The following is a 52729-nucleotide window of genomic DNA, read 5'->3' on the forward strand; positions in this document are numbered from 1 at the left end:
ATTGATCCTTAAACTCATCCGACCACCGCCTCGGCGTCTCGCCAACCCTGGCGATTGTGCCAGAAACGATTATCGGAAACCCCGCAAAAATCTGGAGCGAAGACGCCAAGGAACGCGGCTAACGGAAGGCACGAATCTCTAGCGCGAAGCGCTCAGTTTCGACTATGCGTTAGTCAACCGTCGGACGAAGCCGACCGCATCCCGCGCTGAACCTTCATGACCGAAACCGTCTTCGGGCGAAAGGCATCCCGCAGCGCTTCCAAGGCGAGTTCGGGTTTGACCAACTCGCTGCAGAAGAAAAGATCGACCGCCGCATAGCCTCGTTCGGGCCAGGTGTGCACGGTGTAGTGCGACTCCTCGATCACCACAACCCCAGAGACGCCATAGGGCTGAAACTCGTGGAAAAAGTGGCTCACGATGCTCGCTCCGGACGCCCTCGCCGCCTCGACCAAAGCGCGCTCTACGTTATCGACGCGCTCCAGGCTCTGCGGGTCGCAGTCGTAAAGTTCGACCAATAGATGCGTGCCCAAGCATTGGGCCGCATCCTGCTGTATAGAAGCGGGGTTGACCTCGAAGCAAAACGAATCCTGCGCCAATGCGTCTTGGCGAGGCTCGATAACGCCCGCAGGCGGGTTCCCCAGCATACCAACCCGATCCATTCACTCCTCCTTACGGACATCGGTCCGCATTCTGTGGCAGCGATGCTGCAGAATGTGCCTGAGCAGGCGGATCAGCTCCATGCGCAGGCTTCAGAGGCGATTTGGGTTTGTTCGCGCGGTCAGTTCGGTATGCTGCTCGCTCAAAGGGCGCCCCAGTGTCTGGGGCAAAGCGCCGTGTGGCTGTAGTCCCACCGGTTGCAAAGCCTCTCGATTTACTGCTTTGCAGGCCGATTGGACCGCGACATGACGCCCGTCTCGCCTCCCCTTGCTTTCCATCCGCGGCCGCCTGTGAGACAGGCAGGTCGATGCGAAAGGCCGCCAAGTATACCACAAGTTGGAGTTGAGGTCAAGCGAAGGGAAGGAAGAAGAGCTTCTACGGCGAACAGTTGCCGTCAATGGGCATTCTGGACCAAGTGAGCCGTGTGATCAAGGAAGCTAGCGAGCATCAAGGGTTCCATGAGTTCTCCGAGGCTGACACATGCGAGCAGATCATTCTTCCCCTCATGGAAATCGCCGGATATAGCCGCCGGCAGCGGAGAGCCCAAGTTTCCATCCCTGGGAGCGGGTATATCGATTACGTTATTGATGCGGATGGCGAGCCGATCGTCGTTGAAGCCAAGCGGTGCAGCGCCGTTTTGCAAGACAGGGATGTGATCCAGGCCTTGAACTATGCGAATGCCAACGGAGGTCGTTGGGCGATCCTGACGAATGGCACAGAATGGAGGCTGTACGACAACGCAATACAGGGCGCCGCACCAAGGAAGCAGGTTTGGTTAGTAAAGACGGAGGAGGATCTGGCAGAGCTGATATCGGCGTTAGGGCCAAGTTCCGTAGTCTCGGGAGGCTTGGAGCGGATTGTCGAGGGCAAACGGCTAGCCATTTGGCTGAAAGAGCAACTCTGCAACGCAGAGAGCGAGGTGATTGCCGCAGTAGTTAAGGTCGCAAATTCTAACGGTTTCAAGAAAGTAAAGGCAAACGACATTGTGGCAGTCCTTTCGAACGCGAAGATGCTTCCGCCTCTACCCTTGCCGCCCCCGCCCCCGCTAACAGACGATCGAAAACTATCTGCCATTGAGCAATGGGGTCGTCAGCTTGTTCGCACAAAGCCAAGATTGCTTGTGTGCGGCGCGGAAACGGTATCGACGGGCCCACACTGGGCATCCTTGCTATACGGCGCTATCAAGTGGCTCGATAACATTGGTCGGTTGCCCGCGCCGCCTCTCCCATTGAACGACGGTCGATACATTTACGCGACGGACCCGAATCATCCGACCGGAAAGGGATTCACCGCACCCTCCACGACTCCAGTGGCGACAGCACATGGCCCAATCTACATTGAATACGATTGGTCGGCAGAGAGAATTTGCCGTTGCCTTCATCGCTTGTTCGGCGCCGCTGGCTACGACCTCGATATGGTCGCGATCGAATTTATCAAACTAACTTAACACCCCGACCCAAATGCAGCCAGCACGAGCGCCAGATCGGCGTCGTCCACGATCCCGTCGTCGTTCAAATCTTCTGGCAAATTGAGCCCTGTAGCGCCGAAGGCCGCCAAGATCAGCGCCAGGTCGGAGTCGTCTGCGCAATGGTCCCCGTTCGCGTCGCCGACCCGCATCGCGATCAATCGAACGTCGGTCGCCCCATAGCGAACCCGGAGAACAATGTCGCCCGACTGGACAGCACCGACAATTCGTGAAAACGGCCCCTGTCGCGATGCGAACGTCGCAATCTGGAACTCGTCGCCGATCTCTGGTTCAAACCCGTCCAACAGCGCGATCTCGAGCCCGCCCGCCAATATCGCCTGGCCCGTAACTTCAAGAACGTCGTGCTCTGTGCCGGATTGGAGACCGGCGATTTCGATCACAAGGTCTGCCGCTTCGCCCAGTTCAAAATCGCCCTCGATAGTCAGCCTCCCTGGCGATTGCCCGGGGGATACCTTTCCGCCCGACATATTAAGCCTTGCCGCTTTGACCTTGGAGCCTTCTATGATGCCGCCGTTGATCGAAGTAGGCAGATTGAAGTGGATGAGGCCGCCTGGTCCCACTCTCAGAATGCCAATGTTCATCGAAAAGGACTGTGCAAATCGGATAGTTCCTGCCTCGGCGCTGATCGTGCCAGAGTTGGAGGACGGGACGTTGAACACGAACTCGCTGTTCGGGCCAACTTGCTTGCGGACCGTTCCTATGTTCAGAAAGTCGCTAGCGCCCGATCCGGTCAGCGAAATATTTGCCGTTTGATTGCCGATATCCATTGTGCCGGCAGAACCATTGATGAATCGGGCATCGTTCGTCATTTGGACCGATCCGTTGTCCCAGATCATGAAGCCTCGGTTCTCCAAGGTTCTTGTTGAGAGAGATTTGACTGCCGGGTTATCGATCAGGGACTCTCCTGAAAGGACAAGCCTATCAGTTACAAATGTGGAAGCCAGTGTGCCGCCCGACCATCGAAAGTTTGTAAACTCGTTCACGCCCACCCCTCGTTGCGAGCCTCCTGCCAGATGCACAAGAACAGGCACCGGAGACCCGCTAAAGAGCCGAAACAAACCGTTGGTGATGCGCAATGTTCCCGACCCGCTAAATTGGGCGCTGGTCAGGCCGTCTAGCTCGCCCATGCCCACTTCGAGAACTCCTTCGATGTTGATGGGGGCCTGAGCGATCAGTTTCCCGTCAATCTGAAGCTTTCCTTGGTTCACATTGATCGCTCCCTGATCATGGGACAAGGTTGCCGCGCCGCTGATCTCGGTCGTCGTGGGGGTGTTATGATTGATCGTACCGAAGTTGAGCAGTCGGTTGTTTTGCCCGCTGACGCTCAGCAGGTCGCGCGACACGGTGGTGAGGATGTTCAGCGTTCCAAAGTTCTCCCATGTTGCGCCGCCCGACAGCGTGGGGTAACCGTCGTTCCAGCTAGTCGTGCCGCGCGTTATCAGTTTCGTGCTAGAGATCGCCTTGAACAATGGCCCGTTGAGGTTGAGGGCGCCGAGGACCTCGCACTCGCCAGGCCCCTTCATCAATCCGTCGATCCAATTGAGTTCATTTTCGATCGTCAGGTTCTCTAGATTGTCAACCGTAGCGTTGCTGCCGTTTAGGCGAAGTTTGCTCATCCTGACGCCAAAGCCTGCAGTTTCGAGGGCGCCCGCGCTTTCGATGCTCACAAAGCCCTCGCCACGAAACTCGCTATCGACGCCGGCGACCAGCGTTCCTGACGGCACGACAATGGATGCGCCGCTGGCGATGTTAGTCGTCGAGTTTCTAAATGTGTGAAATGCAGTTTGGAGCGAGAGCGAGCCGCTGTTTAGGTTCAAATCGCCCAACTGCTGGAGGGAAGCGTTGAGCAGGAAGGAAACCGCGGCGCCGTTGGTCAGATTGAGTTCGCCTTCGTTGATCAGCAGTCCCAGGCCGGAGAAGTTCGTATTGGTCTGGAAGTTGATCGTGCCGGTTTCGTTGACGATTGCGCCGCCGCCGCTGGAGAACGAGACGGTTTTCTGGCTTCCAGTTGCGTTGACCGTTCCGAAGTTTTTCCACCGACCGTTGCCGCTCAGTCCGATCGAACTGCTCGTCCAGTCGGTCGTGCCGTTAGTGATCAGCTCGCTGTGGTCGGTGATTTGGGTTGGGGACGTGGTCATCGCCATTTGTCCTTCGGACAGAACAGAGGCCCGACTTCTTAGAGTCGCCCCTTGATTCTCGAAGTTTGATGATACGACGATACTGCCCGGTCCTTCCAGAAAACTGAAGCGATCGACCAACAGCCGACCGATCGTGAGCGTGCCGGATTCTGATTTAGCCGTTCCAACCAACTGAACGGCCATCAAACCGCCGCCCGATACGGCAGTCGTACCCGAGAACCGATAGGGTGTCTCCGTGATCCTCAGCGTTGCTCCGTTCGCAATCTTGACATCGCCTTGACTGAGGCCGCCGCCGCGAAGTTCAAGCGCGCCGGTCCCCACGTCGATGGCGCCGCTTGGATGGTTGTTGAAAACGACCGATGAGAAAACCCTTGAATTGCCTGTCCCGCCGCTCTTCTTAAAGACGCCGTGGTTTTCGATAGTTCCGCCGCCCGGCGCGTTCATGAAGTCGTTGTTGCCCGACATCAAGAACTCGCCACGGTTGATGAGCAGGCCTTGCTGCTCCAAGAAGATCGCTCCGTTCTCCCATTTTCCTTTGCCAGAGATTTCGAGTTCGGCCGCGACGACGTTCTTAACTCCAACGCTCGACAGCAGAAGGTCGTCCACTTTGAATTTGCCACTAGTCAGACTGCCGTTCTGCAACTCGAATTTGCCAATGTTCAGAAGTCCGATCAGATCGATGTATCCATTGGTTTTCTTTAGGTTTTGAACGGACATGGGCGAGCCGGTGTTCATTCGAATGGGCGCAACGAAATGGTACAGCCCGTTACCGCCCAACGCCGCGCCGGATACGAAGTTCACCGTTTCTATGCCTTGAAAGATCGTCGATGATCCTTCGCTCGTCTGAATGGGGCCGGCAATATTGCCTCCGTTGTCTATTCGGATCGAGCCTGTTCTAATCATCATCGAACCGCTCAGGTCGACCTGTGGTTTGACGATCATCTGGCCAACGTCCTGTTGCTTGATGAATTGGTCCTTGATCGACCATCTATTGCCGAAACCTGATATGAGCACGTCCGGACTGTGCGAGATCGTAATTTTGCCTTCGTTAGTCAAGACAGAACCGGAGTATAGCGAAAGGTTGCCTGACGACCAAGATAGGTCGCCTTCGATGGTCAGTTCGCCATGAAGTCCAAGCGTTCCTTCGAAAGTAGCGCCCCCAGCGACGGTAGCCCCCAAGGGCACATGGAGATTTGAACTCTGACCTGAGGAGCCCCACTTCAGATCTCCATCTACTTGAAGGCCGCCGCCGACGGTAAACTCGCCTCTGAACAGTTCGAAGTTGTTGAGCCCGGCGGAGCCGCTGACTTCGAAGGGAAGACCGCCTCCTGTCAGCAGACCGGTTGAGGAGAGTCCGGCTATTAAAACGGCAACTTGTCCGAATTGCACGGTGTAATCTTCAAGGTCGACCGTATCGCTTTCTCCGGGCAACGGCGGGCAGCCTGCCGTCGATTCGCCCGTGCTGAAGTTGTTCTTAAACGGACCGGTGCCATCGCGGCAACAGGCGTTCCAGCGATTATCGGACCCGCAATCGCCGTCCCACGAGAGGCTGAGCGTAGATCGGGCGATAGCGGAGCCCACATGCCATGCCGATAGAAGCGACGCAACGATCAGGCAAAAGCCGATCTTACGGTTCATTTTTTGTTTTCCTTGCTCGTTTGTTTTTGCCTTACGAATAGACGATAGATTATAACTCGCATTTTGGATTGGCGCATAGGCCGAATGGGGGATTTGAGCGCAGCGAATGCTCGTCCTCAGCGCCGATTCGGGTACCCTATTCGCCACAGAAAAAGGAGGTACCCACATGAGCGATCAAACGCAAGAACCAGAAATGACCACAAAACCCATGAAGGAGCACGAGTGGCTTCAAAACCTCGTCGGCGAATGGCGAACCGAAGGAACCATGCAAATGGGCCCCGACCAGCCGCCGGTCAAGGGCGCGGGATGGGAGGTTACCAAGATGTTCGGTCCGCTCTGGGCGCTGGCTGAGGGCCAATCCGAGATGCCCAACGGCGCAACGATGAACTACAAGCACTTTCTCGGCTGGGACGTCTCCTTCAAAGAGTACCGAGGCGCTTGGATGGCCGACGTTTCGAGCCACCTTTGGAAGCAGGTTGGCGAATTGAGCGCGGACGGGCGCACGATGACCCTCGACTGCGTCGGACCCCACATGGAAAAGGACGGCGAGACGGCCAACTATCGCGATGTGATCGAACTGATCGACAAGGACCACCGAGTTATGACCTCGCACGGCCAAGACGAGAACGGCAATTGGTTCGAGTTCATGAGAGTCGATTTCTACAGAACCGGCTAATCGTCGTATAATATTGGGCATGACGAGATGCATTTTCGCCTTGCTCTTTGCTGTCTCGGTCGCTTCGGCTCAACCGGACTTCTATTGGGCAAAACGCTTGGTCGGTCAGATGGCTTTGGGAGACGATGTGCTCGTTGGCGTTGCCTGCGACCGATGGGGCAACGTCTTTATCACCGGCTACAGCCCCCAAGACCAGTTCTACAATGACATCTGGACCATAAAGTACGATGCCGCGGGCAATCAGGTCTGGTCGCGCAAGTTCGACGGTCCGGCCAGTCGAGACGATCGTGCGACCGCCATCTCGGTCGATCCGCAAGGCAACTGTTACGTCGTCGGATATGCCTCGTCGCAAAGCCAAGGCTTCGACTACGTTACTCTGAAGTACTCGCCTTCGGGCGATCTGCTATGGGCGCGGTACTACAACGGCTTTAGCGTCGGCCACGATCAGGCTTATGCCGTTGTAGCCGATCCGGACGGGGGCTGTTTTGTTACAGGCGATGCCTGGGGCGGACTGAACAACGTCGATTGCGTTACGCTTCGATACGACCCGAATGGGAGCGAGGTCTGGGCGTCTCGGTACCATGGGCTTGGCGACCTGGACGATCACGGAACGGCCATCTGTTTGGACGGCGCTGGCAATCTCATTGTAGCGGGCAACAGTTTTGAGGGTCAAGAACAAGGGCCCAACTACCTAACGATCAAGTACAACCGTCATACCGGCGGCCAGCTTTGGTCGCGGACGTACAATGGCGTTGGCTCTGGAGCCGATTGGGCCTATGCGGTCTGCGTCGATCCGGATGACAATGCGATCGTAACCGGCCGCTCGTGGGGCGGCGTCGGCTCGGCCTACGATGCGGCAACCGTCAAGTATGCGGGCCTTGATGGCGAGGCATTGTGGTCGTACAGCCACGGGTCTGACAATAACAGTTCGGACCAAGGGAACCGGATCGCCGCGGACGCGGACGGAAACGTATTCGTTGTAGGCTCGACTCCGGCCGTTTTCCAGGGTCTCAATTGGCTTGTGATCAAACTGTCGTCCACAGGCGACCACCAGTGGACGCGCACTCACTTCGGCCCATCGATTTTCACAGACGATGCGATGGGCCTGCACGTTAACTCGGACGGCAGCGTCATTGTGGGCGGCTATGTCTACTCCAATTCCGATCTGCGAGAGGATTTCGTTGCCGTCCAGTACGGGTCGGTCGGCTCGGTCGATTGGACCGTATCTTACGATTCGGGCGATCAAGAGGACAAGACGGTTGGAATGGTCGTTTCGCCTCAAGGCTACATCTATCTGGTCGGCACGAGCCGAAGCTCTACGACGGGCAGGGACTATCTGTTAGTCCGATACAAGAGGGGCCTTCCGGCAGACGCGAACGGGGACTGCAACGTTGACGATGTTGATTTGGCCCTTGTGCTCGAAGCGTTTGGTCTGACGGGCGATCGACCAGAGGACATCGACCGCGACGGCATCGTTTCCGATTCAGACCTCGCCCTCGTGCTCGAGCAGTTCGGTCTGGGCTGTTAGCCCTTTATCCGCTTTCCGGTCGAACTGCCTTTGATCGTCAATTTCTCTCGGCCGTTCGTCGCCGTCATGTCGAACGTGATCTGGGTCAGCCAGCCGGTCGCGGCATCCAGATAGTAAAAGCCTTTCATCGACATGGTGGGCGGTCCGTCCGCGGGCGCCGCGCTATAGGCGATGTGGTGGACGCGCGCGCCATTGACGGTCTTCGCGCCTTGGTATTGGCAGATGAACCGGACTTTAGTGCCGCCGTTCACCAATTCGGTCGACCACCCATCGCCCGGCTTTACGGGCTTGTTAGGCAGCAGGCTTGTGGCAAAGGGATCGTCGTTGTAAGATCGTCCGCCGCCCGAGGCAAATTGCTTCAAATCCACTGCGCCTGCTTTAGGAACTACGAATCGAGAGTTTGAACCCGTGCCGCTGACCGTGCTCTTCTCGATAGTGGCTGCGCCCTTGGCGTCGACCTTGACGATCTTGGCGCGATGGACGATCGTGTTATTGACCGGCGCTTTGCCGGTTTGGCTCATTGTAACGGTCGAGCGATACTCCCAAGTCTCGCCGACGACGAACTTGCGAGGCAGCGAGACGGCCTTGTCGCTGGCAGGCTGCGCCCACAATCCAGACAGGGCGATCAGAAAGACGAATGTCGATCTCATTTGACTTTCTTTCCTACGCGCGAGGTGGCCAGTTCTCCCGATGGCTGGCCAGTAATCTTCAGCGTGCCTTCCGATTTGACTATCCAACCCGATTCGGCATCCAAGTGAACGACTTGCTTGGCTTCTAAGGTCATACCCTGCTCTTGGCCCTTCATGGTGCAGTCGACTTTGATAGTTCTCTTGCCGTCTACGCTATCGTATCCAAGAAACTTGCCCTTAACGCTCATTCCAGCGCCGGGTGTGACAGTCCACTCTTTACCTGCTCGCTGTCCATCGGTTGGCAACATCGTGCTGAGAAATGGATCGCCTGACTTTTGAAGCGATTCCTGAAAGTTTGCATAGGATCCGGTCTCGTTCGGACCAGACTTTGGAATGCGGTAGGTAACGGGCTCGTCGTTGTCGACTGGGATGGGCGTTCCGTTAGCAGACTGCGTCATCTTGACGCTCGATTCGATGATCGTTGCTTTGCCTTCATTGTCGATTCCCGCAACTTTGCATCGAGTTACTGCAAGGCCTTCAAAGCTCACGCCCGCTATCGGGCCCTTGACCGAAGCCGTGTACTCCCACACCTCTCCGTCCACAATTTTTCTAGGGATCTCGATTACGGGGAACATGGAGTTGTAACCGAACCAGCCTCCAGCGCCCAATACGGCCAAAGCCAAAAGGATCGCGGCAATCGCTTTCATCACGACCTCCTGTTTCGAGCATTATACCGATACGGGCAGGCGCTTCCGCCATGTTAGCCACAGCGCCGCGCCTACGATAACGCCGCCAATGTGCGCCAATGCCGATACAGACGAAAAGCCGCCGACCTGCATCCACGCTAACAGTCCCTGCAATCCCAGCCACAATGCCATCGCGCCCCAAGCGGGCATGGTGAAGTAGCGGAAGTAGAGGAAGTACCGGTACATCAGCCCAATTCGCGCGTTCGGAAACGATAGCGCATAGAACGCCATCACGCCCGATATGCCGCCGCTGGCGCCGACGCACGGAATGTTGCTGCGAGGTTCGGCAACCATGTGCAGCAAATCGCCGCCAACTGCCGCCAACGCGACCAGCCCTAGGAATTTTGTCGGACCGATCCGATCCTCCACGTTATCGCCGAACAGCCATAGAAAGTAGAGATTGCCCAAGAGATGAAGGATGCCCCCATGTAGAAAGAAACTGGAAACAAAGGTCAATCCGCCATCGCGAAAGGCCTGAGCCGGGATCAGCCCGAAACGCTCGATCATTCCGTTCAGATCGGTCAGAGCTAACAGGCTCAGGGCTGTCATTCCAATCAACAGCGAGTACGTAATATAAGGTCTTGTCTCAACTTCGGGAGCGGCGTGCTCCACCGGGAGGCCAAAAAACGCTGCGGCGGTCTTCCAATGTTCGTCGGGCAGATCGTCGTCCTTGTCCATCCTGCGGGCTTGTTCGGCAAGTTGATTCACCTTGAACATGGCCAGCGCTTCTTTGGCTTCTGGCGGCAATTCGTCGTCTGGCGCAGCGACCGGCGGCGGGGTTGGAGCCGACTCTAACTGTCCAGCCTCGAACCAGACACATTGGCAAGCGCTGCAGACCGAAGCGGCGTTGTCAGGTTGGGCGGTATCGATGGGGCCGCGCTTCATAGCCCGCCGACAGTGCGGACAGGCGCCGCCCGAGCCGTAGCCGCCGAACTGCGAATTGCGCCAGACGGTCGTTACGAACTCGGGCGCGGCCGCTTTGCGAAGAATGGCCATCGAAACCAGAATGCCCTTGCACTGGCCGCAAGCATGGTACTGGCCGAATGCGTTGGCCATGCGGACAAGGCTCAATCCACAGTTGGGGCAGCGGCTCATTTCGAGTACCGATTCGTACCTGATTTTGTGCTACATATTATCAAAAAGCCGCTTTTTGAGCCAAGACGCCGGCTGCCAGCGCAAAGTCAAAAAAGAGCCGGTCTTGATCAACGGTACGGCCCATGGAGGCGAGGTTCGGTAACGATTTTCTAAGCAATTGCAGGGCTGGCTCGATCTCGACTTCGGCGATTTCATGCCGATCAAACTCAGCCAACATGGCCGCCTTGCCCTCAGGCGCGGCAATAGCGCACTGGACGAAGACCGCTTGCTGAAGGATCGTGCGCGAATGGTGGCTGACGCCTTGATGTCTTGGGCGCTGGTCGGCTTCGCTCGCTCGAATGCAGGCGATCGGGCGACCTCCCAAAGCATGAGCCGCATGAAGCGCCTCGACCTGGGAGAGACCTGAAAAGCCCCACTTGTGCCCCGTGCCTGCGCTGCCCGGCCCAGGCGAAACAATGACGACCTCCGCTCCGAGAAGATGCTTGGCTATCAGAAGCGCAGAGTGAAGGGAAGCCGCTTCATAGTCGCCACCGAACGCTTGGCCAGAGGTAACCGTGCCACAAACCCATCCCAACGATCGCAGTTGGGGCATTAAGCGGCTTATACAGGCGGGCAAGGCGGCCGAATCGTTGATTACCCAAGCCGTTCGTTTAGACAGGGCGCCCGCCGCGACCGCCGCCGCTTGGCTGTGCAGTTCGCATGCCACAACCGGAACGCCCTCTATATTCGCATCTTCTGGAAGTTCCAATTCGCCCGCCCGAAAGGCCTTTTGAAAGGGCGAGTAACGCATTTTGACCAGCGCTTCTTCGTGCGGCATGGAATCGCCTTGAGACGAGGCGCCCGACCGCCAGACCACAAAATCGTAGCCGCCCGTGCCCAAATCGAGCTCGACCGCCGTTGTGTTCAATACAACCTCTTCGCCGCTCTCAACGCGGCCCATCAGATCGATGTAGTTAATGACCTGACGCCCAAGGCCGTCTGCCAGGACTTCGATCTCTTGGGCGCCTGGACGTTCAGACAGAACCTGGCGGACAATCCCCCGTGCGAATCGGATCACAGCCCGACCTCTTGCCTCAGCGCTCTCAGTTCGCTTGGCAAGAGCGCTCGACTCTCGCCGATAGCCAGACGCGCCAATCGCAGAGGGCCGATTCTCGTTCGATGCAGTTCGGCCACGTGGCAGCCGACAGCCTTGAACATGCGCCGTATCAGCCTCTTGCGGCCTTCCTTGACGGTAACTTCAACAACCGAACGGCCCTTTTCCGCTTCTATCATCTCGATCTTGCAAGGCTGAGTAACCCCGTCCTCTAACTCCACGCCTTTGGTCAATCGCTTCAGGATCTCTGCATTCAGCCGCCCATTCACCACGGCTCGATAGGTCTTCTCGACGCCATAGGAAGGGTGCGTCAGGCGTAAGGCTAATTTGCCGTCATTGGTAAACAGCAGGAGGCCCGTCGTATCTTTATCCAAGCGCCCAACGGGAACCAGGCCGACTGGAACCAATTCGCCGACCGTTTTCGATGCGTGGGGGTCCTTAACGGTGGTCACATAGCCCTTTGGTTTGTTAAGAATCACATAGGCAAACTTCGACTTTTCTCCTGCTGGGGCACCCTCGACTTCAACCCGATCCTTGCCTTCGATAACCGATTGGCCGAGCGTTGCTGTAATGCCGTTGACTGTTACCCGGCCAGCCTTGATCAACTCTTCGCAGGCGCGTCTCGAACCATAGCCGCGGGCGGCCAAAAACTTCTGCAATCGAACCCCTTCCATCGGCTCCATTATGACGGGTATACTCGCCAATACGACGGGAGGAACCTCAAAAGTGAAGCGACATACAGTAGCAATCCTGGCGGTTTTCGTGCTTGCCCTCGCTTTTGCGCAAGACAAAGTCGTCATGAAGTTTACGGGTCAAAAGGACCAAGCGATGACCTATCGCGCCAACGTCGAAATATCGATGGAGGCCGCGGGCCAGAAAGTTACCATAGAGATAAATACCACCACTAAAGACAAGATAATCGACGTGGCCGAGAACGGCAACGTTACTCGCGAAGAGACCACCGAGACCTACGAGATGACGGTCAACGGCGAGAAGGCGCCCACGCCCGACGAGGCCCTTAAGACCAAATACACGACGGTCGTCAAGCCCAACGGCGAGTTGGTTTCGACCAAAGTCGAAGGCGCCGACGAGCCAGAAGATCAGGCCGAGCTTCGCAAACGATTCGGCCAAGCTCAGCGCATCGTCTTCTCCACAAATCCCGTGGGCGTTGGCGATAAGTGGTCCCATACCTTTGTTGAGGACAAGACGATCGGCACTTTGCCAGGTCGCGCGGACTACGAAGTCCTAGCGTTCGAGACGATCAAAGGCATCGAGTGCGTCAAGATTAAGCATTCCTATACCGAGACGGCGACCTCTACCAAGTTGACCGCCGAGGGCGAGCTTTACCTTGAGAAGGCTTCCGGCGATATGGTCAAGGCCGAGTACAAGGTGGACGGACTTCCTTTCGGGCCCGACGAGATGGGGATTACCGCCTCTGGCAAGATCACCAGCGAGCGGCAGTCGGGCAGCCCTGTCGGCGCCACGACGGTAGCGGGCGAGCCGGAAAAGAAGAAGGAAAAGACCATCGAAGAGGTTACCAAGGACTTTACGAAGACCGACGGCCTCTTCACTATGTATCACAAGAAAGACGCCGGCAAGGACACGATCTATTGGGAGATCAAGGAAGAGCAGCTCGATCGCCTGCTGTTTATGCAAGCGACGGCGGCCACAGGCATTGGCGGCATCATGTCCGCGGCGGGCGACCCGATCATGGATATGGTCTTCAAGTTTGTTCGGCGAGACGAGCAAGTGCTCTTGGTTGTTCCTAACATCAGCTTCAAGGCGGACGATGGCACCCCGATCGCTCGGGCGCTCCGACGCTCGATCGCAGACGCCTATTTAGAAGCCTTCAAAGTCGAGGCGAAGAGCGAAGAGCGCAAGAGCGTGCTGATCAATGTCAGCGACCTTTTCCGCGGCGACATCGCTCGGGTAACTCAAAAGGCGGGCATGTCGGGCGGGCAAGCAACGATCGACCGAGAGAAGACCGCCTACAGCGCGATCAAGATGTTCGAGGACAACTTCTATATCCAGACCGCTTACAGCTTCAATCGAAGCCAGGGTGGCGGGGGCGGCATGGCGGCCATCCTTGGAATGATGGGCGGATCGCCGGCCTTGGCCGATCCCAGGAACTTCACATACACGGTCAACTACAATCTGATGGCGCTGCCTATGGACGGCTATCGTCCCAGAATGGCCGACCCGCGAGTGGGCTACTTCACCACCGAGGTTACCAACTGGAACGAGATGAAAGAGGATATGACCGACCGGTACATCCTGCGCTGGCGATTGGAGAAGTCCGACCCGAGCGCAAACCTTTCGAAGCCCAAGAAGCCGATCGTCTTTTGGCTGGACAACGCGATCCCGGTCGAGTTCCGAGACGCCATTCGAAAGGGTCTGCTGGTGTGGAACAAAGCGTTTGAGAAAGTTGGTTTCCAAGACGCTGTCGTTGTCGAGCAAATGCCCGACGATGCGGATTGGGATCATGCCGACATGTCGCGCAACGTCATTCGATGGGTAACCTCGCCGGGATCGGCCTATGCGGTCGCTTGGTTCCGACCTAATCCGTTAACGGGCGAAATCCTGAACGCGGGCATCACCTTTGATGCGAATATGGCGCTCTCTGTGAAAATGGAGTTCGAGAGCGTCGTCGATCCCGTTGCGATCTTTGCCGAAAAGTCGGAGCACGACGCCAGCCACCTGATCTGCACGCTGGGGCAAGAGAAGCTTTACAATGCGGCTCTCGGCCTGATGTCGCTGGAGATGATCGCTGGGGAGAACGCGACCAAGATCACCAAGTCCAAGTTTATCGAGGACTTTTTGATGGAGACCGCAGCGCACGAGATGGGGCATATCCTAGGACTGCGCCATAACTTCATCGCCAGTTCGATGCACAGCACAGACGACCTTGCAAACGGCGAGCTTCTAAAGGAGAAGGGCGTTACCGCCTCCGTGATGGAGTACGCGCCTTTTAACAACGTCGCCTTGCGCAGCCCCAACAGCCAATACTGGACGACCACCGTCGGTCCCTACGACATCCATGCCATCGAATATGGCTACAAGCACGTCTCCGCGGCAGACGCAGCGGGCGAGAAGCCCGCTCTGAACATCGTAGCAGCCCGATACAATCAGCCCGGCCTTGCTTACCAAAGCGACGAGATCGCCGACCGCTGGGATCCGATGGTAACGCGGTTCGACCTGGGTCGCGACCCGATGGCCTACTGGATCATGCGCATGGAAGACTCGGGCAAACTGTTGCAGGAACTCCCGCGCCGATACCCCGAGCGCGGCGAGAGCTACTGGCAGTTCACTCGCCGCTTCAACATGGTGATGGGGATGCACGCACAGTCGGCCAGCCAGCTGACCCGGTTCATCGGCGGCGTCAACATCAGCGGCAACCACAAAGGCGATCCGGGCGAGAAGCCTGCGCTTCGACCGGTGCCCGTTGCCGCCCAGAAAAGAGCGCTGGCCATGATTCGGCAAAACGTTCTGGCCAAGGACGCCTATAGCTTCACTCGCGCCTACTATTCGATGCTGGCGCTGGATCCCTGGGCTGGCGGCAATCCGCCAAACCTGATGGACAGCATCGGTAACGTACAGTTGGGAGTCCTGAACCGATTGATGAACCCAGGGATGCTGAATCGGTTGATCAACCAGGAGTTCCAAAGCCCTGGAGCGGCGCTGACGGTCAAAGAGCTCTTTGACGAGGTCTATGCGGCGGTCTGGGAGGAACTTCCTGCCGGCGCGACCGTAACGCCGTTGCGCCGCAACCTTCAGCGGACGCACTTGCAAGCGCTGATCGATATGGCGATTCAGCCCAATCATGCGGCGCCGGCGGACGCCAAGATGCTGGCGCGCAGTCAGTTGCGCCGGCTTAACGTCCAACTGAAGGGTGCGACGGGCAAGGCGCAGGATGCGGTGAGCCAGGTTCACTTTGCCGATCTGGCCGAACTGTCCACCAAGGCGCTGAACGCTCAGATCGTGATCGGTCAGCAGACGCCCGCGCCTAGAACGCCGAGCCTGTTGGAACTTCTGGGCATAGGCAAGCAGTAAGTCGGCTCGCGGGACGCTCGCCCTCCCGGCCCGCCCCCCACACCCGCCGTTCGGAACGCCAGGCTTCCGCCTGGCCCGTCCGATCCGATGCCTTTCGCTCCCCTCCCTAAACTCGCCAGAGTTTGGGGAGGGGATACAGGGTAGGGGCACAATCGCCCGAGATAGACCGATGTTCGCCATTGAGACAGATTGGGCGCCTGCCAAACCGCCGGGCTCCCTCCCGGCCCGTTCTTTCGGCTCGCGGGGACGCTCGCCCTCCCGGCCCGCCCCCCACACCCGCCGTTCGGAACGCCAGGCTTCCGCCTGGCCCGTTTTTTCGGCTCGCGGGGATGCTCGCCCTCCCGTTCTTTCGGCTCGCGAGACGCTCGCCCTCCCGTTCTTTCGGCTCGCGGGGACGCTCGCCCTCCGGTCCGATCCCCACACCCGTCGTTCGGAACGCCAGGCTTTCGCCTGGCCTGCCGCCCGGAAGGGCGGCGCTCCGTCTTTCGGCTCGCGGGGACGCTCGCCCTCCCGGTCCGATCCGATGCCTTTCGCTCCCCTCCCTAAACTCGCCAGAGTTTGGGGAGGGGATACAGGGGACGATCTTAGCATCGATACTGTTTAGTCTGACTGTTTAGAGAGCCGAACAGAGCACGTACGGCGGCATCGGGAAACGAACCCGGTTTGGCTTGCGAGAAGCCTCCACACCAAACGGCGGGTGTGGAGGCATAAAATGTTTCAATGCTCTCTAAACGAGCCTAGGTTGCAACTTTTTGGCGACCTTCGAGCGAGCATGACCGTACTTGCTCGAACCTCATATCCAGTAGAGGCTGACGGGACGCGAGTCTGCCGCCGGCGCTTCTTCCTCTTCGGCCGCCTCTTTCCATGCCTCAATGAAGGCTTTGGCCATTGCGGTGGGCGGCCGGTCCCAGTCGGCGTCTTTCAGCGCTTCAATCATCCGCTTGGAGATTTTAGGGTCGACCAGGTCGGGCAGGTTCTCCAGCGCTTTGAGTTTTCCAGCTGCGGCCTTGAGCGCCAGTTCGCACGGTCGTCGTATCCAAAGGCGCGGCGTTCTTGGCCGTCCGGGTCGACGACGATCAGCGAAGGCATGTGAGCGCCATCCGTCCACAGCCGATGGCGGCTTCCTTTCCCGCGCCCAAGGCATGGGCCCATTTGAGGATGGGCCAGAGGGTGTCGAACTCGCCTTGATAGATGGCCCAGCCCGTTTGGCCGACGATGCGGGGCGGTCGATTCTTGAGGCGGTTTTTGTCCTGATGTCTTTGCTAAGATACGGTTTTGGCGCCGACCTCTAGTAGGACGGCGCGCTGATCGGCGGTGCGGTCGTAATCGACCTGGCTCAAAAGCCCTTGGCCGTACAAGTAGTCCAGGTGTCGGACCAGGCGCGTTCGGACGCCTTTCCATACCGACTCGAAGCTTGGAGGCGATGCGCTCGGCTCGTCGGAAACAAACGGGGTTAGGAAGTCGATTCGAACGACGGACGGCGCTGGGCTGCGGCAGGGTTCGGCTTCTTCGGCTTGGGCGTCGATGAACTGATAGCTGCCTTGGGGATGGCCGCCGACTCCGTTGACCCCGGCCAAGGCGGTTGCCGCGATGACGGCGTCCTTCATGGCGCAGGCATCGCCGATGAGGGTCGCTTCCCACTCGATCGGATCGCCGCTGCGGAGAAACGGGCAAGAGATTGCGGGCGGCTCCATGAGCAGGGGCGGCGGACGGTTGTCGGGCCGTTGGAACAGGGTGTGAAACAGGAGCTTGTCGGGCGTCGGGTCGGATCGATAGAGTTCGCGACCGAGGGCCGAATGGAGCGCTGCAGGCAGCCAGTAGGAGCCGTCTGCGCTAACAGCCCTGATCGGACTTAGAATCTGCGCCTTGAATCGCAGGTTGAGCGCGGTCAGCGTTTCATCGGTTTGGACGTTGTTCATGGGCGTTTTCGGAGATTGTGAAGGTCTGGAACTTGGCAAGGGACGATGAAGGCCTTCTTGCGGCGCCGAGCCGGGCCTCGGTCGTTTCGTGCAGCGGCACATAGGTCTCGCCGGTTTTTTGGTAGACAACGACCGTGCAAACGTTGCGCAGCAGGGCTGGAACGATGGGGGCATAGGCGACCATGCCGGCAAAGAAGTAGTGAACGGCGCGCGTGGGGCCTTGGCCGATCTCTCGCACGCCTTCGATCAGGTCGTCCACGATTTTTTCTGCGACGGTTGGGTCGGCTAATATTGCATCGTCGGGCGGACGGTAGTAGTATACGGAGCGCGCGCCGGGTATGTGCTGTTGGGCGTAGGATAGAACGTCTTGCAGGGGATCGTTTGTCCCTCCGATCCAGACGCAGATGACGGTCGATTGGGAGCGGGCGTGCAGCTTTAGCCGTTTCAGGCGTTCCTTTCTGTCCCAACAGCGTTTGACCTTGACGACGATGAAAGTTAATACGGCTCCCGCGCCTCCCGTTACGAGGCCCGGCCAATCGATCAGGTCTTGCAGCTTCATGGCTATCGCTCCTGTCTGGCTTTGTCTCGGACGGCTTGAAGATTGATAATCTCGGCCAGTTGGAACACGGGAGGGGTCGAATCGGGCACGGGCTTTAGTCGGACGATGGAGGGGAAGTAGCCCATGCGTCCGTTCAGCTCGGCCAGGGTTACGGCTGCGATGACGTGAAGAGTCGGCAGGCTGACGAGGATGGGCAGGGTTTGCCATTCTGTACCGCTGAGCCCCGCGGAATCGACCAAGGCTTTGGCCTGTGCGGCGAAGGGCTGGTCGGGGTCGAACTGGGCTTTGATTTCTGTCTCGCGTTCTATCGAGGCGCTACAGCTCTGTTCGATAGCCACGCGCTGTTCGGGGGTCAACGGATGGCCGAAGTTAATGAGGATCATATCGCCATTGGTTCGGCATTGAGGGAAAAGAATCCTTTGCTAAGTTAGTCCGTTCTACCTCTCAAGGCGCCAGTGCGTTTGCCAGACCACCAAATCTGGTATACTCGCGCTCGATGAAAGCCGCGGTGGTCTTTCCCGGGCAGGGGGCGCAGCGTCCTGGAATGGGGCGCGATTTTTACGACCAAAGCCCCGCCGCGCGAGAGGTTTTCGAGACCGCCTCGCGCCTTTCTGGCCGATCCTTTGCCCAGCTTTGTTTCGAATCGGACGAGGAGACGCTCCGGAACACCGAGAACGCCCAGCCGGCGCTGCTCACCGTGGGCTATGCCGGTTGGCGAGCGCTCAAGGAGGCCGTTCCCGATTTTCTGCCTGCCTACTTTGCCGGCCACAGCATGGGCGAATACACGGCGCTCGCAGCTTCCGAAACGCTGACCTTCGAAGAGACTTTCCATTGGATCGATATCCGCGCGAGGGCGATGAAGGAATCGGGATTTCGGCATCCCGGCTCCATGGTCGCCATTCTTGGTCTGGACGCCGAGACGGCTCAGGCCGCTTGCGACGCCGCGCAGGCCGCAACGGGCGAGATCGTGGCCATTGCCAACTTCAACTGCCCTGGTCAGTTGGTCATATCGGGACAGCCTAAAGCCGTGGAGGCCGCTGTCGAAGAGTGCAAGGCGCGCGGCGCCAAGCGAGCCATTCCTTTGGCCGTGGCCGGCCCGTTCCATTCGCCCATGATGCAAGAAGCCGCCGACCAGATGTACGGCGCTTACGAGCAGGCCAATTTCAAGGCTGGCATCGCGCCGGTCGTGGCTAACGTAACCGCCCGCCCGGTAACCGACCCTGGCCAGTGGAGACAGATCATGGCCTCCCAGGTCGCGCAACCCGTAAGATGGCAAGAGAGCATCGAGTGGATGACAGCGAACGGCGTGGATACCTTCATCGAGATCGGCGTCGGCGATGTGCTGACAGGCCTCATCAAGCGCATCGCGCCCGATGCGACCATGCTTAAAGCGACCGATGGACCTTCTCTTGCTGCCACTATCGAGGCGATCCGAGCATGAGCGACCGCGTCGCAATTGTAACCGGAGCGGGGAGAGGAATCGGCAGAGCGATCGCCCATGCTCTGTCGAATCAGGGATGCAAGGTCGCCTGCGTCAGCCGGTCCGAATCGACGTCCTCTGCCGTAGTCAGAGAACTTCAGTCTGAAGCGCTCCCGTTCGCCCTCGATGTCGCCGATTCGCAGGCCGTCGATCAGATGGTCGCCGCCGTGATGGAGCGATGGGGGCGGATCGATTATCTCGTCAACAACGCCGGCATCACACGGGATACGCTCATCTTGCGCATGAAGGACGAAGATTGGGACGACACGCTGGACACGAATCTAAAGGGCGCCTTTAACTGCGCTCGTGCGGTCATTAGACATATGATCAAGCAGCGCGAGGGTCGGATCGTCAACATAACGTCGATAGCCGGTATTCGGGGCAACGCCGGTCAATGCAACTATGCCGCGTCCAAAGCGGGGCTGATCGGCCTGACGCAATCGATCGCGCTGGAGATCGGCTCGCGAGGCGTAACCTGCAATGCGGTGGCGCCGGGATTTATCGATACGGAGATGACGGAGGGTCTGTCGCAGGAATTGAAGGAGGTCGCGTTGAAACGAATACCGCTGGGCAGGATGGGGCAGGTCGCGGATGTGGCCCATGCGGTACTATTCTTGCTCAGTCCGGAAGCAAGCTACATCACCGGCCAGACGCTGGTAGTGGACGGCGGTCTGACGGTAGGCATATAACAAAAGCAAGGAGGTCGGACGACAAATGGATCAAGCGATTCTGGAGAAAGTACAGAAAGTGGTGGCGAACCAGTTGGGTCTGAAACCCGAGCAGGTAACGCCCGAATCGACGTTTAACGAGGACCTGGGCGCCGATTCGCTCGAGGTCGTCGAGTTGATCATGGAGTTCGAGAGCGAGTTTGGCGTCTCCATCCCAGACGAGGATGCCGAGCGCATTCGCACCGTCGCCGACGCCTGCCGATACATCGAGGAAAAGGCCGGCACGACGGTCTGAGATGGGCGAGCGCCGCGCGGTCGTAACCGGATTCGGTCTGATCACGCCGCTCGGCGTCGGAATCGATCCGTTTTGGCACGGACTCTTGGAGGGCCGTCGCGTCATACGCCCGATCACGCATTTTGACGCGTCGGCCCTCTCTTGTCGCATCGCTGGAGAGGTGCCCGACTTCGACCCCGAGCAGTTTATGGAGAAGAAGGAGGCGCGGCGATTGGATCGCGTCATTCAATTCGCCGTTGCCGCCAGCGGCATGGCTTTGAAGCACTCTGGCTATCAAATTACCGATCGCACGTCAGAACGCACTGGCGTATTGATCGGGTCCGGCATTGGCGGCCTGGGCACGCTGGAAACGCAGCATCGAATCATGATCGATCGCGGCCCCGACCGGGTCAGCCCGTTTCTAGCCGCCATGATGATTGCCGATATGCCGTCTGGCATGACCTCGATCACCTACGGCATCAAGGGTCCCAATCTCTGCGTTGTAACCGCTTGCGCCACAGGAACGAACAGTTTAGGCGAGGCCGCGAGGATGATCGAGCGGGGCGATGTGGACGCGATGTTGGCGGGAGGCGCGGAGGCTGTCATCGTGCCGATTGCGGTTGCCGCGTTTGCCGCTGCTCGCGCTCTTTCGCAGAATAACGACGACCCCAAGGGCGCCAGTCGACCGTTCGACGCCAAGCGCGACGGATTCGTGATGGGCGAGGGCGCCGCCGTGCTGATGTTAGAGGAGAAGGCGATCGCCCAAGCGCGAGGAGCGACCATCTACGGCGAGATCGTCGGCTATGCATCGACCTCGGACGCGCACCACATCACCGCGCCCGAGCCGGAAGCGAACGGAGCCATCCGTTGTATGAACCTTGCGTTAAAGGACGCCGGAATGGCGCCGACCGACGTGGGCTACATCAACGCGCACGGCACTAGCACCCAATTGAACGACGCCGCCGAAACCCGAGCCATCAAGCAGGTTTTTGGCGATCAGGCGTACAAAGTCCCGATCAGCTCGATCAAATCGATCACCGGACACATGTTGGGCGCTGCCGGGGCGGTCGAGGCCGTCGCTTGTCTTTTGGCCATGCGCGACAGCGTCATCCCGCCCACCGTCAACTACACAACGCCGGATCCCAACTGCGATCTGGACTACGTGCCGAACCGGCCGCGACAGGCAAACGTATCGGTTTCTCTCTCCAATTCCTTCGGATTTGGCGGCCACAACGCATGCATCGTGCTGGAAAAGACGGCATAGGGAACCAAAAGCCGATGTATACTCTTTCTAAGTAGCATGAGAACGCTTCGACTCGCCCAGGCCTACACCATCTATGGTACCGGCATGCCTAAGGAAGCCCAAATCGGCGATCTTTTCATATCGCCGGGAGGGTATTGGCCTCAAGTCATTCGAAAGGCCGTGCCGAACGCCTACATCGGACATTACATCTTTGGGTTCGAATCGATCCGAATGCCCTTCGGCCAAGGCGACCATTATCACGATTACTACCCCTATGCCCAGACGCGAGCCGCACGGCCGGATTGGTATCTGCACGCGCCGAACGGCCGCGATCTGATCAGGAAGTGGGGCACAAGATGGGTCGAATATTCGATGGATTATGGGAATCCAGAATGCCGCGACCACGTGATCCATCGCCTGCGAGACGATCTGGCAGGCCGCGGGCGCACGCTGGGATACCCGAACTTCGTCTTCATCGATAACCTGTCCAAACCGCTCAATTGGACGTCGATTCAATACCCGGCAGCCACCAGTCGTGCGAACTTGACCCGAGAATGGTTGGCTCAAGCCCGCAGCGCTGTCCGATCGGTTCGGAACACAGAGATGTACGCAAACATCTTCCAGGGCGGCGCTGTGTACGATTCCGCGCTGAACGAGTTGGACGGCTATATGCTGGAGGGTTTTGTTTTTAGCGCCTATCAAGACGCGAATGATCCGTTCCCCGGCTACTTGGCGCCCAACTTGGTCGATTGGCAATTAGAGACGGTCAGCAATCCGTCTCGCGGCAAGGCGATTTTAATAACCCGGCATTCGTACCGCAAAGACCTCTACTACTATACAATGGCCGCGGTTTATCTGGTTGCCAATCCCCATGTCTATGCCTGCCTTTGGGACGACCGCCAGCGGCCGGTCATCGACAATGAGCTTTTTCTCGATTTCGGCCAGGCCATCGACCCGGTCGCGGTTCGCACATCCGGTCTTTGGATGCGCCGCTATGCCAACGCATTGGTTTTGCTCAATCCATATCCGACAACCGCTGTCATCGCTGCCGACCGTCGGTATCGAAGTTGGAACAACGAGTATATCGCGCAGGGGTCGCCGATCAAACTCCCGCCTCGGTCGGGGATGCTCTACTGGGCTGAGTAGACCTATCAGGTTACCAGGTAGAATCTGGTTGCGATGGCGGTTAGCGTTCGGCTCTTTGGCCCCTATGCTCAGGCGGTTGGGTCGCACCATTCGATCGACCTTGCAGATTGTTCGGTCGAGGCGCTATTCGAGCATCTGGCAAAAGATTCGTCCCTGCTTCAGGCAAGCAAGTCGTCTTGTCGGCCTGCGGTCAACCACAAATTTGTAGATTGGGATCATGTTGTAGCAGACGGCGACGAGGTGGCGTTCATCCCGCCGGTGAGCGGTGGATGAGCAAGGCGATCATTACCCGCGAAGCGATCGATGCGACGGTGCTTTGTCGCCTGGTCGCCCGTCCTGAGCATGGCGCGGTCGCGCTGTTTCTAGGCGTAACGCGCAACCATTCGCGAGGACGCTCGGTCTCCCGTCTTGAGTACGAAGCCTACGAAGAGATGGCCATCAAGCAGATCGAAAATCTGATTGAAGAATCCGAGCACCGGTGGCCCGTTGTCTCGGCGATCGCCCATCGCTTGGGCGAAGTGCCTTTGGGCGAGACCTCGGTCGCCATCGCGGCAGGTTCGGCGCACCGGGCAGACGCATTCGAGGCTGCGCGATGGCTGATCGATGCGCTCAAGCAAGACGTTCCCATTTGGAAGCGAGAATTTACCGACGACGGCGCCTATTGGATCGAAGGGGACGCGGCCGTCTTTGAGGGAAGATAGCCGATGACGGGCGGACTGTACGACGTAACGATCATCGGCGCCGGGCCGGTCGGGCTTTTTGGGGCGTTTTATGCCGGGCTGCGGGGCATGAAGACAAAGATCATCGACAGCCTGAGCGAGCCGGGCGGACAGTTGGCAGCGCTCTATCCGGACAAATATATCTATGACATGCCCGGCTTTCCCGAAGTGTTGGCTCGCGACCTGGCTCGGGCCATGGAGCGTCAGGCCAGCCGATTTCGACCCACGATTATCCTTGAAGAGCGCGCAGAAACGCTGACTCGCGAGGGCGACGCGTGGTGCATTGGGACGTCTGCCGGGCGAGAGCATCTAACAAAGACCTTGATAATAAGCGCGGGCGCGGGCGCGTTTACGCCTCGAAAAGTGGTCGCTGAGGGAATTGAAGATTTTGAAGGGCGCGGAGTTTACTATGGTGTCAAGGACAAGAGCCTCTTTGAGGACAAGCGGCTCCTAATCGTCGGGGGAGGCGATTCGGCGGTCGATTGGGCCTTGATGCTCGAACCGCTCGCTTCGGAGATCACGCTCATCCATCGCCGAGACGAGTTTCGCGCCCACGAACAGAGCCTGGCCATCCTGAGGAACAGCCAGGTCAAGATGGTAACGCCGTTCGAACTAAAGGCTGTCGATGGCGACGGCGCGCTGCAGTATGCGACCATTTTCCACAACAAGACTCAAGAGGAGCGGCGCCTTGCCCTCGACGCCGTGATCATCAACGTCGGCTTTATGGCGACGCTTGGCCCTATCAAGCAGTGGGGGCTGGCGCTTCAAGGAAACTCGATCGTCGTGAGCGACCATATGCGCACCAATCTGGAGGGCGTCTATGCCGCAGGAGACGTTTGCACTTATCTTGGAAAGTTGAAACTGATCGCTACGGGCGTCGGCGAGATCTGCACGGCGGTCAACCACGCCAAACAGTACATCGACCCGGACGCGAAACTTTTTCCGGGCCATAGCTCGGATATGGATTTGCCCGCTTTATGATTGGGCTCGCAACCGCGCCAAAAAACTGGAGGAACCAATAGATGAAATGCGTGTTAGTCGCAATCGCAGCGTTTGCCATGCTGGGTGCCGACGATCAAGGCTTCAAGCCGATCTTCAATAGCCACGACCTAAAGCGCTGGAACGTGATGGGCGACAAGACCTGGAGCGTCGAAAAGGGCGAGTTGATTTGTAGCCCAGGCGGCAAGGGATGGCTGAGAACGGACGACCAGTACGGCGACTTTGCCCTGAGACTTGAGTACAAACTGGCAGAGGGCGCTCAGAGCGGCGTCTACTTTCGATGCCACGAGGCGTTCGACCCGGCGCTCACTGGGTTCAAGGTGCACCTAGTCGATGACGCCGGAGGCGACCGGACTCGAACCTCGACCGGGGCGATCAGTTCGCACGTTTTGCCCCTTGTCAGCGCGGCCAAGCCTGCCGGCCAATGGAATCAACTGGAGATCGTTGCTAAAGGAGTCCACATCAAGGTTACGATCAACGGCAAAGCGGCGCAGGACTTTCGAATCGATAACCGGGAACTGAGTCAAGGGTTGCCAAACGGGCGCCAGTTGTACGCCCGCGTCAGCTACGGCTACATAGGGTTGGAAAACGCAGGAGGCGAGGCGAGATTCCGGAACATTCGGCTTAAAAGACTGATCGATTGAAACAGAAAGGGCGCCGATAGGCGGTTGTCGAGTGCCGACGGGCCGAGCCCAATCTGGCGGTCGGCTCAAGCCCCGAGCAGAGCTCTCCTTTCGTCCAACCTGTGTGCCGACATCCGCAGCACGGCGCCCTTTCTGCTATTGGGAGGCATCAGCTCCCAGCCGAAACTAACAGCGCATTTCGTGCCAATTTGTCAAAATCAAGCCGCGCCGCAGCGATTCTAACCTCGAAATTCGCTATAATATTAAGCAGAAACCGAAAGGAAAGTTGGCGGGCCGTCTCAAGAAACCCTCAGCGGGGCCGCGTCGGTCTAACCTGAGGAACCGCCTAAGCGGAATCGACGTATCTGCCAAAATGGTATTGGGCGAAAGAAAACGGAGGGAACGACACCCGTGAGAACTACGCTTGTATTGATGATGATAGGGCTTTGGGCGAGCGCGTCCATGGCTCAGCCGGGCGAGATTTATAGATTGCGGCCGGACGATCAGATGATCGTCTCGCTCTATGGCGAGCCGACTTTCGACCAAAGGCTGACGGTCGCTGAAGACGGGACGATCAACGTTCTGTTGGTCGGCGCGATCAACGTGCAGGGCATGACGGCCGACGAGGTGCGCCGCGAGATCGAACGACGGCTGAAGGAGATGAAGCTGTACACCGACCCCAAGGTCGTCATCAATCTTCAAACCTTTCGCCGCCCTAGAGTGTTCGTGTTGGGAATGGTCAATCGGCCCGGCGCGTTCGATTTTCGATACGGCGACAAGGTAATGGACGCTTTGTCTTTGGGCGGCAGCTACATCGCCGATCGGGCCGACCTGGAGAAGGCTCGCCTGGTGCGCCGAGACGGAAGCGAATTCCCTGTCGATTTGGTCAAACTTCTTGAAGAAGGCGATCTGGGATTGAACTACGAACTAGAAGATCAGGATGCCTTGGTCGTGCCCGAACAGGTCGATAACCGGGTGTTCGTCGGCGGACAGGTGCTTCGACCAGGCCAATATCCCTATCGGCGCCGCATGACCCTGCTGGACGCGCTCACCCATGCCGGTTGGAACACGGAGCGCGGTCGGCTCAGCTCCGTTTTCGTCGCTCGAAACAACGAGGACGGCACCGCCGAGAAAATCCCGGTCGATGTGATCAAACTGTTGAACAAGGCCGACATGGACCAGAACATTGCGCTGCAACCCGGCGACGTGGTCTATGTGCCCGAAACCAAGACCCCCGACGTGAGAAAGGTCTACGACGTCGTTTCGCTCTATTGGCTGGCTCGCAATGCGGGCATACTGAGGTCATTGTGGAAGCCATGACGAACGCTCGCCGAATCGCTTGTTGTAAGGAGGACTTCTTAGCATGACCATCTGGACTGCGCTGCGAGCGCTTCGAAAACGCCTGCTTTGGATTTTCCTGTTCACCCTCTTTGTTACGGGGGCCGTCGCTCTCTATTACGGCAGCCGACCGCAGAAGTGGGAGGGCTTTGTAACCGTAACCGAATATCGATCGGGCAACGTGGTGAGAAAGACGGAACTCTTCCCTCAACCCTACATGCTCAACATCGATACCATTACGCGGCTGCAAAACCTGGCCGAGGTCATGGGAAGCTACTCGACTCTATTGCTTACATGGCTAGAACTGAAGGACAGCGGCGAATGGCCCGTGGCCGAAACGATCAAGCAGCAGGCCTCTGATCCGTTTATGGTCGATGTGATGGGCGTCGAAGACCTGTTTAAGCGAATCAAGATTCGACCGGTGCCCAACACCGAATACATTCGAGCCACGATCGAGGTCGAAGACCCTGATCAAGACCGCGCGCGCGCCCAAGCTTTGAAGGCCGCCGAGGTACTTCTGTCTAAGTTCGAAGAGCAGTACAACAACTTGAACCGACCGATCGGCGAGGCCTCGCGCCAGTTTATCGAAGACCGCTTCGAGAAGGCTCAGCGAGATTACAACACGGCGCTGGCCGCCCTAGCCCGATATCAGGCCGAGCATCCACAAGTGATCGAGCCGAACGCCCAGGCGCAACAGATCATCGCCAACATCGCGCGCTACAAGACCCAATTCGACGATTCCAGCGTGCAGATGAACCAGTCCGCTCGAAAAATGGCCACGCTCAAGGCACAGCTTGAGCGCGAGGGCAGAGAGAACGGCAAGTACAAAGATTCCAGCACCGTGCTTCGACAGAACACGGTTTACGACCAGACGGTCATACAACTGTCCCTGGCCAAGAACGATCTGGAGAGACTGTTGGGAGAAGGCAAGGGCGAGAATCATCCTCAAGTGCGTTCGGCCCGCCAGAAAGTGGTGGACTTTGAACAACAGTTGAAAGAGATCCCCACTACCATAGTGGATGCTCGATCCAAGACGCTCAACGAGATCTATCAGAACCTTGAGCGGCAGTACCTCGATTCGATCGCCGAGTACGATGTGGCCGCCGCCCGCGTGCGAACGCTGGGGCCGCAGTTAGCGGCTCAGGAAAGCAAACTCGACAACCTTCCGCAAGAGCAGGCAGAATATCAGCGGCTATTGGTCAATCGCACGGCGGCAGAGCAGTTTATGATCACCATGAAGGCGAAGTTAGAGGAAGCCCGCGTGCGCGAGGTGGACGACACGCAATCGATCAAGATGATCGATACGCCTCGAGTCCAGCGCATTCCTAAGCAGCTTCCAATGAGAGTTGGACTGGCGCTGTTGCTGAGCCTCTTTATGTCGGTCGGTCTGGCGCTCATGCTGACGCAGGTCGATCAGGGCGTCTACACCTCGACGCAAGCGCAATCGTTGCTGGGCAAGCCCTGTATCGCCGCGCTGCCTCGAATGAAGCAGCAGCAGTTGATCGGACGCGACCGAAACGGCTCGGCTCTAACCGCCTCATACGAGATGCTGAGCACAAACCTGACCGGCATTACAGGCAAGATGGAGGGCAAAGCGATCGTCGTTACCGGCGCCGAGCCAAATGTCGGGCGAAGCACCGTTGCGCTCAACTTGGCCGCCACCTTGGCGCGAGACGGCGCGAGAGTCGTCATCATCGACGGCGACCTGAGGCAGCCCTCGCTCCACATGATGCTAAGGCTGGAGAATCGCATCGGACTGGGCGAGTATCTGGCTGGCAACTCCGATGTGGAAGACATTGTTCAACCGACGACCACCGAAGGGCTTGTTTTCGTATCGGCAGGGCTGACCGGCGAGAACCCGGTGCGCCTGCTTCGATCCGCGCGCCTGGCCGAACTGATCGAGAAACTTTCGAGCGTGGCCGACTTTATTGTGTTCGACTCGCCCGCCGGTTTGACGTTTGCCGATGCTGGCGTGCTGTCGATGACGGCTCGAAACGCGCTCGTCGTTCACTCCGCGGGCACGGCCGCGACCGACTCGCATCGAGAGTTTATCAAGCGTTTGGAGAACCTAGGCGTCAACATCGTCGGCATTGCGCTGAACAAAGTGCGGCCCGAGGACGACCCCGGGTTCATGCACTACCAGCGATCCTATCGGAATCTGGGCGCCTTGCGCAACGGCTACTCGGGTCCTGCTCGCCCGGCCATCAGCTCTGGCTATGTCGAGGACGACGAAGACGACGCCGGCGCAGAACAGACCGCGCCGAAAGAGTAAGATAGGGTGTACAATATTGGCGGAGGGCATACCCCTCCGCCAATGGATTTGAAATGAAAGGAAAGGAGCGACGTCCGTTGCGTCCGTTTGCCGGCTTCTTGCAGGTTTGGCACGGCCCGTGCAGACTCAGCTAACGAACATGGGAACCCCGATCCAAACGATTGACCGCCCTATGGCGCCCTTCCGCGAATCGCCGTACGCGCAGCACATTCCCGAGCGGCGCGTGCCTTACCGAACTGTCAAGCGGTTGCTCGATATCATCGTGTCTGCAGGCGCGCTGATCGTGCTGATGCCCGTTATGCTGGCGATTGCCGTGATGATCAAGATCGAATCGCCCGGCCCGATCATCTTCAAGCAGATTCGCATCGGTCGTCGCGGTCGCCCGTTCATCTTTTACAAGTTTCGCTCGATGCGCGTCAATGCCCAAGAGCTGAGGCAACTGATCGAGCATATGAACGAGCAGGCCGGTCCGATCTTCAAGATTCGCCGCGACCCCAGGGTGACCAAGGTCGGTCAATTCATTCGGAAGTTCAGCCTGGACGAACTGCCTCAGTTAATCAATGTGCTAAAGGGCGACATGAGCGTTGTAGGACCGCGGCCCATGACGCCGGTGGACTTGAACCAGTGCGATCCGCAGTATTATTGGCGACTGGCCGTGCCCCCGGGCTGTACAGGCCTCTGGCAAGTCAGCGGCAGGAGCAACTTGACCTTTGACGAATGGATGCGACTGGATATGTACTATGTAGACAACATGTCGCTCTGGATGGACGTCAAAATCCTGCTGATGACCGTTCCCGCCGTGCTTCGCGGCGAGGGCGCCTACTAGCCCGCCTGTGCGCGCGCTCATAACCGGCGGCGCTGGCTTTATAGGTTCTCACGTAGCGGCTTTCTTAGCATCCAAGGGTTGCCAAGTTACCGTGCTGGACAACCTTTCGACCGGCTCGCGAGAGAACGCAGCCGGTTTCGAACTGATCGAGGCGGACGTGCGAGACTCGAGCGTCCGGATGCTTTGCGAAGAGGCCGATGCAGTCGTGCACTTAGCCGCCTATACCTCTGCCCCAGGCTCGGTAGAACGACCTGCGGAGACCTATGAGACCAATCTTCGCGGCCTGTTCAATGTGATGGGCGCTCGACGATTAGTGTTCGCCTCTAGCGCGGCGGTCTATGGCAATTTGCCCGGTCTGCCCAAGGGCGAGGAGAGCCCGACCGATCCGACAACCCCCTATGCCGAGACCAAACTGATCGGAGAGCATCTGCTTCGCGATAGGGAGAACGCAGTCGCGCTTCGGTTCTTCAACGTCTATGGCGAGCGGCAACGGCCCGATTCGGACTATGCGGCCGTTATCCCTAAATGGATCGAGGCGGTTGCGACAGGTCGCCAGCCGATCGTCTACGGCGATGGACGGCAGACTCGCGACTTTATCTATGTCGGAGACGTTGCAAGAGCCGTCTGGCTGGCGCTCCAATCAGACGGTCTGGCAGGCGAGACTCTCAACATCGCTTCTGGGCGATCGATCAGCCTGCTGGAATTGCTAGAGAATATCGCCAAGCGCGCTGGCACTGCTCCAACGCCCCGGTTCGAGCCGGAGCGCCCGGGCGACGTGCGGTTCTCCTCTGCCGATGTCTCCAAGGCCGAGCGTTTGATCGGCTTTCGCGCGCAGACGGGTATAACGGAAGGCATTAGTCGCACAATCGATCACTTTAGGGGAGGGCTGCAATGAAGGTTGGGACAATCGGTTGGGTGGATTTGACGGTACCGAAGGCAGACGAACTGATCGACTTCTATCGTCAAGTGGTCGGATGGGAAGCGCAGGCCCATGCGATGGGCGACTACTCCGACTACGGTATGATCGCGCCGGAAGGGAAGGAGGCCGTTTCGGGCATTTGCCATGCGAAAGGTCCCAATGCTGCTCTACCTCCGTACTGGCTCATCTACATCATTGTTGCAGACGTGCACGATGTGGCCAAAAAGTGCGAAGCCGCGGGCGGGAAGATCATTCAAGGCCCGAGAAACAACGGCTCCTCTTGGATGTGCGTTATGCAAGACCCGGCAGGCGCCTACTTCGCTGTCTATCAAGAAGGCTAACTCGCCAGCGCGCCGGCGCAGCGACTGCAAACTTCGTCGAACGGCCCGTGCGCGCCGACATCCGGCAGAACGCGCCAGCATCGGGCGCACTTTGAGCCGTCGGCTAATTTGACGGCGACTTTTACACCCTCTGCAGGCGCGATAGAATCCTCCGTAATGCCAAGCATTACGGCCAAAGGCCCCTGGTCTCGAACTTCGTTCAGCGATACGAGCAAGACTTGCGACACGCCGAACAGCGCTGGCAGCGTGTCGCCTAGCGAATCCAAGATGCCGAATCGCTCGCTATCCACGGCCAGTGCCACGGCTGCCGACTGAGGATTGGGGATGGTCTTGTCGTTCTTGGCCTGCTCGACCTTCTGATTGACCAGGTCTCGAACCTCGCGAATCGCTTCCCATCGTGCCAAGAGCGCTTCATCCTGCCATTGCGCGTCTACCGTTGGGAAGTCGGACAAGTGCACCGAAACGGCTTTGTCTGGCAGCGGCAACCGTTGCCAGACCTCCTCGGCCGTATGCACCAATACCGGCGCAACAATTCGGCTCAAGGTGGACGCAAGAGCCATGAGTGCCGTCTGCGCCGACCTCCGTTGCAGGCTCTGAGCGCGTTCGGCATAGAGTCGGTCTTTGATGGCGTCCAGATAGAAGGCGCTCAGATCGACGTTGCAAAAGTTGCGAAGATCGTGATAGAACGGATGGTATTCGTATTCATTGTATTGATGCCGGGCCTGGGCCACAAATCGTTGCAGAGCGGCCATCGCCCACCGATCGATCTCCAGCATCTCGCTTTTGTCGACCGGCTGTTCGAAATCGGACAGGTTTGCTAGCATGAACCGAAGGGTGTTCCGTATCTGGCGATAGGCCTCGGCCACGCGGCTCAAAATCTCGTCTCCCAACCGCACGACGTCCGAGTACTCGGTCGAGGTAGCCCAAAGCCGCAGCACATCGGCGCCCATTTTCTCGCACACCTCGAGCGGATCGGCGACGTTGCCCTTGCTCTTGCTCATCTTCTTGCCATCGGAGTCGGTAACCCAGCCGTTGGTAACGACCGTGCCATAGGGCGGCGCCCCCTTCGTCGCCATGCTGACGATGAGGCTCGAGTTGAACCAACCGCGATGCTGGTCGGAACCCTCGATGTAAAGATCGGCGGGCCAGTGCAGGTCTGGATGGCGCTCGAGCACGGCCCGGTTGGAGCATCCCGAATCAAACCATACATCCAGCACGTCCGTCTCCTTTCGAAACGAGGCAGACCCGCACTCGCACTTCGCGCCGCCGGGCAATATCTCGCTCGCTTCGCGCTCGTACCAAGCGTCCGAACCTTCCGATTCGACCAGTTGGGCGATCGCCTCGACGCTGTCGGGCGTAACGTATGGCTCTTCGCATTCGGTGCAAAAGAAGGCCGGAATGCCGACGCCCCAGGATCGCTGGCGGCTCAAACACCAGTCGGGACGGGAGGCGACCATCGTACAGATGCGATTGATCGTCTCTTTTGGCACCCATCTCACTCGGTCGATCGCTTCTAGGCATCGCCGCCGCAGTCCGTCGTGATCGATCGCCATGAACCATTGAACGGTCGCGCGGAAGAGCAGGGGGGACTGGCAGCGCCAGCAGTGCGGGTAGTTGTGCGCATAGGTCGTATGGGCTAGAAGGGCGCCAGCCTGGCGCAAACGCTCGATGACGCGCTGATTGCCTTCGGGCGCAATGGGCAGTCCGGCAAACTCGCCCGCTTCTTCTGTAAAGCGGCCATTGCCATCGACCGGACACAAGATCGGCAATCCGTACTTTCGACCCGTGTAAAAGTCCTCGGCGCCATGCCCAGGCGCGGTGTGGACCACGCCCGTGCCCTCGTCGGCCAAGACATAGTCGGCCAGCACGACGGGAGAAGCGCGATCGAACAGGGGATGGCTAAACTCGACGCCCTCTAACTCATTGCCCTTGAACTGCGCGACTCGGGCCGCATCGCCCGCGCCGACCGCGTCCATGGCATCTTCGACCAAGCTGTCTACCAAAAGATAGCGCGCATCGCCTGCTCGCACAACGACATAATCCAGATTGGGATGCAGGGCCACCGCCAAGTTGGCCGGAATCGTCCAGGGCGTGGTCGTCCAGATCAGCGCATAGAGGTTCTCAAATCCCAACTTGCCTGTTGGGTCCGTGCGCAGTGGAAACCGAACGAAGATCGAATCGCTCTCTTTCTCGGCGTACTCGATCTCGGCCTCGGCCAGCGCGGTGGCACAGACCGGGCACCACATGACGGGCCTCAAATCGCGATAGATGTAGCCTTTTTGGTACAGTTCGCCAAAGACGCGCACCTCGGTCGCCTCATACCCGTATTCCATTGTGTAGTAGGACCGATCCCAATCGCCGATGACGCCAAGGCGCTGAAGCTGGCTCTTCTGGATCGCCATCTGCTCGTGGGCATAGGCTCGACAGGCGCGTCGAAGCTCCACGCGATCCGGCTTCTTGCCTTCTTCTAAGAATCGGGATGCCACGGCGTTCTCGATCGGCATTCCGTGATTGTCCCAGCCGTGCACATAGGGCGTGCGAAAGCCGGAAAGCGACTTGTGGCGAGCGATGACGTCCTTTAGCGTCTTGTTCAACGCATGCCCCATGTGAATGCTGGCATTGGAGTAAGGAGGGCCGTCATGGAGGATGAACGTCGGCGCCTCTCGGTCTACAAGGCGGCGATAAAGGCCGATCTCGTCCCAAAACTTCTGCCATTCAGGCTCCTGCTGGGGCAGGTTGGCCTTCATGGGTATGGAAAACTCTGCGTTCGGCAGGTTTAAGGTGTCTCGATAGTTCATAGCGCAGAGGGAGATTGTACCTAATCCCTCTGCGCCAAGTTTGGGGTTAGCAGCCGCGGCCGAAATTGGTCAGCAACACCGCCAGATCGGTGTCGTCCACCACGCCGTCGTCGTTCAGGTCTTCGGGCAGGTCGCCGGTGAACCCAAACATCGACAAGAGGCGAGCCAGATCGACATCGTCCACGCATCCGTTTTGATCGATGTCGCCCGGCAAGAACGGCGCAAACGTGGTTGCCAATCCGCCCAGCGACGCAGTCGGGATATTGCCCGTCAGCGTCCAACTGTCCGTATTCGCGTTGTAGGCGAACCGATTGATGCCTTGGCCAAAGTGGCTGCCGACGAACATTTCCATGCCGTCCGGGCTGAATGCAACGTCGATGGCGCCGGGCGACGCTGGACCGCCCGTACCCAATATCTGGAATCTGAGCACGGGTTGGAACGAGCCGCCGCCGGGCGGCGACAAGGTGGCGATTAACTGGAATGCCTCGTCGGCATAGGACGCGGCGCTAAACACGATGTACAGCGCGGCTATAAGGGGTTTCATCTAATTTCTCCTTTCCTGCAGGCCTGGAAAAGAGTATAACGCAAGAACCAAGGAGATTGTCAAGCAAAATCGCCGGAAAGAGAAAAATCCCGAGGGTATGGAGACCCTCGGGATTGGATGTCGACTACGGTGTGCCGATTCGCACGACGCCACCAACGTTTCTCAGCGTCATCGGTCGCCACAACGTAAACCGCTCGTTGTAGTTGCCGACCTGGATGTTGACGGTACCGCCCGCAGGCACGCAATAGTAGCCTTCCCGCACGGTATTGAACGGGTTGGCATTGGTGCCTCGTTCGGAACTGCCGTCGTTGCCAGCGTCTCCAGCCACGGCCCGATTGACGTAGGTCGGGTTGGCCATGTTGAAGATATAGTACTGGATCTCTGCAAACGCAACGTCCAGTCGTCCATACCATCCGTCTGGCGCGCACGGTCCGGCCGTTCCGTCGCCGTTCGTGTCGCTTGCACACGAGGCCGTACCGACTACTTGGCCGTTATCGTTGCGGAAGATCGGCGAGCCGGAAGAGCCCGGATCGATCCGTCCCGTGGCCCACGAGAAGTAGTGGGAACTGCCGCCGAGACAACTGCTGTTGCCCACCTTGGATCCGTCGTGATACCGCTTAGCCTCCAGCCCAGGATGACTAACGCCCCAGACGGCGGTGCCGTTAGAGACCGTGCCGCTAGTCCATCCGGCGTAGCTATTGGTGCCGGCGGGATCATAGAGCCCCAACAGCGTCCATTCGGAACTCAAGTCTGTCTTGAGCAAGAGAGACCCGTCGTTCCGAGGAAGCGTGTTGAAGTTCGGGTTCGCGCCGTTGCACGATGTCGCCTGCCAGAAGAACACGACCGCGATGCCGTTGGCATTCGCCTGAGTGTTGATGCAGTGCCGGGCGGTCATCAGAATCGGCGCAAAGTCAGATCCCGTTCGGTTCAGCATGGCGCCCGTACAGCCGGTGGTGTTGAACAGCACGGCGATCGATCTCGCCTCGATGGTGTCTCGACGAGTGGCGAAGCACATCAGGTCGAGATGGCAAGCGCCCTGTGTATCGGCGTGGTCCTCGACCAAGTGAGAGAACGGGTAGTAGCAGTAGAACACGTCGGTGATCCGCAGATCGCGAATCATCTGAGGCGGCATATCGGCCGGCACCCAGAACTCCAAGCCGATCGTGTCGCCAAAGATAACGGTCGACCACCACTTCCCATCGTCGTCTACAGGTCGGTTAGCGTACGGTCCCCAGGCAACGCCAGAGGCAGGATCGTACACGCGCAGTTGGGCATGGTCGGGGCTGGTCATCACGACGCGCAGTCCGGTCGCGTTTTTAGAACTCAGCTCCACGCGCTTAACCCAGCCTTTGTCGTTAGGAAGCTCGATCCAGGGCGCCATCTCCAGTATGCCAGCCTGTGCCTCGCGGAGATAGCCGATATCGAGCGATAGGTTGCCTTCTTCTGATGCGACCGCGCCGTTCCACTTGGCCGGCTTGACGGTCTCTTCCAACTCGTACCGAAAAGCGGGCACAAAAGGAGCGATCTGGTCGCACAGGTCGGGCTTTGGCACACCGGCCTGGTAGCCGTCGGGCCGTTGAGCGCCGAAGGTTTCGGGCACGCTGCCAACGCTTAGTTGGGCCTGGGTCGCGGCGCACAGCGCCGCCAGCCCAATGCCGCACAAGATGCGGGTTCTCATCGTCTTCTCCTTTTACTGCAGGTTGACCAGCACGAGCACGAGGCCCTTCTTGCCCTTCTCCAGTCCGGTCATGGCCTTGCCCAAAACGGCGCCGTGAGCCTTTGAATGGTCGGCGACGGCCATCGCATGGCCAGGCGTGTTCGAGGTGGTCAAGAGGTCGGTGGGGTTGATCGCTCGCTCGGTGGCGTCGCAATAGACCCAAACTCGACCGCTCAGCGCCACAGCGGCGCCGGTCTCGCTCTCGGGCAGGTTGCCCAGCACGATGCCGGTCTCAAAGTTATTGGCCCCGGCCACGACGCCTGCAACGGCCTTGCAATAGGCGCCAACGGCCAAGGTCAGTTTGCCAGGATTGTTCGGGTCGATGGCAGCCACCATGCCCGGCACAAGCCCGTCGTGCGATACGGCGAACTTCTCGGCCAAGTCGGCGCCCGCGATCTCTAAGACGTTGACGCGCGCCGTGCCGTTGACGGCCAACTTATGACCGGTCGGCGCCATGCCTATGCCGACGTTTCCGGTCGTGCAGTCCATCTTAAAGCTCCAGCCGGCGCCTTGGTTGCCCCAGAGGCCGACGAGATTCGTCGTCTCAAGGCCGACAAAGGCCCTGTCCGACGCAGTGCTTGGGCTGTACAGCCACATTCCAGCCGAGCCGCCCGTATCGTTGGTGCCGCGCACTCGGAAGCGACCGCCGATGTCCAGCGAGTAAGCGGGGTTTTCGACCTGAATGCCCACGCCGCCGGTGATGCTCATGATGGCGACGCCCGCTCGCAGCCAGTGCCAGCTGTCGTTGGAGTCGCGGTACTGGAGCCCCCAATCTTGGAAGCCAGGCGAATGCGCGATCACCATGCGGTTGGCGTTGGACACGCCAGAGGCGAACATGTTGATCATGGCCGAGTTGGCTCCTGCGGTCGGTGCGAAAGTGATCGAACCGTTAACGTTGTTCAGGTTGATGTCGCCATCATCGTCGCTGATCTCTGTCTGAGCAGTTCCCGTGGCACTCCCTATGCCGACTTTGCCGATAAAGAAGCCGCCCCAACCGTCTGGGCTGTTGGCGCGAGTCAGCAACGCATAGTTGGTGCCGGTGACCGAGTTGTTCGCTGCCAAAAGACCGACGCCGGCAGGGCTATCCGAATAGAAGACGCCGCCCCAAGCCGAACCGCTGCCCGCAGTATTAGTGATCCAGAAGGCCGGTACGCCGGCCGCCGCGATCGACTTATTGACTGTTAGAGTAAAGTCGTCGTTGGCGGGGGCCCAGTTGGCGCCGTCCCACTTGATCACTTGGCCGGCCGAAGGCGCCGTGTTCAGCATCGGTCGATTCTGTAGTCGAACGACGTTCGGGTTGGGATAGGTGCCGCCCAAGTCGCCGCCAGCCGCGCCCGAAGGCGGGAAGGAGCCGGGAGCGCCCGTAATCTTGCCCCAAGCCACGTCGTTGATCTTGGCATCGGTAACAGCCAGGTTGTTGATCTTGACGGTTGTTACCGAGTTGGTCGCCAGGTCGTTCACAGTAACGTTGCCGTCCGCAATCTTCGCGCTTGTTACAGCGTTGTTCGCAATGGTCGGGTTCGGATAGGTGCCGGTCAGGTCGCCGCCGGCAGGCCCGGACGGCGGGAATGTGGTAGGCGCGCCCGTAACGCCGGTCCAAGGCACGGATCGCGCCCAGGCGGCATGAGGAGCGTAATTGATCTTGACCCGCGGCGAGAGAGTCGTGCCGTTGACCACAATCTCTAGCCAGCGATCGGCGCCGGTAAAATGCACCGCGTCGAATGCCAGTTCTTGGCTAAATAGTCCGTTTGCCACGTTCACGACTATCGTGCCGGCGGGTGGAATGCTCTGAAGCACGCCGCCCGGGCCCGCGTTGCTGCATAGTCGGAACACCATGTTGAAAGCGCCGCTGGCCGGCAAACCGCCCTGCCGGAGCTGCCCTTGATACATCATTGGCGCGGTCTGAGCAGTGGCCAATCCTGCGGTTAGAACCGTCGCTAGAATCCCTGCGATTACTCTACGCATGTAAATGCGCCTCCTTTTGGTTAAGGTCAAGACGACAACCCTATATTCGTTCCACAATCCCCGGATTCCTGCCTATAGCAATAATTGTAGCCCGAAATGCGGTTCAAAACGGCTGCCGCTCGCGAAAACGTTGGAAAGTTTGGCGAAGTCAGCCCTGCTTTTCGACTTCGCCCTCGCGGAGATGAACCTTTACAATCGCATCGGCCAATCCAACGACCGTGCGGGTTTCGCCCGCCTTCAATTCGTCGATCATAGCCTCGACTTGATCGATTCCGACCTTGCGGTAGTAGACGTCGCCTACTTGAACCACCGGCGCGTCGCCGCAGTTGTTCAGACATTCGGCCTCGGTCAGTGTGAACAGACCGTCTTCCGTCGTCTCTCCCAGTCGAATGCCCAGCGTCTCTTCAAACTTTTTCAGCAGAGGATAGGCGCCGCAAACCATGCACGTAAGGTTTGTGCAGACCTCGATCATGAACTGGCCGACCGGCGCCTTGTTGTACATCGTGTAGAACGTAGCGACGCCTTCCACCTCGGCAAACGACCGGCTCAATCGATGCGCGACCTCTGCAATAGCCTCCGGCGTCAGATGCCCGCCATACTCTCGCTGAGCGATCCAAAGTCCCGGCAATATAGCGGCCTTGCGTTCGGGATAGCGAGACGCGATGGCTTCTAACTCTCTAACGGCTTGATCGGAAAACTTAAGGTCGATCTCGTCGATCAGTGGCGGCGCGGGGCGTTGAGTGATGCGAACAAGTGCCATGGCGTCTATCTTACCCAATCACTTGGCCAGCAGCGGGCTTCCGTCCGGTTTGAGCGCTCGCGCCGAAACCGACCATTGTCCGCCGCCGTTCAAAACCTTCAGGATCATCACGTTCTTGCCTTTGACCACGTTTGTGCGGACGGCGTCGGCATCCGCAGTGTTGCCGCGATCGCCCACGAACTTGTGGATCAGCGCTCCATTGAGCCAAACGAACAGATCGTCGTCCGAGCCGAAACGGAAGACGGCCTCTTGCACACCGTCGCTCTCGAACTCGGTGATCAGGTAGGCGCCGACATTGTCCTGACGAGCGACGTGGCGCTCCAAATCGACCAGGCCGGTCGGATCGTCAAGGGCGATCGGTTTCCAACTCGCAGAGCCGGGATTCTTGATGTCGATCGCATCCTCGTTCCTCAGCATCGCGCGATCGGGGAACGGTCCGGCGGCGCGCCAACTGACCAAGTAACCCTGCCTGGCTGCCATCGCGGTTACATCCACCTTCTCGCCCAGCATCGTCAACTCTGCAGCGATCTGGCGAATCGCGCTCGGCGCAGCGGCGACGCTCAGGGCCGACCTTAGCAAGAGGGCAGCTTCTGGCTTTTTGCCCTGGTTGGCCAAACTCTGCGAGACCGGGATTGCGGCGCGTTGTGCGGCGGATTTGACGACCTCGTTCTCCGATGCCAGTCCCTTTGAGACGGCCGTTGCCCCCTCGGGCGCCGATAGCCGCCCCAACCCGTCGATGGCCGCTGCCGCTACGTTCGCATCGGGCGAAGACGCCAATGAAACTAACGCCGGAACCGAGGCCTCCCGCTCGCAAAGCGGCGTTGACAGCATTGAAACCAGCTCAGTCTTGGCTTCCTGTGGCGCGGCTTCGATTAACTTTGCAATACGAGCGCCCAATCTTGTCTGGCCCGATTCGGCCAACCATGTTCTGGCAGTCTGCCGCACGATTTTGTCCGCATCGATGAGCCATTCGCAAGCCTTGTCCAGCCCGTTCGGCGGATCGCTCCGTAGCCAGTTAAGCAGCGCCGCTGGCCGATAGTAGCTCGGCTGATCTAGAAACGGCGCCAAGAGTTCTCGGGCTTCGCGCTTTTTGCCCGCGCTCAAGTGTTGATCCGCCTTGGTTACGGCCGCCTCGACACTTTTCGGCTTGTCTTCGAAATGCCCGCCAAAACTCTCCCCAATGAGTCGTAGGGAGAGCGGAGTGGACGTATTGATCGACTTCCAAGCAGCGGCGGCTTCTTTGTCGCCGCGCCTGATCATGGCTGCCAATATGGAGCCTGCAAATTCGCCCTTGGGCATCGTCTCAAAGAGCGACAACAACTCCTTTCCGACTGCCGGATCGGAACTGAGCGTCAAGGCCGTCAAGGCGGCTTCTCGCAAACCAGGATCCCGGACGCTGACAGCCAAAACCGATGTCGATCGGGGGCTGGCGCACGGGCCCAACAACCCTATCAGGTAGCGTTGATCCTGGGCCGTAGCGGCATTCGGCAACGCTGCTAGCAGAGCCTCCTCAGCCTCTGCTCGATTGCCCTTGCCGATCGAACGATAGAGCAGCGCCTCGGCGGCCTGGCGATAAGGCAGCTTCTTGTCCTTCAGGTACGTCAAAGTCAAGTCGGTCAGGTTCTTCGCTGGGCCGTCGGCCAATCGCGAGACGGCAGCTTTTTGGACGGCGCCGTCCTCGGAGTTCAGCGCCGCATGATCGGCCGGCGACAACTGTGCGAACGACCAGCCCAACAATCCAAGCGCCAAGCATATCGTTCTCATCTGGCTACCCCTTCAGGATCCACGGCGCGCGGTAAGGCCGGGTTATCATTCGATTGGCCTCGGCGTCGCCCGGAAACTCCTCTTTTATCGGATCCCACTTTAACGCTCGACCTAGCCGCAGCGCGATATTGCCCAAATGCGCGCACGAAACCGAACGATGGCCAATTTCAGCCCGGCAGATCGGTTGTCGGCGGCTGCGAATGCAGTTGAGCCAATCCGCATGATGCCCTGGGCTCAGATAAAGATGCTCCTTCAAATCCTCTCGCTTGATCTTCAGCAGCTCTGGATCGCTCGCGTTGATGTAGCCGCGACCCACGTGAATCCAGCCGTCCGAGCCTTCGAATCGCACGCCCCGCTCTGGGTTGCCGGCAATCATCTTGATGCCGTTGGCGTACTCATAGTGCGCCTCGTAGTTTACATAGGTCTCGTAGCTGCCCTTGGTCGGAAGCTCGCCCTTGATCGGTTCTACTTTGACCGGCCCGCTCGTGTCGACTCCCAATCCCCACTGCGCAATGTCAAAGTGATGCGCGCCCCAATCGGTCATCTGGCCGCCCGAATAGTCCCAAAACCACCGAAAGTTCCACAAAAACCGGTCTTTATTGAATTGCACGTAGGGCGCCGGACCTAAGTACATGTTCCAATCCAATGAAAAAGGTGGCTGTTCGTCGGGCGATCCTCCGCCTTCCGGGCCGTTCGGCAAGTTGACGCGCACTGTATGTATCTTGCCGATCTTGCCGTTGCGCACCAATTCGCACGCCTGCCGAAAGTTGCCTTCCGACCGTTGCTGGCTGCCGACCTGAAACACCCGCCCGAATCGCCTGACCGTGCTCACCAGCGCTTTGCCCTCGCCGATCGACAGCGTGAGGGGCTTTTCGCAATAGATGTCTTTGCCCGCCTCGCACGCTGCAATGCAGATTAGCGTGTGCCAATGATCCGGTGTAGAAATGACGACCGCATCGATCTTAGGATCGTCCATCAATGCGCGAAAGTCGGTATATCCCCTGCAATCCGTCGTGCCGTATCGGTCGTCCGCCGCCTTCTTCGCTTTGTCGCGATTGACGCCGTAAACATCGCACACCGCAACCACCTGAACCTCCGAATTGCCCAGAAACCCGTTCAGATGCCCCGATCCCATGCTCCCGACTCCCACGAATCCGAGCTGAATGCGCTCGTTGGCAGATGATCGGCGACCCGCTAACGCAACGGCGGCAGCAGCGCCCTTCAGAAATCCTCTTCGCGTGATCATGATGCCAAACAACTTCGCCCTTTGGGGCAGTCTCCCTGCAGGGATCGAATGGAGCGCGTCGAACCCCATGCTCAATCGGAGGTCATCTTCTCAATGCGTCTACACTTCTCAGCCTTGATCTTCTTGCTCGTTTCAATCGCTGTTTCGCAAAGCCCGATCAAGTTCGCCCGGTTTCCCGCGCCGTCGCCTGACGGTTCTCAGATTGCCTTTTCGTGGCAAGGCGATATCTGGATCGCGCCGATGACCGGGGGAGAGGCCAAACGCCTCACCGTTAACACGGCTTACGATTATGCTCCCGCATGGTCGCACGACGGCAAAATGATCGCCTTTAGCAGCAATCGCATGGGTAATGACGACGTATTCGTGCTGACCCTGGCTTCGGGCGAGCTCAGACAGCTTACTTACTATTCGGGTCGTGATCGCGTCATGAGTTGGACTTCCGACAATTCCGCCGTGCTCTTTACCTCCGAGCGAGACTGGGAGCCGTTCGGCTACACGCTCAGCCTCTACGCCGCGCCGCTCTCGGGCGGTACCCCCTATCGGGTGCACAGCGCGCCCAGCGACTATCACATGCTGTCTCCCGATGGCACAAAGGTCGCTTTCAACCGACGCGGATCGCCTTGGTGGCGCAAGCATTATCGCGGTAGCGCGGCGAGCGATCTCTATGTCGCGGATCTGAAAACGCAGATGCACCGAAAACTGACCGACTTTGACGGACAGGACGGCTTTCCTATGTGGACGCCGGACGGCCAAACGCTCTACTACCTGTCGGAACGGGACGGCACGTACAACATTTGGCGAGTGAGCGCAAACGGCGGCAGCTCGACCCAAGTTACCCGCTTCAAGGATGACGGCCCGCGCAATCCGCGGCTCTCGACCAACGGCTCGACGATGGTGTTCGAACAGGGCCTTGATCTTTGGGCGCTCAGCTTGCCGAGCGGCCAGCCTCGAAAGATCGACGTGAAAGCGTACGGCGATGTGCGCCAGGCCCAAATGGTGCACCGAACAATGACCAGCGGCGCCAATCAGTTCGCCATTGCTCCGAACGGAAAGGAGGTCGCGTTCATAGTGCGCGGCGAACTGTTCGCAACGCGCTTCCCGGCTGGCGGGACGACGAAACGCCTGACCGACACGGTGCGCGAGGAAACGGGCCTCGCTTGGAGTTCCGACAGCAAGACGATCTACTTCTCTTCCAACCGCGACGGTAACTTCGACCTCTATTCGCTAACCTCCGATAGCGAGGCCGAAGCAAGGCTTCGACGGACCGAGGCCTACCGGTTGGACCGATTGACCAGCGGCCCGGGTCACAAATGGGACCCTGTGCTTTCTCCCGATGGCAAGAGCCTGGCCTATGTGGTCGATCGAACGCGCCTGATGGTGATGGACCTGGAGACCAAGAACAGTCGGCTTGTGATCGAAGGCGCCTCGATCGACAATGTGCAATGGTCGCCCGATGGCAACTGGTTCGTCTACACGAACGACGACAACGAGTACAACACCGATGTCTATATCGTAGCCTCGGCTGGAGGCAAACCGTACAACATCAGCCAGCATCCCGACTTCGACGGCTCGCCTCACTGGAGCGCAGACGGCAGGGTCATCACCTTCGTAAGCCGACGATCTGGAGAGCAAACCAACGTGTTCATGGTTTACACGAGTAAACTCGACCATGAGAGAACGCGCGCCGACCGCGAAGAGGAAGAGGACGATAAGTTCGACGCGCCCAAGAAGCCGGACCCGCCCAAAGAGGGCGAGAAGAAACCCATTCGAGTCGACCTGGACGGCATCGAACGCCGAGTGCGCCAGGTAACTAGAATGCAGGGCTCGCAAACCTCTCCGATCGCATCGCCAGATGGCAAGAAGATCGCTTTCCGCTCGTCTCACCAAGGCGAGGACGACATCTATGTTATCGATCTCGAAGCGACGGGGCCGGAGCGGCGCGTTACGACCGGCGGCAACGCCCCATCGCAGATGGAGTGGAGCGCGGACGGCAACAACATCTACTTCATCAGCCGAGGTCGAATCTCGCGGGTAGCGGCCGGCGGCGGAACCGTTCAGGCCACTAACTTCTCGGCCGAAATGTCCACCGACCGTCAAGCCGAGAACCTCTACATCTTTGAGGCTGCTTGGGGCGTATTGGATCGGATGTTCTACGATCCAAAGTTTCACGGCTGCGACTGGGCAGCCATGAAGACCAAGTACCGCGACTACATTCTGGCCGCCGAGACGGACGACGACTATACGGCGGCTGTATACCTGATGTTGGGCGAACTGAACTCCTCTCACGTTAGCTTTCGAAAAGGCGGCGGAGGCGGACCGGGCACCGACCCAGAAGAGGTTAGCACGAGCGGAAGCTCCGGCACGATCGGCGTCGTATGGTCTAACGACCGATCCGGCGAGGGACTGCTCATCGAACGCGTGCTGCCCGACATGCCCGCGTCTCGCGAGGATGCGAACCTGAAGCCAGGCGACCGCGTGCTGAGCGTGAACGAAATCTCTGTTGACGGCAATACAAACGTGTGGAAACTGTTCGACCGAACGGTCGGCAAACGGACGCGGCTGGTTATTCGAACAGCAGCAGGCGACGAACGAACCGTCTATCTGCGCCCGGTCGCCATGACTGCGCAGCGCCAAGCGCACTATCAGGCCTGGATCGACCGCAATCGCCAGATGGTGGAACGCCTCAGCAACGGTCAACTCGGCTACCTTCACATCCGCGGCATGAATCAAGGCAGCCTGTTAGAAATGGAGCGCGAGCTTTACTCCGCCGGATATGGCAAGAAGGGATTGCTGATCGACGTTCGATACAACGGGGGCGGCAGCACGGCCGACATGGTGATGGCGATGCTGGCCGTTCGACGACACGCCTACACGGTTTCTCGAACTCGCGGCCCGGGCTACCCCCAAGATCGACTTCCACTGGCCGCCTGGACTAAGCCCGCAGGCGTGCTGTGCAACGAGCGAAGCTTCAGCAACGCCGAGGTTTTCTCCTGGGCGTTCAAGACGCTAAAGCGCGGGCCGGTCTTCGGCTGGCAGACCTTTGGCGGCGTTATCAGCACCTCTCAAACTTCGTTGATGGACGGAAGCTCCGTCGGCACGCCTTTGCGCGGATGGCACGTGGTGAACAGCCACATTAACCTGGAGAACAACGGCTGTCCGCCCGACTTTCCGGTCGAGGAGATGCCCTACGACATCGCTAACGGCCTGGACCGGCAGTTAGAAAAGGCCGTCGCCGAGATGTTGAAAGAAGTCGCCAAAGCCCCGCCCGAGTTCCCAGACCAAAAGCCCTGAGAGCGATTGGTCTCTATCCGACTCTGAACGGGAATTTTTCGAAATGTAGCACAAATTTGAGTTCGAATCCTATCCCTCCGCACCCGCAGGTGTGGAGGGTCCATACTGGAACTCTGTTCGGAACGCTTTCTGGAACGCCACCCTTCTGGGTGGCCCCTCTCCGCGTCCTTTGCGCTCTAACGCCAGCCCGGAGTCCCTCGACCTATAAGGATACAAGGGATAGGATCGCGGCGAGAGCCGGGATGCGCGGCGGGCTGGCCGGGCGAAAGGTTCCAAGGGGCCGGCGGGACGCCGGCGGTACTCTAACGGTGGTCCGGCGCTACTTCAATACCGATCTCAAGAACTGCCCGGTCCAGCTGGTCGGGTGTGCGGCGATCTCTTCAGGCGTGCCCGCAACGATGATCTGGCCGCCCGCGTCGCCGCCCTCGGGGCCCAGATCGATCACCCAATCGGCCGTCTTGATCACGTCCAAATTGTGCTCGATGACCAGCACGGTGTTGCCCGCATCGACCAGTCGGTGCAGCACGCCGAGCAGCTTGCGAATGTCCTCAAAGTGCAGCCCTGTGGTCGGTTCGTCCAGGATGTAGACCGTGCTGCCGGTGCCGCGCTTGCTCAGTTCGGTCGCCAGCTTCACCCGTTGCGCCTCGCCGCCGCTTAGGGTTGTGGCGGGCTGGCCTAGCCGAATGTAATCAAGCCCCACGTCGTTTAAGGTCTGCATCTTGCGCTGGATGGCCGGAAAGGCGGCGAAGAAGCCGACCGCCTCCTCGACCGTCATGTTGAGCACGTCGGAGATGGTTTTGCCCTTGAACTTGATTTCCAGCGTTTCGCGGCCGTATCGCGCCCCTTTGCAACTCTCGCAGGGCACGTAAACATCGGGCAGAAACTGCATCTCGATTTTAATCATCCCGTCGCCGCGGCAGGCCTCGCATCGCCCGCCTCGGACGTTGAAGCTGAAGCGACCGGGAAGATAGCCTCGGGCGCGAGCCTCGGGCACGGCTGCGAAAAGGTCGCGGATAGTGTCGAACACGCCGGTATAGGTGGCCGGATTGCTGCGCGGAGTCCGCCCGATCGGCGACTGATCGATGTCGACCACCTTGTCCACGTCGTTCAGCCCTTCGATCGCGTTGTGAACGCCCCAAGCGTGTCGCGTGCCATAAACGTGGTACATGAGGCGCGGAAAGAGCGTCTCTTGAATCAGCGTGCTTTTGCCCGATCCGCTGACGCCCGTAACGCACACAAAAAGACCAAGGGGAATCTCCGCAGTTACGTTCTTAAGGTTATTCTGTCTTGCGCCGATCAGCCGAATGCGCTTCTTGGTCGGCGGTCGTCGCAGGAGGGGGATTTCGATTTGTCGCTTTTTGGTCAGATACTGTCCAGTGAGGCTCTCTTTGGTCTTTAGTATCTTGGAGAGCGGCCCAGCGGCGACCACATGGCCGCCGTGATCCCCCGCGCCCGGCCCCAGATCGACGATGTAATCGGCCTCGCGGATCGTCTCTTCGTCGTGCTCGACCACGATGACGGTATTGCCCAGGTCGCGCAGCCGCGTGAGCGTTTGTATCAGTTTGCGATTATCGCGCTGGTGCAGACCGATGCTCGGCTCGTCCAGGATGTAAAGCACTCCCATCAATCCGCTTCCAATTTGTGTCGCTAACCGTATCCGTTGCGCCTCGCCGCCCGCCAGCGTGTTGGCCGCGCGGTCTAACGTCAGGTAGCCTAAACCAACGTCTAACAGGAATCCCAGCCGAAGTCGCGTCTCTTTGACAATTCTCTCGCCAATGGTGCGCTCCCGCTCGGTGAGTTGGGGCGTCAGGCCGCCGAACCACTCGCAAGAGGCCTCGATGCTCATGCGTGCGACCTCGGCAATGTTTCGTCCCCCTACGGTTACGGCCAAGCTTTCGTCCTTCAGGCGGCGGCCTTTGCATTTAGGGCAGGGACGGACGGCCATAAACTGTTGCAACTCGCCCCGAATGTACTCGCTCTCGGTATCGTCGTACCGTCGCTGAAGGATATTCAGAATGCCTTCGAACGCGGCGCTGACAGTGCGAGACCGACCCCACTTGTTCTTAAACTCTACAGCCACCTCGCCCTGGACGCCGTACAGCAAAACGTTGAGCTGATTGGGTTTGAGATCGACGATGGGCGTCTCGACGCTAAAACCGTATCGTTTGGCCACTCCGGCCAACATTGCAAATCGCCATTCGGTCATCTCGCCGTCGCGCTTCAAAAAGGGCGCTAGCGCCCCTTCGGCGATCGATTTAGTAGGATCGGGAATCACCAGCTCGGGATCGAACTCGGTCTTGGTGCCCAGCCCGGTGCAATCAGGGCAGGCGCCATAAGGACTGTTGAAGGAAAAGGAGCGCGGCTCTAGCTCGCCCACGTTGATGCCGCAATCGGGGCAGGCGAACTGTTCGGAGAAGAGCGTCTCCGGCCCATCCTGTTGGCTGATGGCCACCACGCCTTTGCCTAATTTCAAGCCCGTCTCGATCGCTTCGGCCAGTCGGGTTTGAATGCCGTCTTTGACGACCAACCGGTCGACGACGACCTCGATGGTGTGCTGCTTGTATCGGTCGAGAGGGATGTCGTCGGTTACTTCGCGCATCTCGCCATCGACGCGCACGCGCACGAAGCCCATCTTGTGGATGTCTTCGAAAATCTGCCGATACTCGCCCTTTCGGCCGCGAATGACCGGTCCTAACACTTGGATGCGCTCGCCTTCAGGCATCTGCATTACGCTTTCGACAATGCCATCGACGGTCTGGCGGGTAATCGGTTTGCCGCAATTGGGGCAGTGCGGTCGTCCCGCCCGAGCAAATAACAAGCGAAGATAATCGTAGACTTCTGTGATGGTACCGACCGTCGAGCGCGGATTGTGGCTGGTGGACTTTTGGTCGATAGAGACGGCTGGGGACAACCCTTCGATGTAATCCACGTCGGGCTTGTCCATGACGCCCAAGAATTGCCGAGCATAAGAGGAGAGCGATTCGACATAGCGGCGCTGACCCTCGGCATAGAGCGTATCGAACGCGAGCGTAGACTTGCCAGAGCCGGAAATGCCGGTGATCACGATCAGTTTATCGCGGGGCAGTTCAATGCGGAAGTTCTTAAGATTGTGCTCCCGCGCGCCCTGAATGACGATCTTATCTTGAGCCATGTGCGAAACAAGATTCTACCACTTTTTGCAGGTCGGGCAACAGCGCTGGCGAAGGAGTTTCGCGTGTTTACGGTAACTCAGATCGACCCATGGATTTGTGCGAGTTTGGAGGAACTGGGGCAGTTTAGGCGGTCTGACGATCGTCTGAAGGGCCTTGGCGCGAGGAATGACATCGTAACGCTCGCCTTTCTGCTGCGCACCGATCGCGCCTGTCGAGCGACGATGAGTTGCCCTCGCGGAGAACTGTGCATAGTCGGGTTCGGTCGGTCTAGAACGGGCGAGGCCGTGCCGGACGCTTTGTTCAGACAGCCGCCGAAAGTCGATGCGCCGAAGTTCTTTGCAAATTGGGCGCACCTTAAGCAACCGATGGAACTGGAGCCTGGAATGCCGGCCATGCTTTGGCTGACAGCGCCCAGTCCGTCGCCGAAGTTCGACCTGACGATCGAGAGCGGCGGAACGCGAATCAGGGTTCCGGTGGAGATCGAGACCGTTCCCATCGATCTTCCGAAAGAGAATCCGCTGAAATGCTTCCTTTGGCAGCCGGCGCCGACCGGCGTCGATTGGGCGCCCGCTTATGTCAAGACCGGCGTCAATGTCTTCAATCGAGGCCATGCGGCGGCCAAGAAGGCGGGCGCACAGTTCCTATTGTTCAATGCGCCTGATCCGGTCTTCATGCGCGAGGCAATGTCTGGCGCGAGCGAGGCCAAGGCGCAAGAGCAGCTGAAGAACATCGAAGATCAAGTTCGGGATTTGAAACTTCGGCAAGGTCAATACGCCGTCTATCTGACCGACGAGCCGCCCGAGATCGATCTGGATCGTGCGATCGAGTGGTTGCGCTGGATGCGCCGCCGTTCTACCACTCTGCCGATCTACTTGACGCTGCCTTGGGGACCAGGACCGGTCAACACAAAAATGTCGGCGGCTGGCGTACGAAGGCTGATCTCGGAACAGGTTGACTTTTATCAGCCTTATTGGCATTACTGTTGGGACGGGAGCGGCTGTTGGACAGAATTAAAGCGTTCGGGAAAGCCGCTTTGGATTTACGAGATCATCTCGAACGCTACCCGACAGAAAAACTGCGGCGTCTCTTGGTTGCGCAAGGGCTTCTATCGAGCGTACGAATATGGCGCTCAAGGCGTTGGGGTTTATGCGGCGTACGATCCTCGCGGCAACGCATGGGAAGATGCGCCAGACAGAACCGGCTATTGGCTGCACTACTCGGATGGCGATTTGGTCTCGTCAAGGGCGTTGGAAGCGTTTCGACAGGGCGTTCAGGACTTCAAACTGATTTCGGTATTGAAGGGCAGGGCGCCCAAGCGTTGGCTAGACGAGCAAGTTAACGCGGCGATTGCGGCCAAAACCGGGGAGGAGATGGCCAAAGTTAGAGAGACGCTGTTAAGATTTAGAAGTTAAATTGTTTCTGGTAACGATTCCGCAGCCAGATGGCGATCGCGTTCATAGTCAGCAGCAAGGCGAGCAACACGATCACGGCGGCGGCGCTGTTCTCGTGGAAGGCCTTTTGGGGCCTCGAGACCCAATCGAACACCTGTATGGGCAGCGCTGTGAACTCTGCAAAGAGATTGTTGGGCAGTTGGGTTACCATAGCGAAGGCGCCGATGGTGATAATGGGCGCGGTCTCGCCAATAACGCGAGAGAGGGCGAGGATCACGCCGGTCAGCATCGATGGAAAGGCGATTGGTAACGTCTGTCGTTGAACCGTCTGCCATTGCGTGGCGCCCAAGGCGAGCGATCCTTCGCGAATGCTGCGCGGCACGGAGCGCAGAGATTCCCGGCTGGCGGTGATGATGACAGGCAGGGCAAGCAGGGAGAGCGTGCAGGCGCCGGCCAAAAGACTGCGCTCCATTTGTAAGAATCGTACGAAGACCTGCAGGCCGAGCAAGCCGTAGATGATAGACGGCACGCCCGCCAGGTTGCTGATATTGATCTCGATGAAACTGGAGACGGCGTTGCGCTTGCCGAACTCCTCCAAATAGATAGCGGCGCCGATACCGATCGGGATCGAGATGATGGCCGTTAGGATCATCAGATAGAAGCTTCCGATCAATGCGGGCAAGATGCCTGCGTTTGCCGCTCGTCGCGAGGGGTAAGACGTTAGGAAATCCCAACCCAGCCTCGATGCGCCGTCCAGAAGCGTCTTGGCCAGCAGCGTAACCAGCACGCCCAGCGCGAACAGCACGACAAGGGCGGCAATGAACTGAAACAGCCGTTCGTTGCGCGATTGCCGATCTCGCCAGCCTCGCGGCGTCTCCAAAGGCTGCGGGTTCACAACCGCGCCTCCTTGTATCGTTTGCGGATGAAGTGGCTGACCAGGTTGAGGGCGAGCGTGAAGACGAAAAGTAACAAGCCGACTGCAAAGATGGTCTGATAGCCGAGCGAGTTGTGCGGCACGTCGCCCTGAGAGACCTGCACAATATAGGCCGTCATCGTTTGCACGGCGCCGCGCGGATCGGCGGTGAATGCGGGCTGTTGCCCAGCGGCCAAAGCGACGATCATCGTCTCGCCGATAGCGCGGGAGATGCCCAGCAAAAACGAAGCGGAAATGCCCGACATGGCGGCCGGCACCACCACGCCCCACACCGTCTGAAACCGGTTAGCGCCCAAGGCCATCGATCCATGTCGCAAGGCAGGCGGCACGGCGTAAAGCGCGTCCTCGCTCAACGAGGCCACGGTCGGAATGATCATGATGCCCATCACAATGCCCGGGCTGAGGGCATTGAACTGTTGCAGTCCCGGTACGAACGATTGAAGCAACGGGGTAACAAAGATCAGCGCAAAGTAGCCGTACACGACCGTTGGGATTCCGGCCAGGATCTCCATAATCGGCTTGATGCGCCTTCTATGTTCCGGCCTTGCAAACTCGCTCAGGTAAACCGCGGTGATCAAGCCTAATGGCAGGGCAACCACCATGGCGACGGCGGTCGTAAGCAGCGTTCCGCACACCAGCGGCAAGACGCCGAACTGTTTGTTGGCAAATAGGGGCGTCCAGTTGCGACCTGTCAAAAACTCAAACGGCGATACGGACTTAAAGAACGCAGCGCTTTCGGAAACGAGCGTCGCAACGATTCCAAGCGTGGTCAGCACGCTGACCGAAGCGCACAGCATGAGAAAGAGTTGGACGAGCGCCTCGCCCCATGTCCTGCGCTTTTTAGCAAATCGACCGGCAGGACCAATCGAGTCGGCGGTCGCAGACGGCGTCAACCTGGCTTACTCCTTTTCTGCCTTGTAAAGGTCCGTCAGTTTGACCCCGACTTGAGATCCGTGCTCGCCAAAGACCGAGCCGAGAGTCTTCTTGCCCCACCGCTCCTTGGCCATGTCATAGATTTCGTTCGGCAGCGGTACATAGCCCGCTTCCGTGGTCAATTCAGCGATGTTAGCGAATAGAAAGTCGATAAACGCCTTTACCTCTGGTCGGTCGGCGGCCGCTTTGTTGACATAGATGAACAGAGGTCGGGCGAGCGGTTGATAGGAACTGTCGATCACGCTCTCCGCGGTCGGCTCGACCGCTACGGTCGAGCCGCCTGTGTCGTTGATGATCTTGACGGCCTTCAGGCGGTCGCGATTCTCTTCCAAGTAATGGACGCCAAAATATCCAAGGGCGTACTTAGAACCCGCGACGCCTGTAACCAGCGTGTTGTCGTCCTCGCTGGCCGTGTAATCGGGGCGGCTGGCGCCTTCCTCGCCCACAATCGCGCTGGTGAAGTAATCGAACGTGCCCGAGTCGGTGCCCGCGCCATAGAGCTGGATCGGCTCATCCGGCCATCCCGCTCGGATTTGCGACCAACGAGTTACTTTCTTCTCAGCGGCCGGCTCCCAGAGCTTCTTGAGCTCGGAAACGGTCATCTCGCTGCACCAATCGTTTTCTGGATGCACGACCACGGCGAGCGCATCGTAAGCGACGGGCAGTTCGATGTACTCAACGCCGTTCTTGGCGCAATCCTCAGCTTCAGACGCTTTGATGGGTCGAGAGGCGTTGGAAATGTCGATTTCTGCGCGGGAAAACTTCTTGAACCCGCCGCCCGTGCCGGATCGACCGAGCGCAAGGTTGTACTGCGGGTTCTCTTTCTTAAACTCTTCGACGACGGCCTCCAGAATCGGCAACACGGTGCTCGATCCATCGATCTTGATGGTTGCTCCAACCGCTTTTGTCGAATCGTTTTTACTGCATCCGGCCAAAAGCAAGACGACCAAAAGGCTTACTGCAAGCGTATTCTTCATAACCACCCCTGTCTTAGATTCTGAAGTGCGGAATGTTAACGGATTGTTAAGAGGGGCGTTTCCTAGAGGGTCTGGCATCGGGAACTTCTGCGCTTGCAATAGCGTCCTTAGAATCAAGCTGGCATCATCGCGGCTAACAACACAGCAAACGGAGGCGTGCCATGCTTCATCGCTGTCTGCATCGTCTCTCGTGTT

General features: G+C 58.7%; 43 protein-coding genes. 20 read left to right on the top strand and 23 right to left on the bottom strand.

The genetic code is table 11. The features are described from left to right. Nucleotides 1-173: 173 nt before the first annotated feature. Nucleotides 174-644 (bottom strand): adenosylmethionine decarboxylase, encoded by a 471-nt coding sequence (speD, locus tag HUU60_11255; GenBank protein NUL83282.1) that lies wholly within the window; start codon nt 642-644, stop codon nt 174-176. Between the two features lie 410 nt (nt 645-1054). Between speD and HUU60_11260 the strand changes: the two genes are divergently transcribed. Beyond that, nucleotides 1055-2104: a hypothetical protein gene (locus tag HUU60_11260; protein NUL83283.1), complete on the top strand. Its 1050-nt coding sequence runs from the start codon at nt 1055-1057 to the stop codon at nt 2102-2104. On the opposite strand, the gene HUU60_11265 is transcribed toward HUU60_11260, so the two are convergent. Beyond that, nucleotides 2101-5919 (bottom strand): hypothetical protein, encoded by a 3819-nt coding sequence (locus HUU60_11265; protein NUL83284.1) that lies wholly within the window; start codon nt 5917-5919, stop codon nt 2101-2103. The two genes, HUU60_11260 and HUU60_11265, sit on opposite strands and share 4 nt — an antisense overlap. 166 nt (nt 5920-6085) lie before the next feature. Here HUU60_11265 and HUU60_11270 point away from each other — a divergent pair, with 166 nt between their 5' ends. Further along, on the top strand, nt 6086-6595 hold the full coding sequence (locus tag HUU60_11270) for a DUF1579 domain-containing protein (GenBank protein ID NUL83285.1): 510 nt from the start codon (nt 6086-6088) through the stop codon (nt 6593-6595). A 19-nt stretch (nt 6596-6614) separates the two neighbouring features. Further along, a complete protein-coding gene (locus tag HUU60_11275) occupies nt 6615-8123 on the top strand; it encodes an SBBP repeat-containing protein (protein NUL83286.1) in 1509 nt (502 codons plus the stop codon). Here HUU60_11275 and HUU60_11280 read toward each other — a convergent pair. From HUU60_11280 to HUU60_11300, 5 genes are read right to left on the bottom strand one after another with little or no spacing between them, the layout of a single operon-like run. After that, nucleotides 8120-8773: a hypothetical protein gene (locus HUU60_11280; GenBank protein NUL83287.1), complete on the bottom strand. Its 654-nt coding sequence runs from the start codon at nt 8771-8773 to the stop codon at nt 8120-8122. The two genes, HUU60_11275 and HUU60_11280, sit on opposite strands and share 4 nt — an antisense overlap. Beyond that, nucleotides 8770-9459, bottom strand: coding sequence for a hypothetical protein (locus HUU60_11285; GenBank protein NUL83288.1), 690 nt, complete (start codon nt 9457-9459; stop codon nt 8770-8772). Before HUU60_11285 ends, HUU60_11280 begins: the two co-directional genes overlap by 4 nt. Nucleotides 9460-9480: 21 nt before the next feature. Beyond that, complete coding sequence (locus tag HUU60_11290) at nt 9481-10593, bottom strand: rhomboid family intramembrane serine protease (GenBank protein NUL83289.1); 1113 nt, start codon at nt 10591-10593, stop codon at nt 9481-9483. A 40-nt stretch (nt 10594-10633) separates the two neighbouring features. After that, entirely contained in the window at nt 10634-11650 is a 1017-nt protein-coding gene (locus HUU60_11295) for a DUF3866 family protein (GenBank protein ID NUL83290.1), read from the bottom strand. After that, on the bottom strand, nt 11647-12369 hold the full coding sequence (locus HUU60_11300; GenBank protein NUL83291.1) for an rRNA pseudouridine synthase: 723 nt from the start codon (nt 12367-12369) through the stop codon (nt 11647-11649). The genes HUU60_11295 and HUU60_11300 overlap by 4 nt, the downstream gene beginning before the upstream one ends. A gap of 43 nt (nt 12370-12412) precedes the next feature. Between HUU60_11300 and HUU60_11305 the strand changes: the two genes are divergently transcribed. After that, a complete protein-coding gene (locus HUU60_11305; GenBank protein ID NUL83292.1) occupies nt 12413-15736 on the top strand; it encodes a zinc-dependent metalloprotease in 3324 nt (1107 codons plus the stop codon). Between the two features lie 793 nt (nt 15737-16529). Here the strand turns inward: HUU60_11305 and HUU60_11310 are convergent. The 5 genes from HUU60_11310 to HUU60_11330 are packed head-to-tail and all read right to left on the bottom strand — an operon-like array spanning nt 16530 to nt 18597. Then, entirely contained in the window at nt 16530-16844 is a 315-nt protein-coding gene (locus HUU60_11310) for a hypothetical protein (GenBank protein ID NUL83293.1), read from the bottom strand. Then, nucleotides 16813-16953 (bottom strand): CRISPR system precrRNA processing endoribonuclease RAMP protein Cas6, encoded by a 141-nt coding sequence (cas6, locus tag HUU60_11315; protein NUL83294.1) that lies wholly within the window; start codon nt 16951-16953, stop codon nt 16813-16815. Before cas6 ends, HUU60_11310 begins: the two co-directional genes overlap by 32 nt. Nucleotides 16954-16998: 45 nt before the next feature. Then, nucleotides 16999-17655 carry a hypothetical protein gene (locus tag HUU60_11320; GenBank protein ID NUL83295.1) on the bottom strand — a complete coding sequence of 219 codons (657 nt, stop codon included), beginning with the start codon at nt 17653-17655 and terminating at the stop codon, nt 16999-17001. Then, nucleotides 17633-18214 carry a hypothetical protein gene (locus tag HUU60_11325; GenBank protein ID NUL83296.1) on the bottom strand — a complete coding sequence of 194 codons (582 nt, stop codon included), beginning with the start codon at nt 18212-18214 and terminating at the stop codon, nt 17633-17635. Before HUU60_11325 ends, HUU60_11320 begins: the two co-directional genes overlap by 23 nt. A gap of 2 nt (nt 18215-18216) precedes the next feature. Then, the gene (locus HUU60_11330; protein ID NUL83297.1) at nt 18217-18597 is read right to left on the bottom strand and encodes a hypothetical protein; all 381 of its coding nucleotides are present in this window, start codon (nt 18595-18597) and stop codon (nt 18217-18219) included. Nucleotides 18598-18710: 113 nt separating this feature from the next. Between HUU60_11330 and fabD the strand changes: the two genes are divergently transcribed. From fabD to HUU60_11400, 14 genes are all read left to right on the top strand, one after another. After that, complete coding sequence (fabD, locus tag HUU60_11335; GenBank protein NUL83298.1) at nt 18711-19655, top strand: ACP S-malonyltransferase; 945 nt, start codon at nt 18711-18713, stop codon at nt 19653-19655. Beyond that, the gene (gene fabG, locus HUU60_11340) at nt 19652-20383 is read left to right on the top strand and encodes a 3-oxoacyl-[acyl-carrier-protein] reductase (protein ID NUL83299.1); all 732 of its coding nucleotides are present in this window, start codon (nt 19652-19654) and stop codon (nt 20381-20383) included. The genes fabD and fabG overlap by 4 nt, the downstream gene beginning before the upstream one ends. 25 nt (nt 20384-20408) lie before the next feature. After that, complete coding sequence (gene acpP, locus HUU60_11345) at nt 20409-20657, top strand: acyl carrier protein (protein NUL83300.1); 249 nt, start codon at nt 20409-20411, stop codon at nt 20655-20657. A gap of 1 nt (nt 20658) precedes the next feature. After that, nucleotides 20659-21900 (top strand): beta-ketoacyl-ACP synthase II, encoded by a 1242-nt coding sequence (gene fabF, locus HUU60_11350; protein ID NUL83301.1) that lies wholly within the window; start codon nt 20659-20661, stop codon nt 21898-21900. 36 nt (nt 21901-21936) lie between these two features. Continuing rightward, on the top strand, nt 21937-23025 hold the full coding sequence (locus tag HUU60_11355) for a hypothetical protein (GenBank protein ID NUL83302.1): 1089 nt from the start codon (nt 21937-21939) through the stop codon (nt 23023-23025). Between the two features lie 33 nt (nt 23026-23058). Beyond that, nucleotides 23059-23298 carry a MoaD/ThiS family protein gene (locus HUU60_11360; protein NUL83303.1) on the top strand — a complete coding sequence of 80 codons (240 nt, stop codon included), beginning with the start codon at nt 23059-23061 and terminating at the stop codon, nt 23296-23298. Next, nucleotides 23295-23726 (top strand): molybdenum cofactor biosynthesis protein MoaE, encoded by a 432-nt coding sequence (locus HUU60_11365; GenBank protein NUL83304.1) that lies wholly within the window; start codon nt 23295-23297, stop codon nt 23724-23726. Before HUU60_11360 ends, HUU60_11365 begins: the two co-directional genes overlap by 4 nt. 3 nt (nt 23727-23729) lie before the next feature. Next, nucleotides 23730-24725 carry an NAD(P)/FAD-dependent oxidoreductase gene (locus HUU60_11370; protein NUL83305.1) on the top strand — a complete coding sequence of 332 codons (996 nt, stop codon included), beginning with the start codon at nt 23730-23732 and terminating at the stop codon, nt 24723-24725. A 41-nt stretch (nt 24726-24766) separates the two neighbouring features. After that, a complete protein-coding gene (locus HUU60_11375) occupies nt 24767-25387 on the top strand; it encodes a DUF1080 domain-containing protein (GenBank protein NUL83306.1) in 621 nt (206 codons plus the stop codon). A gap of 390 nt (nt 25388-25777) precedes the next feature. Continuing rightward, nucleotides 25778-26686 carry an SLBB domain-containing protein gene (locus HUU60_11380; GenBank protein ID NUL83307.1) on the top strand — a complete coding sequence of 303 codons (909 nt, stop codon included), beginning with the start codon at nt 25778-25780 and terminating at the stop codon, nt 26684-26686. 43 nt (nt 26687-26729) lie between these two features. Continuing rightward, nucleotides 26730-28976 (top strand): polysaccharide biosynthesis tyrosine autokinase, encoded by a 2247-nt coding sequence (locus HUU60_11385; GenBank protein NUL83308.1) that lies wholly within the window; start codon nt 26730-26732, stop codon nt 28974-28976. A 172-nt stretch (nt 28977-29148) separates the two neighbouring features. After that, nucleotides 29149-29802: an exopolysaccharide biosynthesis polyprenyl glycosylphosphotransferase gene (locus tag HUU60_11390; GenBank protein ID NUL83309.1), complete on the top strand. Its 654-nt coding sequence runs from the start codon at nt 29149-29151 to the stop codon at nt 29800-29802. Nucleotides 29803-29809: 7 nt separating this feature from the next. Then, nucleotides 29810-30697 carry an NAD-dependent epimerase/dehydratase family protein gene (locus HUU60_11395; GenBank protein NUL83310.1) on the top strand — a complete coding sequence of 296 codons (888 nt, stop codon included), beginning with the start codon at nt 29810-29812 and terminating at the stop codon, nt 30695-30697. Beyond that, nucleotides 30694-31062, top strand: coding sequence for a VOC family protein (locus tag HUU60_11400; GenBank protein NUL83311.1), 369 nt, complete (start codon nt 30694-30696; stop codon nt 31060-31062). Before HUU60_11395 ends, HUU60_11400 begins: the two co-directional genes overlap by 4 nt. Here the strand turns inward: HUU60_11400 and ileS are convergent. From ileS to HUU60_11435, 7 genes are all read right to left on the bottom strand, one after another. Further along, complete coding sequence (gene ileS / locus HUU60_11405) at nt 31059-33860, bottom strand: isoleucine--tRNA ligase (GenBank protein NUL83312.1); 2802 nt, start codon at nt 33858-33860, stop codon at nt 31059-31061. The genes HUU60_11400 and ileS overlap by 4 nt on opposite strands. Before the next feature lie 46 nt (nt 33861-33906). Continuing rightward, nucleotides 33907-34404 (bottom strand): hypothetical protein, encoded by a 498-nt coding sequence (locus HUU60_11410; protein NUL83313.1) that lies wholly within the window; start codon nt 34402-34404, stop codon nt 33907-33909. 124 nt (nt 34405-34528) lie between these two features. Beyond that, entirely contained in the window at nt 34529-36082 is a 1554-nt protein-coding gene (locus tag HUU60_11415; GenBank protein ID NUL83314.1) for a trypsin-like peptidase domain-containing protein, read from the bottom strand. Between the two features lie 12 nt (nt 36083-36094). Continuing rightward, entirely contained in the window at nt 36095-38086 is a 1992-nt protein-coding gene (locus HUU60_11420; GenBank protein NUL83315.1) for a hypothetical protein, read from the bottom strand. A 148-nt stretch (nt 38087-38234) separates the two neighbouring features. Beyond that, nucleotides 38235-38846, bottom strand: coding sequence for an NAD(P)H-dependent oxidoreductase subunit E (locus HUU60_11425; protein NUL83316.1), 612 nt, complete (start codon nt 38844-38846; stop codon nt 38235-38237). An 18-nt stretch (nt 38847-38864) separates the two neighbouring features. Continuing rightward, nucleotides 38865-40610, bottom strand: a complete 1746-nt coding sequence (locus HUU60_11430; protein ID NUL83317.1) for a HEAT repeat domain-containing protein — start codon at nt 40608-40610, stop codon at nt 38865-38867. 4 nt (nt 40611-40614) lie between these two features. Then, the gene (locus HUU60_11435; GenBank protein ID NUL83318.1) at nt 40615-41856 is read right to left on the bottom strand and encodes a Gfo/Idh/MocA family oxidoreductase; all 1242 of its coding nucleotides are present in this window, start codon (nt 41854-41856) and stop codon (nt 40615-40617) included. 93 nt (nt 41857-41949) lie between these two features. Here HUU60_11435 and HUU60_11440 point away from each other — a divergent pair, with 93 nt between their 5' ends. Continuing rightward, on the top strand, nt 41950-45147 hold the full coding sequence (locus tag HUU60_11440; GenBank protein NUL83319.1) for a PD40 domain-containing protein: 3198 nt from the start codon (nt 41950-41952) through the stop codon (nt 45145-45147). Between the two features lie 319 nt (nt 45148-45466). Here the strand turns inward: HUU60_11440 and uvrA are convergent, their stop codons facing one another. Further along, nucleotides 45467-48298, bottom strand: a complete 2832-nt coding sequence (uvrA, locus tag HUU60_11445) for an excinuclease ABC subunit UvrA (protein ID NUL83320.1) — start codon at nt 48296-48298, stop codon at nt 45467-45469. On the opposite strand from uvrA, the gene HUU60_11450 reads away from it, so the two are divergent. Beyond that, on the top strand, nt 48290-49711 hold the full coding sequence (locus HUU60_11450) for a hypothetical protein (protein ID NUL83321.1): 1422 nt from the start codon (nt 48290-48292) through the stop codon (nt 49709-49711). The two genes, uvrA and HUU60_11450, sit on opposite strands and share 9 nt — an antisense overlap. Here the strand turns inward: HUU60_11450 and pstA are convergent. From pstA to HUU60_11465, 3 genes are all read right to left on the bottom strand, one after another. Beyond that, nucleotides 49701-50570 carry a phosphate ABC transporter permease PstA gene (gene pstA, locus HUU60_11455; GenBank protein NUL83322.1) on the bottom strand — a complete coding sequence of 290 codons (870 nt, stop codon included), beginning with the start codon at nt 50568-50570 and terminating at the stop codon, nt 49701-49703. The two genes, HUU60_11450 and pstA, sit on opposite strands and share 11 nt — an antisense overlap. A gap of 11 nt (nt 50571-50581) precedes the next feature. Further along, a complete protein-coding gene (gene pstC / locus HUU60_11460) occupies nt 50582-51421 on the bottom strand; it encodes a phosphate ABC transporter permease subunit PstC (GenBank protein NUL83323.1) in 840 nt (279 codons plus the stop codon). Nucleotides 51422-51523: 102 nt separating this feature from the next. Continuing rightward, nucleotides 51524-52534, bottom strand: coding sequence for a PstS family phosphate ABC transporter substrate-binding protein (locus tag HUU60_11465; GenBank protein NUL83324.1), 1011 nt, complete (start codon nt 52532-52534; stop codon nt 51524-51526). Nucleotides 52535-52729 lie beyond the last annotated feature (195 nt).

It is taken from the genome of Armatimonadota bacterium, assembly GCA_013359125.1.
Lineage (GTDB): Bacteria > Armatimonadota > Fimbriimonadia > Fimbriimonadales > GBS-DC > JABWCR01.

Bases quoted from the DNA above. Each gene is read 5' to 3' on its own strand.
- HUU60_11435 (NUL83318.1), bottom strand. From the start codon at position 41,856: ATGATCACGCGAAGAGGATTTCTGAAGGGCGCTGCTGCCGCCGTTGCG.
- HUU60_11325 (NUL83296.1), bottom strand. From the start codon at position 18,214: ATGAAGCTGCAAGACCTGATCGATTGGCCGGGCCTCGTAACGGGAGGC.
- fabG (NUL83299.1), top strand. From the start codon at position 19,652: ATGAGCGACCGCGTCGCAATTGTAACCGGAGCGGGGAGAGGAATCGGC.
- HUU60_11375 (NUL83306.1), top strand. From the start codon at position 24,767: ATGAAATGCGTGTTAGTCGCAATCGCAGCGTTTGCCATGCTGGGTGCC.
- HUU60_11370 (NUL83305.1), top strand. From the start codon at position 23,730: ATGACGGGCGGACTGTACGACGTAACGATCATCGGCGCCGGGCCGGTC.
- fabF (NUL83301.1), top strand. From the start codon at position 20,659: ATGGGCGAGCGCCGCGCGGTCGTAACCGGATTCGGTCTGATCACGCCG.
- acpP (NUL83300.1), top strand. From the start codon at position 20,409: ATGGATCAAGCGATTCTGGAGAAAGTACAGAAAGTGGTGGCGAACCAG.
- uvrA (NUL83320.1), bottom strand. From the start codon at position 48,298: ATGGCTCAAGATAAGATCGTCATTCAGGGCGCGCGGGAGCACAATCTT.
- HUU60_11440 (NUL83319.1), top strand. From the start codon at position 41,950: ATGCGTCTACACTTCTCAGCCTTGATCTTCTTGCTCGTTTCAATCGCT.
- HUU60_11300 (NUL83291.1), bottom strand. From the start codon at position 12,369: ATGGAGCCGATGGAAGGGGTTCGATTGCAGAAGTTTTTGGCCGCCCGC.
- HUU60_11390 (NUL83309.1), top strand. From the start codon at position 29,149: ATGGCGCCCTTCCGCGAATCGCCGTACGCGCAGCACATTCCCGAGCGG.
- HUU60_11320 (NUL83295.1), bottom strand. From the start codon at position 17,655: ATGAACAACGTCCAAACCGATGAAACGCTGACCGCGCTCAACCTGCGA.
- HUU60_11410 (NUL83313.1), bottom strand. From the start codon at position 34,404: ATGAAACCCCTTATAGCCGCGCTGTACATCGTGTTTAGCGCCGCGTCC.
- HUU60_11420 (NUL83315.1), bottom strand. From the start codon at position 38,086: ATGCGTAGAGTAATCGCAGGGATTCTAGCGACGGTTCTAACCGCAGGA.
- HUU60_11465 (NUL83324.1), bottom strand. From the start codon at position 52,534: ATGAAGAATACGCTTGCAGTAAGCCTTTTGGTCGTCTTGCTTTTGGCC.
- HUU60_11265 (NUL83284.1), bottom strand. From the start codon at position 5,919: ATGAACCGTAAGATCGGCTTTTGCCTGATCGTTGCGTCGCTTCTATCG.
- HUU60_11360 (NUL83303.1), top strand. From the start codon at position 23,059: ATGGCGGTTAGCGTTCGGCTCTTTGGCCCCTATGCTCAGGCGGTTGGG.
- pstC (NUL83323.1), bottom strand. From the start codon at position 51,421: ATGCTGTGCGCTTCGGTCAGCGTGCTGACCACGCTTGGAATCGTTGCG.
- HUU60_11260 (NUL83283.1), top strand. From the start codon at position 1,055: ATGGGCATTCTGGACCAAGTGAGCCGTGTGATCAAGGAAGCTAGCGAG.
- HUU60_11355 (NUL83302.1), top strand. From the start codon at position 21,937: ATGAGAACGCTTCGACTCGCCCAGGCCTACACCATCTATGGTACCGGC.
- HUU60_11425 (NUL83316.1), bottom strand. From the start codon at position 38,846: ATGGCACTTGTTCGCATCACTCAACGCCCCGCGCCGCCACTGATCGAC.
- fabD (NUL83298.1), top strand. From the start codon at position 18,711: ATGAAAGCCGCGGTGGTCTTTCCCGGGCAGGGGGCGCAGCGTCCTGGA.
- HUU60_11285 (NUL83288.1), bottom strand. From the start codon at position 9,459: ATGAAAGCGATTGCCGCGATCCTTTTGGCTTTGGCCGTATTGGGCGCT.
- ileS (NUL83312.1), bottom strand. From the start codon at position 33,860: ATGAACTATCGAGACACCTTAAACCTGCCGAACGCAGAGTTTTCCATA.
- HUU60_11365 (NUL83304.1), top strand. From the start codon at position 23,295: ATGAGCAAGGCGATCATTACCCGCGAAGCGATCGATGCGACGGTGCTT.
- HUU60_11280 (NUL83287.1), bottom strand. From the start codon at position 8,773: ATGAGATCGACATTCGTCTTTCTGATCGCCCTGTCTGGATTGTGGGCG.
- HUU60_11385 (NUL83308.1), top strand. From the start codon at position 26,730: ATGACCATCTGGACTGCGCTGCGAGCGCTTCGAAAACGCCTGCTTTGG.
- HUU60_11330 (NUL83297.1), bottom strand. From the start codon at position 18,597: ATGATCCTCATTAACTTCGGCCATCCGTTGACCCCCGAACAGCGCGTG.
- HUU60_11270 (NUL83285.1), top strand. From the start codon at position 6,086: ATGAGCGATCAAACGCAAGAACCAGAAATGACCACAAAACCCATGAAG.
- HUU60_11415 (NUL83314.1), bottom strand. From the start codon at position 36,082: ATGAGAACCCGCATCTTGTGCGGCATTGGGCTGGCGGCGCTGTGCGCC.
- HUU60_11400 (NUL83311.1), top strand. From the start codon at position 30,694: ATGAAGGTTGGGACAATCGGTTGGGTGGATTTGACGGTACCGAAGGCA.
- HUU60_11275 (NUL83286.1), top strand. From the start codon at position 6,615: ATGACGAGATGCATTTTCGCCTTGCTCTTTGCTGTCTCGGTCGCTTCG.
- HUU60_11430 (NUL83317.1), bottom strand. From the start codon at position 40,610: ATGAGAACGATATGCTTGGCGCTTGGATTGTTGGGCTGGTCGTTCGCA.
- speD (NUL83282.1), bottom strand. From the start codon at position 644: ATGCTGGGGAACCCGCCTGCGGGCGTTATCGAGCCTCGCCAAGACGCA.
- HUU60_11290 (NUL83289.1), bottom strand. From the start codon at position 10,593: ATGAGCCGCTGCCCCAACTGTGGATTGAGCCTTGTCCGCATGGCCAAC.